Source organism: Corynebacterium sp. HMSC074C03 (genome assembly GCF_001838285.1).
In the GTDB taxonomy this organism is placed as follows: domain Bacteria; phylum Actinomycetota; class Actinomycetes; order Mycobacteriales; family Mycobacteriaceae; genus Corynebacterium; species Corynebacterium amycolatum.
Map to the genome: position 1 here is coordinate 1 of NZ_KV836192.1, position 57,671 is coordinate 57,671.

Below are 57,671 nucleotides of genomic sequence, written 5' to 3' on the forward strand. Positions count from 1 at the left end.
CACTACGTGTCCACGATTTGCGGGCAACCCCAATATCTCATCGACAGGTGAGGGGCGGAATTGCCAGGTGAGGGGCGGAGCGGAGAATCAAGCAGGGAACTAGAGTATTCGTGCCTTTTCGTAAGCGAAGTCGACAAGAAGTCCGCATTTCCGCCCACCCGCATCCGCAAACCGCACCCGCACCCGCAAACTGTCACCGCCACCCGCAAACTACATCCGCAAACCGCACCCGCACCCGCAAACGGCCACCTGCCACCCGCACCCACGAGCCCGTCCACCCACGAGCCACCCCAAACCTCCAAACCCCCAAACCCCAAACCTCAACGCCTCAGTATTCGAAACATCTCAAACTCGCAATATCTGCCTAACGGTCTAGACTGTGGAACCATGATTCGTACTGAGTCCATTCTTGACCTTGCTACCGTAGCCTCGGGGCAGTCCCACGCCGACGCCCTACAGGGCTCCATCGATTTGGCGCAGACAGCGGAAAAGGCCGGGTATCAGCGTATTTGGTACGCAGAGCACCACAATATGAACTCCATCGCATCCTCGTCGCCGGCCGTTCTTATCGCAGCCGTGGCTGCAAAAACCGAGAGCATCACCCTCGGCTCCGGCGGCGTCATGCTGCCGAATCATGCACCGCTGACGGTCGCGGAGCAGTTCGGCACGCTCGCGAACCTGTACCCGGATCGCATCGAGCTGGGGCTTGGCCGCGCGCCGGGCACTGACCAGGCCACTATGCGTGCGCTGCGTCGTGACCCGCGCTCTTCCGATTCTTTCCCGCAGGATGTGCAGGAGCTGCGCGGTTACCTCTCCGACGAGTCGCTGATTAAGGGCATCAACGCGATTCCGGGCCGCGGCACCCACGTGCCGCTGTACATCCTGGGCTCCTCGCTCTTTGGTGCTCAGCTCGCGGCGGCGCTCGGCTTGCCGTACGCATTTGCTTCGCACTTCGCGCCGGACGCGCTTCGCGATGCCATCGCGGTCTACCGCGAGCAGTTCCAGCCTTCTGAGCAGCTGGATAAGCCGTACGCTTTTGCGGCCATGAATGTGATTGCGTCGGAAAGCGAAGAGGATGCGCAGCAGCAGTACTTCGCTACCCGCAGGAACATGGTCAGGCGGTTCCTCAGCCGCGGTGGGCATCATCTCACTGACGATGAGGCGGAGATTCTGATGGATACCCCGCAGGGGCGCCAGGTGCAGAACATGTTCCGTCACACGGCAGTTGGCACGGTGGCACAGGTGCGTGAGCAGATTGCGCAGTTCGGTGAGTACTCGACGGCGGATGAGCTGATTGTGGCTCATCAGTCGTTGAAGGTTCCTGACCGACTGCGTTCGGTGGAGCTCACCGCGGAGGCCACGGGGCTGACCGCGTAAGGCTCCAGGCCCAGGAGTACGTCGAGGCACGCGGCCTTAAGTCGCCCTCTTACTCCACCGCAGCCAGTGGCAGCGCCTTTTCGCTGGCAAGCTGCATGATTTCGGCGTTGGTGCGCTCGCGGAGGAAATCCGCAAGTTCCTCGCGGTTGCTCGCGCCAGTGGCCTCGGTCAGGGCGGCGGCAAAGTGCGGTTCCAGCGCTGCCACGGCCGCGTAGCCGTCGGCGCTGGGGTAGAGGCCGTACGTCCACAGGCCGCCACCGAGTAGTCCGCCGGGCGCCGTCATGCCGTACTTCAGCGGCGCGGCACCGGTCTCACCAGCCTGCTTCAGGCCGATGCGGCAGTGCAGTCCAGGCTGCTTTACGACGTCTGCACCCGCACCCGCCCGCTTAATCAACCCGGCAAGGGCAGCGGTGACCGCAAAGTGCGCGCCCAGAATGTCGCCCAACAGCACCGGCGGCATCGCCGGAGGTGTGAGGGTTCCGGCCTCCGCCTGGTAGGTCAGGTCATGGCCAGGGGTTTCTGGAGCTTCGGTATCACCGACAATATCGATATGTACCGGCCCATTTGGGCGTTCGTGGAGGCCCGCCAGCCCCATGCGTTCCAGCGCGGAGGGGCGAACCGAGGTGATGACCACATCGGCCTCATCGATCAGCGAGCTCAGCTGTGCGCGACCCTCATTGCTCTTCAGATCCGCCTGGATAATCTCGTGACCTGCGGACATAGCTTCATACCAGGAGCGGCCGAAGGCGCCGAGCGGATCGCCTGTTGGTGGCTCGACCTTAATCACCCGGGCGCCTAGCTGGCCCAAGTGCTGAGCGGCCAGTGGTCCCGGTACGTTAATGGCGAAGTTGACGACAGTGATGCCTGCGAGGCTGGTGTGCAGCTCGGGGGAAAACATAGTTCCACACTAGAACACATCTATCTGTCCGCCGACGCTTTCGGCCAACTTCAACTGGTTGATCCAGCCGCCCTCGCCGACGCGCAGTCGGAAAATCGGGCGGTGAGCAGGGCGGGCCTCGTAGCGGACACGGGCAATCTGACCGGTTTTGGCCAGGTCCATAGCGGTTCCCTCGGTGGCCAACTGGGTGCGCGCGGCGGTGAGGCGCTCGATGACGTCGTCAAGCGCGGTGAGCACGGGTTCGGTGTTGTTCTCACACCAGGACATGACCATGTCAGGAGCAGCGGCGGCGACGCGGGTGCAGTCGCGGAAAGAGCCGGCTGCAAGCGAAATGGCCAGGGGGCCACCGGCTTCACCGGCGGCGGCAATTGCGTAGGCCGCTAGGTGGGGCATGTGGGAGATGCGGGCGACACTGGCATCGTGGTGATCGCTCAGCGCTGGAATGAGTTGACTGCCAAGAGCTGCTCCCAAGTTGGCGACCTGCGAAAAGACTTCAATCCACCGCTCCGGGACGGGCTTGCCTGCAGCGTCGGCAGCAGCTGCCAGGTCGTAGGTGATGACCCAGGGGGCGCCGTCGAAAAGCCCTTCGAGCGTGGCGGACCAGCCCGCCTGCGCGGAACCCGCCATTGGGTGCGCGCCGACGAAGCGTTCCTCCATCCCGCGCGCGGAGACCTCGGCGGCGACGGCCGCCTTCACGGAGACCACATCTGTGATGCCACAGCTGGGGGCGTGCTCGTTGATCGCGTCGAGCATCGTGCCGACGACTGTCATGGGGGTGCCAATTACGATGAGCGCGCGGCTGGCCTCAGCTCGCTCGAGCGTGGCTTGAAGATCTGTACTGGCGTCGAATCCCTCCTTCGTGGCTTCCTCGACCGTCGGGGACGAGCGATTCCAACCGAAGCATTCGACGTTATGGGCCCGCAGGTCGCGCATCATGGAGCCACCGATGAGGCCCAAACCGAGGATGCATACCGCGGGTAATTGTGCAGCTGACAGGGAGGACGAAGCAGGGGAGGGGGACTCGAAATTGCTCACCTGACAAGCATGACATACAGCGACTAGCGTTGTGGGTTATGAGCACGACCTTTTCCGGAGGGTACACCTCCGATGACGACCGCTCCTTCGCGGTTGCCGTAACTATGGGGGAGCGCGGTTGGCGCGTCGTCGATCTTGGGGACGACGCCACCGATTCCCTCGCTGACGCTGCACAGGCGCTGCGCAATCTGCGTTCGGAACGCGCCGCTGTCGGAATGCTCAATATCGACGACGATTACTTTATTCTCGTGCGCCAGGGCGTTGGGTCGCTGCGCGTTGTGCTTTCCGACGCCACCGCCGCCGTCACCGACGACATTGCGGCAGATGTGTTCGACGAGCTGGATCTGGATATCCCCGACCTCGACGAGGACGAGCTCGACGATGTCGACGCCTGGGCCGAAGGAGATATGGATATCCTCGCTGACCTGGGCTGTTCGGAGGAAGCCCTGGAGTCCATCTGTGACGATCAGTCGCTGTGGGCGTCCGAGCAGCTTCTGGCCATCGCCGAGGAGCTGGGGTGTGCCGAGGAGCTCGCCGATGTCGCCGACCTGGATTACGACGGTGACGATGACGACTACGACCCCTATGACGACTAACCCTGACGAAGGTCATCTGACCGGGCGGCCAAGCGCCCTTGCAGCCAGCCAGCCAGCTGGTCGGCCAAGCGCCCTGCCCCGTCGAAAACAGGACATTCTCGACGAAGAGTGGATGCGCCTGGCTATCGCCGAAGCTGCTCACACGGCACCCGGGGATGTGCCGGTGGGAGCTGTGGTCGTGGATGCCGAGGGCAGGGTTGTGGGCCGGGGCTCGAACCGTCGGGAAGCGGATGGTGACCCACTTGCCCACGCCGAAGTCATTGCGTTGCGCGAGGCCACCCGCGCTGTTGGTGACGGCTGGCGGCTGGAGCAGTGCACGTTGGTCGTGACACTTGAGCCGTGCGTGATGTGCGCCGGCGCGTGCGTCATGGGGCGCGTGGGGCGCGTGGTCTTCGGCGCGTGGTCGCCCAAGACCGGCGCGTGCGGCTCCATCGCCGATGTCATCCGCGATCCCGCCCACGCATTCACTCCGCAGGTGCGCGGGGGTGTGCTTGCCGACGAATGCTCCGTTTACCTGCGGGAATTCTTCGAACGGCAACGGCAGTCGGAAGCGTGAGCGGGGTCACAGTTAGGTCACAATTCCCGCTGTGGCCGTGACGAGTCTTCATTTTCACGTATCGTCGGAACTAATGGGGCTGCTAGACGGTGGCTCTAGAGAATAGATAAGTCGTTTACATAGGAGGCTTACATAATGAGCGAGCTGCAGAACAAGGCCGACGAGTTGGGTGGCAAGGTTAAGGAAGCTGCCGGCGACGCCGTTGGCAACGACGACCTGGCAAACCAGGGCAAGGGCGAGCAGACTGCGTCCAAGATCAAGCAGGGTGCTGAGGACCTGAAGGATAAGGCCGCTGAGACCTTGGGCAAGCTGACTGACAAGTAAAGCGTTTAGCTCTCGGGTAGAGATAACCCCAGCCTTCTCCGCTTCTGATGTGCGGAGACGGTTGGGGTTCTTTGTGTTTCGATGGCCGGCTGTCAGCGTTGGGGCTGGCTACAGCTTCTGAGCCACCAGGTCATCCAGTGGTTCGGCGGACAGTAGGTACGGGGCGATCTCGAAGACGGTACGGGCACCAGTCTCGCCAGCCTGCTTCAGGCGGTAGGCAGCGCGACCGTAGGCAACCTGGACGGCTGCGGTGAAGTCGGGGTTGCGCTCCAGTTCGAGACCGAACTCGATGACGTGGCCGGAGGTACCGGCCTGGCCACGGGTAATGACCTGGCCGCCGTGCGGCATGCCCTGGTGGTCGCGGTCGAACTCCTCTTCAGAGATGAAGTCCACGATGGTCTCGTATGGGGCAAAGTAATCCGGCATGGTCACGATGGTTTCGCGGATCTGCTCCTTGAGCTTGGCGTCCTCGTCGGCGTTGCCGGTCTCTTCAGCGACGACGAAGCAGTGGCGCAGGTGGCACTCGTTACCCTTCAGGTCTGCGCCCTCGCCCTTCTTCACGGCCTCGATAGCTTCCGGGTTCGGCTTGGTGTACTGGACACCCTTCTTCACTCCCGGCACACGACGCACGGCATCGGAGTGGCCCTGCGACAGGCCTGGTCCCCAGAAGGTCATCTGGTCTGCGCCCGGCAGGATGGCAGCGCCCAGGACGCGGTTCAGGGAGAACAGGCCCGGGTCCCAACCGGTCGAGATCATGGCGATGTTGTCACCCTCACGAGCGGAGGCGTCCATGGCCGCGCGGTGCTTCGGAATCTCGTGGTGGTTGTCGTAGGTGTCGACCGTCGTAAAGCTCTTTGCTAGCTCAGGGGCCTGCTCCGGGACATCGGTGGCCGAGCCGAGGCACACGAACAGCACGTCTACCTCGTCCTTGTACTTTTCGACATCCGCAGCCGGGAGCACGCGGGCCTCAGTGTCCAGCGAATCGCGACGGGAGAAAACACCGACGAGTTCCATATCTGGCTGGTCGGCAATGACCTTTTCGACGCTGCGACCCAAGTTGCCGTAGCCGATGATGGCGGAACGAATCATGAGGGAGAACCCTTTCTGTGTGGCTGCACTTCTGTGTTTAAGTTTCTAGATTTCAAGCTACAGACTATTCCTTCATATCTCAGCGGGCGTTGGCCACCCCGAAGAGCGCGGTGGTTTAAGTGGATGGTGCAGTAGATGGAGTGATTCGGGATGGCGGCGGTTGTGGTTCTTTGTGAACGGCTTGGCGGAGGGCCGGCGGTGTCGACTGTGTGGACAGCTAAGCCTTCTGACCTGGGGATTTGGTAGATAAAGGGGCTACCTGTAACGTTTTTTAGCGGTGACGTGTCCGAGCGGCCGAAGGTGAAGCACTCGAAATGCTTTGTGCGGTAACCCCGTACCGAGGGTTCAAATCCCTCCGTCACCGCCAATAAACCCCCGGTGGTTCCTTTAAGTAGGAGCCTCGGGGGTTTTGCATTTAATCGGCCCTGATTGCCTGAGTGTGGTGTGTGCGGGGGAGGTGCCCGTCGTAAAGCGGTGAATGGTGAGGCATCCGACCTGGAGCACCTAAATCACAAAAATAACATCAGTAACACACACCCCATTGTTCACGTTTATCCGGGAAGTCCGCTACTCTTAGCAAAAGTATTTCCGGTTTTTATGTCGTGCCCGCCCTCAATGACCATGTCAGCGCCAGAGTTGATGTTGGCCAATCCGGGGTGGTCGCTAGCATCGGAGTAGCGAAGAGGCTTCAAACTGCAGGTGGAGTCCGAGGGAGTGCTTGGTTAGCGCGAACTTGGGGAAGCTGCAGTTGGGGCGGTCCAGGCGAATATTAGACGTAAGGGAAACTTGACATGGCAAAGGCCTTGTTCAAACTCGGCAGGTTCTCCTACCTGCATAAATGGACTGTGATCATCGCGTGGTTCCTGATTTTGGCGGGGCTGGGCGGTGCAGTTGCCGCATTCCAGAAGGGATTCATCGACCAGTTCTCGATCCCCGGCATGCCGTCGGCAACGGCTTCGCACGTGATTGAGGAAAAGTTCCCCGATGTTCCGAACCCAATTCGAGAGCAGCGTATCTATGTCGCCTTCGAGGCCCCGGAGGGGCAGAGGCTCGATGACCCACAGAATAAAGAAGCTGTTGACCAGGTCATTAACGGCATCCGCGACAATGTCGGCCAAATCTCCGATGATTTGCAACTTCACAACCCGGTAGACCTCAATCCGAAGATGCAGGCGATGGTCAAGGAACAGGGCATGGCCGCCGGCCTGCCCAAGGATGTTGCCGAGGCCGATGCCAATGCCCTGCGTACCGTGTCCGATGACGGTCGCTACGGTATTTCCACCTTCGTTTTCGACGCCAAGATGCCGCAGGACATCGAACCGGAGAATATGCAGGCGCTTCTCGACGCAATGCAGGCCGGTCGTGACGCCGGTATCAAGGTCGAGGCCTCTGGCCCGGGCATGCAGCCCGCGATTGAGGTAGCTCCGACCTCGGAGATTATCGGTGTGACCGTGGCATTTATCGTGCTGGTTGTCACCTTCGGATCTCTGGTCGCTTCGTTCCTGCCTATTGTGACGGCGGTAGTGGGCATTATCATCGGTGTCTTCGGCGTGACATTGATGACCGCATTCACCGACGTCAACTCGATTACCCCGGTACTTGCCGTCATGTTCGGCCTGGCTGTCGGTATTGACTACGCACTGTTCATCCTCTCTCGCTACAGGGCAGAAAGAGCCCGAGGGATGACCAACGAAGACGCCATCGGCATGGCTACCGGTACGGCTGGCTCCGCTGTGGTTTTCGCCGGCCTCACCGTGATTGTCGCGTTGGCAGCGCTGACGGTCGCCAAGGTGCCGTTCATGTCTCTGATGGGTATTTCGGCGGCAATTACGGTGGCCTTCACAGTGCTGGTCTCTCTGACCCTGCTGCCGGCAGTTATGTCTCTGCTGGGCGACAAGGTCTTCGCTGGTCGCGTGCCCGGTGTTGCTGGCAACCCCTCGCGTAATCCGCGCAAGGAACGTCGCTCTTCCTTCTTCGGTGAGATGACGATGGGGCGACGTTGGGTCACTTTCGTGCACAAGGCCCCAGGGTTGTTCCTGGTCGGCTGTATCGTCTTGCTGTTGGCATTGGCCTACCCGGCCATGCACTTGAAGCTGGCGCTGCCGTCCGACTCTACTGCGGCTAAGGACAGCACGAACCGCAAGGCCATCACCATGATTGAAGAGGGCTTCGGTGCGGGACGTAACTCTCAGCTCATCATTATTGCCAAGTCGGACGATGTGAAGCCCGATGCGCCGGTGCTCAAACCACTTATCGAGTCCCTGAGACAGACGAACCCGGAACTCTCTGACATCGAGGCCGCCCGCAAGGCTTCCTATAGTTACGCTGTCGACCAGTTCAAATCCAACGTCGGTGTCGAGCACATCCAGATGATTGGAATGAATCATGACGGCACTGCGGTCAAGATGATTATGACCCCGAAGTCGGGTCCACTCGATCCTGCGACCAAGCAGCTGATGAACGCGGTGCGCGATCAGCAGAAGCAGATTGAGCAGACCACCGGCCTATTCACCGGTGTCACTGGTCTGGTTCCTATTGAAATTGACATCACCGACCGCCTCCAGGGCGCAATGCCGCTCTACTTGGGCGTTGTCGTGGGTCTGGCAGTGATCCTGCTGCTGATGATTTTCCGTTCCCTGATGGTGCCGTTGACTGCGGGTGTGGGCTTCTTGCTCTCTGTCGCAGCCGCATTCGGTGTCACAGTGGCATTTTTCCAGGACGGCCTCTGGGGCGTGATTAGCACTCCGGGTCCGCTGGTCAGCTTCGTGCCAATCTTCCTCATCGGCGTGACGTTCGGTTTGGCCATGGACTATCAGGTCTTCCTGGTTTCCCGCATGCGCGAGCATTACACCCACAACAAGGGTGAATCCTCACCAGAGTCGAAGTACAACGCGGTCGAAGAATCGGTCGTTGAGGGCTTTACTCTCGGCGCTCGTGTGGTCACTGCCGCTGCGATTATTATGATCTCCGTCTTCGCGGCTTTCGCCGGGCAGCCCCTGGCGATTATTAAGGTATTCGGCTTCGCGCTGGGTGCCGCAGTGCTTTTCGACGCCTTCGTTATTCGCATGACCTTCATCCCGGCATCCATGTTCCTGCTTGGCCGCGCTACGTGGTACATGCCGAAGTGGCTGGACAAGGTGTTGCCTTCTGTGGATGTCGAAGGCTCTGCCCTGGAAGAGGTTTCCGAGGAGCTGGTGGAGAAGGGCCGCCGCGAGCGTATGGCTCGCGGTGAGTCCCTGTTGCCTGAAAGCGAAGGTGCTGGGCGTGGCTTTGGCGACACGGACGCTGACGAGGACGAAGCAGACAGTGCCGATGGTGAAGTCGGTGCTGGTGCAGCCGCTGCGGCGGGCGCGGCGGGCGCAGCGGGCGCAGCAGGTGGTACCGCTGTGGCGGTTGCGACCAAGAAGCGTAACCGCTGGATTCCGAGGTGGAAGAAGGCAAAGCTGGAAGAGCTTGAGCCCGCTGACCAGGCGGAGCAGGCCGAACAGCCGGAGCGCTCTGACCAGGCTGAGCGAGCCGAACCGTCCGCCCCGACGGCACCAGCTGAGCCGGAGCAGGCCGAACAGCCGGAGCCGACAGAGCAGCCGGAGCAGGCAGAGCCGACCGAACAGCTCATGCAGGCAGCGCCAGCTGAACCAACCGACGCCCAGCCGAACCCGGAAAACGCCAAGGACATCGAGGTTCGCCCGTACTACAGCCCGGCTCGCAAACGGAAGAAGATTACGGTTGCGGAACTGATGAAGCGCGAAGGACTCGAAGAGGAAGCGCCACGTCGTAGCCGCGCCGTGTGGGATCCAGAAAACGCTACCCAGCCCGAGGAAAACGACGGCGCTGAGTAACTTGCGAATAGCACCCAGGTAACCTCAATGCATTAGCACTGGAACACAACCAAGGAGCTTCATGTCGCAGTCGAGGACGACGGGCTTTGACGTCGTAAAGCAAATCGAAGGCGCGCGCGGACGTGCTGGCACCATCCACACCCCGCATGGCGATATTGCTACGCCGGCGTTCATTCCGGTCGGCACGAAGGCGACCGTGAAAACACTCACGCCCGAGCAGGTGCGATCTACCGGCGCGCAGGCGATGCTGTCGAACGCGTACCACCTGTACCTGCAGCCCGGCGAGGAAATCGTCGACCAGGCCGGCGGATTGGCAAAGTTCTCCAACTGGAATGGCCCGACGTACACTGACTCCGGCGGATTCCAGGTGCTCAGCCTCGGCGCGGGCTTTAAAAAGACCCTCGCGATGGACGTCACCGGCATGCAGAAAGACGACATCGTCGCCGAGGGCAAAGAGCGCAACGCGTTCGTCGATGAGGACGGCGTGACCTTCCGCTCGCACATCGATGGTTCCGAGCATCGCTTCACGCCAGAGGTGTCCATGCGCATTCAGCACGCGCTGGGCGCTGACATCATGATGGCATTTGACGAGCTCACCACGCTCATGAACACCCGCGGCTACCAGGAGGCATCCGTCGAGCGCACGCACCGCTGGGCGCGCCGTTGCCTGCAGGCTCACAACGAGCTGACAGTTTCGCGCGGTCAGGTCGACGGGCACGTCCATTCGCTTGACGACGGCCAGTTGCCCATCCAGCAGTTATTCGGTGTCGTGCAGGGTGCGCAGTACGAAGACCTGCGCCGCAAGGCCGCTCGTGGGCTAGTCGAGCTCTCCCGCGAGTTCGAGGACGCCGGCCAGCTCGGCTTCCACGGCTATGGCATTGGTGGGGCGATTGAGAAGCAGAATCTGGGCTTGATCTGCGGTTGGGTTAATGACGAGCTTCCCGACGACCGCGCCCGCCACCTGCTGGGGATTTCCGAGCCGGACGATATTTTCGCCGCTGTCGAGGCCGGTGCCGACACCTTTGACTGTGTGGCTCCGACCAGGCTTGCCCGCCGTGGTGGTGTGTACACGCTCGATGGCCGGATGACCTTGACCAATGCCCGCTTTAAGAATGACTTCCGCCCCGTGGACGCGGAGGTGCCCTCCTACACTTCGCTGAATTACTCCCGGGCCTACCTGCATCATCTGTTGAAGGCCAAGGAGTACCTGGCCGGCACGCTGTGCACGATCCACAACCTGTTTTTCATGGTCAAGCTGGTGGAGAACATTCGCGCTGCGATCCTGGAGGACCGGTTCTTCGAGTACCGCGATGAGTTCATGGGCCGCTACTACGCCAACGGTGGTCGTGCGGTGGGGAATTAGGGGCTTGGGGCTCGGCTGGGGCTCGCGCTGGGGTGTGCCGGGCTGGGGCTCTGCTCCTACCTTTTCGCACTTCACGACAGCCATGTCACCTCGTGCCAGCTGTGGAGGTGGCATGAGGTGACACCTGTGTCGTGAAGTGGAGGCGGGGCGGCTGGGAGGCGGGCAGCCAGAACGCGCCAGAGCCAGAGCCAGAGCCAGCGGGAGTTTCGAGGGCTGTTAGCAGCAGCAAGAAAAACTTTCGTCGATGGATTGTAACCTTTCGTTTCGGTTGGGCCGTCTAAAGAAGTGAAAAGCGAAGAAGAGCTTCGCTGGAAGACTTCGAGGGAAGAGGCCCACAATGAGCGAGAACAACGCAACTCAGAACGAGAACACCACCGACACCACTGCAACTGACACCACTGCAACCGACACCACCACACAGTCAACGCAGGGCACTCAGGCAACCGGCAACGGTTACAACCTGGGCCGAGATGTTGACAACGATGGTGTGAACGACGTCAACCACTACCAGGATGCAACTGGCGCTAACTTCGCCACCCACTACGATCAGCAGGGTAATACCGTCATGGAAGAGGCCGATCTCGACGGCGACGGCTACTACGAGACCACCGCTCGCCCAATTGATGGCGACACCGTTCAGTTCCAAACTGATGCCACCGGCGACGGTCAGATGGATGTCTCGCGATACGCCGACATGTACGGTCATACGTACCAGCAGGACATGCTGGACAACGATCAGGTTGTCGAAACCCGCCTGGATCTGGACAAGGATGGTGTTGCCGAGACTCAACTGACTGACACCAACGGTGACGGCAAGTTCGACAGCGTCATGTTGGACTCTGACGGTGACGGAATTGCTAACGCCGAGCTGGTTGACCTGGATGGGGATGGCAAGTTCGACAAGATCTTCGTCGACGCTGATAACTCCGACGGCATCCTGGAGACAGAGGTCAGCGCTGCTGAGTTCGATATGCAGGATCTGGGCAACGTCGCTGACTATGAAGCTCTGATTCCGCATCAGACCGATGCTGATCTCGGTGTTGACTCAGCGGAGGAGGACATGAGCTCCGATGATCTCTCCGGAGCAGACATGTAATCGGAATGTACTGGTCACGAGGATAATTGCCTCGATACTGGTCCGCTCCTGCCCCCGCAAGCCCCCACTTTCGGGGGTTTATTTCTAAAAGATTAATCGCGAACGTAACCATTCCTCGCGATTCGCCGTCAAAAGGACAGAGACGGTTTACAAACCCCGAATGTTAAAGAGGGACAATGAACGACGACTTCATGATGGATGACACTGCCGGAACCGATGAATTTGATGGGGTAGAAGACACTTCATTGGCGCCGGAATCCGGAGGCGATTCCTTAGACGGTGTCTCAGTCCAAGAGGCTGACCCCTTTGGGGCCGATACACAGACGCAGGTCAGGCCAGAGATGCCGCAACTGTCAATGATTGAGCCAGGCACTGGTGAGCCTATTCACCAGAGTCCTATGCCCAGTACGGTTGCTGAAGGTCATGTCGGTGCCGGTGGTGATACGGGCGTGCTGCAGTGGTACCAGACTTCAGACGGTACTCAGTACGCCTGGGGAGATGATGGGTCCTACTACCAGGTCACGCCGGATGGATATGTCGTCCAAATCGCTCCCGATGGATCTTCGGCGGTCACGATGCCCGATGGAACCTTCTACGCCTGGGATGCCAACGGTATTCCGATTGAGCTTGGTAGTGACCCATACGGTGACTATAACGGCTACGGTGACTACGGCGATAACAGCTACGGCGATTACGGCGACACCTCTTATGACAACAATGATTACGACAACACCGGTTCCTACGACACCGACGTCGCCCTGACTGAGGAAGGCGTCTACGGATCCAGTTACGAGTGGACTGAGGATTGGTTCTTCCAGGAAGTCGACGGTTACTGTGGTCCAACTTCAGTCGCAATCCTGGTCAATGAGTACTTCAATGGTTCCATTAGTAACCCGGAACACATGGTCAATATGGCTTATCAACTGGGGCTGACCCAGGACATCAGTCAGGGCATGACCACGGACAATATCCTTACGCTCCTGCAGGCCAACGATGTTCCGTCGGAAAAGCTTCACTCTTCGATGAGTGACTTGGAGACCCGTCTGGGGAGCGGCTTCGGTGTTATCGCCATCGTTGATAGCGGTGAGCTTTGGGGCGACGAGGCGGATCAGTACTTTGAGGACAACGTCTATGATCACGCGCTGGTGGTCACTGAAGTCGATACCGTTACCGGCACTGTGACCTTGGCTGATCCGGGTATCCCTGATGGTAATGGGTTTGAAGTTTCTATTGCCGAGTTTGAAGATGCCTGGGCCGACAGCGGCTTTGAGATGATTTCGACCACGGACCCTGACTCAGATTTGGTTGCTACCGACCCGGATACGGTGAGCGCTGGGGGCGCTGTTGGTGCTGGCACCGAGAGCGCTGAGCGTCCGAACCTGGCACTCGTGAATCTGGCGGGCACAGGGCCAATCAAGTAGGCGACTAGACACATTTCAGAATTTCGTAAATAGAACTATTGTTAATCAAAGAGCACGGAAAGGAGTGTGTGACGGACAATGCCGAATGACGAGTTCGAGGGGATTGATATCCCCCTCGTCGACATTCCCGATGGACTCGAAGACACAATTTTTCATAGAGCGTTCACCGAAACTCCAACTCTCTCCGATGACATCGTGCCGGATTTGTACTCGGAGGAAGAGGTCTCCGACGATTCGCTCGATGATGTCGCGCTCGATGTCGACACGCTTGACGACGATGCGGAGAATGATGACCACCATGCTCTAGCTGAAGCCGGCGAAGGCCCCGCTTCGGACGATTCCGAGAATCTCCTCAGCGATGACTTTGATTTCTCTAGCGAAATCGAGGACATCGGAGATATCGGAGACATCGGTGGCGTCGGTGGCGTCGGTGGCGTCGGCGGAGTCGGAGGCGTCGATACCGGTGATATGACCGGTGGCGCTGACGCATCTGAAAGTGGAAATGACTTTTTCGGTGGTCTGTAGAGCGCCAGATGGCCGGTAGAACTCCACTTAAATGTTGAGCATCGGTCAAGTGGGCTTAGTCCGATGGTCGCGGTTAGTGAAATATTGGCCTGAGATTAGCCCTGAATCAATAAACTAAGCCCGGTTAAGTTTCCCTCAGTGTATTATTATTGCCCAACAGGAGAGCTGAAGTTCTGTTTAGGGGTGAGTCGGTGACGGACACACAAGAGCTTGTTGAACAGGCTAAAAACGGTGATCAGTCAGCATTCACTGCGCTGCTCAAGCCTCACCTCAAGATTGGGTACAACGTTTGTTACCGGATTACTGGGTCGCAGCACGATGCGGAAGATGCGCTTGCGGAAGCGATGGGGCTGGCATTCCGCGGAATGGCAAAATTCCGTGGGGATGCAAAGTTTGAAACTTGGTTTTACCGCATTGCGGCCAATGCCTCGAAAGAGCTGATGCGGCGAAAAAAGGAAGCTGTATACATCCAGGATGATGAGGGTGGCGAGATTCAGCTAGCAGATCCCTCAGTGCCCGATGCCTTCAGTGCAGTTGAAGGGATGGGCGATGTCACCACCGCGTTGAATTCGCTTTCCGCTGATGCTCGTGAAGCTTTCGTGCTCGCCAGCGTGGTGGGTATGAAAATTGCGGAAATCGCCTCTCACCAGGGATCTTCAGTATCTGCGACAAAGGTTCGTCTGCATCGTGCCCGTCGTACGCTGAAGGATATGATGAACACCGATGGAACTCTAAAAGTGCAGTTCTAGCAGTGCTGATACGTGCTAGAACGTATTCTTAGCCACCCGCTCTAATGCACCAAGAACCCGTTGGAGGGTCACAATCGTGGTTTCCTCGGCAGGATCGAGATAGTCGTAGGTCAGCTCTTCTAAGAAAGAGCGTTGCTTATTAATTTCATCCAGAAGCTCTGGCTGCGTGGCGTATTGCCCCAGTCCCAGTTTCTCTGCGCCGGTGTTGCCGCGCAGGATCCGAATCACAAAATCAATCAGCTCTACTCGCGCTCTGCTTCTGATTAGCGCTTTCAAATCTCGCAGCAACGCCACGTCGAACAGGCGTGTATCCATATTCATCTGCGAGATTGTGGACAGAATTTCGGGACGATATTGCGGATAGGTGCTGCGGAGCTTTTCCAACTCGTTGTAGACGCGTACGGCGCGATGAATTGTCGCAAAACGACGAAGGCTGTGATGCAGTGTCCAGTGCAGCTGTTCGATGCCTGAGACTCTTGCGATCCATTCACTTAAATCTGCGGCACCATTGATTGCCTGGGAGCGCCCCTTGAAGACGCCATATTCTCCAAAAAGGTCCAGGGTTTGGGAAAACTGAGCCTTATCCAGCGCCGCCGGTGAGTCCTCGTCCATTGCAGATATCAGTGTCGACACTGGAGTCTGACTTAAGGAGGAAAGGAACCGCGCTTCTGTTTCAGTGACACGGCCGGTGGTTGCTGTTTCAGCCAACAAACCGGAGACCGGAATGATAGTTAGGAAAAACTCCTTGAGGCTGGTGGAGAGCTGACGGGCGTAGTAAGTGGCATCCTCAATTGGGTCGGTGTACCCAAGGGCTCCCTGGCCAAATGAATCAGCGCGGGACAAAACTCCAAGTGTGTTGAGGGGAGTGAACCCCAGGCTTCTCACAAAATCGATTTCGTCCTGGCGTGGTGTGGACTCAAAGAGGAAAACCGCAGCATCGGCATCGACAGACGCATTTTTGGTCTGCTCGAAGCCGTCGATAAGCGCCCTGGATGTGGCAAGTTGGTTCTTTTCGGTGAGTGTGGCGAGCCCCGGTGTATCGATGAGCGAAAAGTTCTCAAGGGAGCGGGTGGGGAGCCAGCGGTCAATGAAAGCGATTTGTTCGGACGGAACTGGAAGCTCGCTGTGGTGACCATGCCGAATGGGAACGGTAGCGGTGGAACCGTCGAGAAGATGTGCTTCGGCGCGGCTGGGCGCGCCATTTTGATAGACAGTGACGACGTTGGTGGCCTCAAGTGCGCCAGTTTCCGCGATATCGCTGCCGACGAGGGCGTTGACCAGCGTCGATTTTCCGGCTTTGAGTCGGCCAACGAGGACAATCCTCGGGGCGGCGAACAGCGGAGTGGTAATAGCCTTCGCGGCTTCCTCAAGCTCAGGGACGGTGCGGCCAAGATTTTCCAGGTGTGCAATCAGTGCAGTGCTAATCAGGTCATTGTTCATGATTAATTCATTGCCTGCCGAATCTGAGTAATGAGGCCTTCAACGTTCTTGATCTGCTTATCTAAGAGTTCGACATTGGAATTTAATGTTTCCAGTCGATTCTTTAGATTCATTTGACTGCGTTGGCTTGCAGCCTTAGCGTTACGAATCTCCTCTTCCGTCTTCTGAATCTTCTCTTTTAGTGAGGTCTGATACTGGATAACGATTACTGGGCGCGCACGATTGAGAATGCCGTCAATCGTGCGGTTAGTGAATATCTTGGCAGTATTTGTGCTCTCTTTAATCCAAGTCGTCAGGTTGGTCTTTCCGCGTTTCATAGCTCGGAAACCCATGTTGAATGCAATCCAGCCGACACCTGCAACTGCGCCGACACCGGTAAAAGCCGTGGCCCCGAGGCCAACAAGGATGCCCGAAATCGCCGAGCCGCCCGAAAAGCCCATCATGAGCATCATCGGATCCATCAGGTCTTCGCTTTTCTTGCGGACCTCACCAGTTTGTAGAGCATCCACCTTCACTGAGTCAGCGATTTCCTTTTCAATCGTGCTCCAGATCTCGGGAGATTCAAATAGCGGACTCACAATGGAATCGCGCAATTGCTCAGCGAAGTAGTTGACCGAAGTGAAGACAGCCTGCTGGAAATCCTTTTCAATCTGCGCGGAAAAGTATTGCGGATTCTTGCGCAACACAGCCATTCCTTTTTTGCCAATGGCCTCAATCCACTCGGTGCGAACTGCATTGAATTGCTCATCGACATATGTCGCAGTTTGCTGGCGGAGATTGGTGAGATCTCGATTTAAGTAGTGTTGCCACTGTTCGAGCTCGCGTTTGAGCGATTGCAAATCCTCGAGTTCGCTGTTGAGCTGCGGCAGGGCATTGGCACCTTCCTTCAACGTGGAGATCTTTTTAACCTGCTCAGCGCGCAATTTTTTCAGCGCCTGCGAGACCATCCGCAGCGCGTCCAGCGTGGGCAGCAGTTCATCATGGTTGAAGAAATCAAAGACCGTCTCGCGGAGATTCTCAATACCTGACAGCTCCCGGAGCCGCTCGCTCTCGGTAGAGTAATCTGCCGCTTGGTACGTCGCCAGCAAGCTGGAAACTCCGATGACGGGGAAATCGCGGCCAGTGTGTTGACGGAGAAGTGCCTGGTCATTGGCGACAATCTGCTTCCACCGCCCCAGGTGCTTATCAATCTTCGTCACCGCGACAACTACCGAATCGAGGCTCTTACTGACCTCATTGATGAAGTCCATCTCCGGTTTCGTAATCGGCGTCGATGCATCGCAGGCGATAATCAGTGCGCACGCCTGTTCCGCATTGGACTGCACAAGGTCATTAAAGCCACTGTTAATTCCGCCCACTCCCGGCGTATCGATGACCACAATATCCTTCATCGCTGACGAGCTCACTGGAATGAACGCTCGAGTCGGCGCATCTTCGGTATTTGCAGTTGGCATCGGCAGACCATACGGCCGGTGCCCACTCCCCGTGGTCTCGAAGTCGCCCTTGCCAATATGCAGGTTGAGCTCCGCGACGTCGACAAGCCGGTGGTTGTTGGAGTAGTAGAGAACGGCCTTGTCAGTAAGGCTTTGCGACGGATCGTGCTGCGTCGACTGCCCTACTGCGACAGGCACGGCCGTCGTGAAATCAATGCCCTCGGGCGAACCCGGATGTATGCCGACAAGCGCGTTGGTCAGTGCCGATTTGCCGCGGTCGATTTCGCCGACCACGACGACCGTTTTGCGCTGCCGCTGGGATTGGATTTTCTCCAGGGCCAGCTCTCCCACTTGCTCTGCTCGCAGCGGCTTTAGGATGCGCTCATGGATCGTTTGGATGAGCGCTGTTGCCTTCTTCTGCAGTCCACGCGTCTCGGTCGTAGTAGCGCGTTCGGCTGCATTGCCTGGCATGGAGTTCTCCTCGAAAAGGGGCGGGGAAATTCTGGCATCGTGCCCAGGATTATACGGGTGACAAGGCGTTAGTGCTGGGCATCGAGAATTTTGGAATGAGATGTAACCTTTTCTATTCGTCCCTCCATCTAAACAGTTGTAGCCACCCAGATGAGATGTTCTCGGCAGTTTAGATCGAGAACCAGATAGAGAGGACGAGCCCGATGGCGATTACTCGTAAAGCAGGAAACTGGCAGCAGTACCTGAAGGTCAGCTGTGCCACAGTGATGGCGGGTGCCTTGATGGTGAGCTGTTCGGGCGCTGATAAGGATGCGTCCGCAGGCGAAGAAAAGGACGGTAAGGCTAAGAACGCGGCGTCGTCTACTGCCGAGAAGAAGTGGGATACGGGGATTTACGTTACGAAGTACCGAACTCCCTTTGACGATTCAACGGTTCCGCCGAGCGACGCTATTGTTCCGGAGTCGAACCAGCTTGCCAAGAATGTACTGCTTCCTTATGAACTCGACCCTGAGCTGCGAACGAATCGCGGAAGTTCCACTGTTCTGCATTCGGGACGGTTGAGTCTGACTTTTGGCCCAACCGTAGCCAAAGCGGGCGATCCATTTGACGACAAACTGCAGTCCGGTTACTACACCGGCGCGAACGATGACAATGAATCCCATCAGGCGTCGTGGGCAGTGCTGCGCTATGACAGTGCTGAAACCGCAAAGGAGGCCGCAGCAGCTTACGGCAAGGCATACTCCGAGCTGCCAGATTTCCTCGATGACGATGGGAGTGTGACCTTCACCCCGGTCAATTACCAGCCGCTGAGCGCTCCGGCGACAGCTGTCAAGGCGAATTACACGTCGCTGAATAGCGAAGAATTCAACGTCGCAACTTCGTTCAACGAGTACGTATTGCTCTCTACTTCCAAGCTGGGCGATTCGAACTCCGTGGAAGATGAGCAGAAATTCTTGTCGGAGTTTTTCACCAAGCAGACTGCGCTGTTGACCGCAATGCCCGCGCATAAGACTGAAGCGGGGTTTGGCACCAATGACGGGTATGCCCCGTACGATCCGGATGGGCTCTTCCGTTACGTCGTGAAGCTTCCTGAAGAGTATCGCGACGATTACATGCCATTTCCGGCCAGCATGAATGCGCGCGCGTTGACCGGTATCTGGATGGAACAGGACCTGATGTCTGCAGCACTGAAGGCAGCCGGCGTGGAAACAGCCTTTGTTGCTGCGGATACTCTGATGAAGGCACGAAACCCAGAGGCAGCTGCGAGCTTGGCCTCAACGTTGTTGTCGTATGACACCGAAGATGGTTGGGAAGAGTACGTCGAGCCACAGGATTTGCCGAATACCCGCTGCCTGTCCAGGGATGAGGCAATGTCTACCGTGAAGCTCCAGTGCTACACCCATTACGACGACTTTGTTGTCTATGGTTCTACTTCCTACTCCACTAAGGAGCGTGGAGAGGACGCAAATTCTGCGGATGCGAATGCTGATGAGAATGCCGAGAAGAGTTCAGTTCAGCCGAAAGACGAGAATGAGGCTAAGACGCGTCTGTCGCAGATGTTTGCAGCTCAGCTTATGATTTTCGAAGATGCGAAGAAGAACCCGGAGGGTACTCCGCCTGAGACTCAGTCGGCTGAGGAGACTGAGGACGCGGGTAAGTCCAAGGATTCGGAAAAGAAGTCCGAGGATACGAGCAAGTCCGAAGATGCCACCAAGCGTGAAGAAGAGTCGGAAGATAAGTAGCGCAAGCACGCGTCTCAAGCAGCCGAACGTACTAGTGAAGGAAGAACAATGAGCGAGCGCGAGTGGTCCCTGGGAGTCGACTTCGGTACCTCCAACACAGCGGCCGCCCACACCAATCAAATCAAGCAGGTAGTTGAGCCAGTGAGCCTGGCGCATGACCGCATGACCATGAGTTCCTCGGTCTATATGGACGATCCAGAGGAATTCCTTGTTGGCGATGTGGCGCTTGACCGGGCGGAATCGAACCCCGGTGGCCTCATCCGTTCGCCGAAACGCTTTATTCCGCAGCAGGTTTTCCAGAAAAACGGCTATGACATTCCCAGCTCGAGCCCAGTTGCGGCTGTGTTGCAGTCGGTCGTCGCCCGCGCCTGCAAGGAGCACAATGGCACGCGTCCATCGGAGTTGGTATTGACGCACCCGGAGGAGTGGTCAGAGCGGGAGATTCAGGTTCTGCTCGATGCGGCGCAGCAGCTTGGGCTCAGCGCCACGAAGGTCACCACGATTTCCGAGCCGAAGGCCGCGGCCACCTATTACACCAAGTCCAAGGAGCTGAAGCCGGGCGAGAAGATCGCTGTTTTTGACTTCGGCGGTGGCACCCTTGACATCGCGGTGTTGGAAGTTGGCGAGAATCACCAGTTCTCAGTCGTGGCAGCGCACGGCGATAACACGATTGGTGGTCAGTCTTTTGACGCGCTCATTCGCCGCTGGGTGGACAGGCAGTTGGAAGAAATCAACCCAGAGTTGAAGGAAAGCCTGCGCTCTGAAGCAACGGTTGCGGAGAAGCACGCTCTGATGGATTCCATTAGGAGAGCCAAGGAGCTTCTCAGCGAGACCGCCCAGGCAACGATTAAGGTTGCAGTTGGGCCAGATATGCAGAATCTGCAGATCACACGTGGCGAATTCGAAGAGGCAATCGCCGACATGGTGTCGCGAGCGGTGGATATCACTCGTGACACCCTGAGCTTGGCGGGCATCAATAGCTCGGACGACCTGGCTGCGCTTTATCTGACCGGTGGCTCGTCACGTGTGCCGTATGTGCAGGAACAGCTGAAAGAGCTGGGGCCGCTGGCAACGCTGGATGACCCAAAGACCGTTGTCGCGCAGGGAGCGTTGACCGCAGTGGCACCGATTGTCGGTAGCTTGACGGCGCAGACATCTGCGCCGTCCGTTAATTCCGTGAGTAGCGGTCGCGCCGGGCAGTACGACCTGAAAAGCACTCCGACGGCACCCGATTCCTCAGGCGTGCAATTCTCTGCAGCGGAGCAACCCACCAGAGTAGAGCCAGCTCCGAATTATGGTCCGGCTGGCTCACCGCAGAAGGCTGAAGATTCCACGTCGAAGTCGAATTCCAAGAAATTCGGCCTGATCGGTGCTGCTGTTATTGCTGTCATCGCCGTAGCAGCTGCGGGCGTGTGGTTCTTGAGACCATCGGATTCGGAGTCCTCCGCGACGGAACCGGCAGGGGAGTCCTCTGCTGCTACCTCGGCGGCGGGGGATGCGGGTACCGAGGCGCCATCGAGTTTTAATGAGACGACGCCATTGAAGGACCTCATCGCGGCAATCCCTGAAGAATTGCGTGATGGTCTCGGCACTTGCACCTATATGGATGTCAGTAACCTCACGGTGAGCTGTGACATTGAAAAGGGCGCACGGTATAGCGCCTATGGGCTGGGAACTTCCGAAAGCAGCTTCGGGCAGAGCGTCAACTTCACGTTCAAAGATGGTGAGGTTCGTTCCCAGCGTGCTTTCATCCGTGACCAGAAGAAGGGATTGACGCTGACTTCGGAGGATAAGCGGTTGTCCGCACACTCGGAAGGCGACTTTGGTAATGAAACCGAAGGCGAGCAGACTGTCCGGTTCGTGAATATGAATAAGGGAGTCTATGTAGTTTTCCATGCAGTCCCAACTGCGGATGATGCCGAGCGTCTAATGCGCGAAGTGCTGGTTCCAGGTGCCCCTGAGGCTCAGTGGAAGTCCGGCGGTAAGTCTTAAAAACTAGACCTAGCTCTACTGCGTGAGGCAGTCTCAACCGGCATCATGGAGGGCATGATCACGGTTGAACGACTCAGCAAGAAGTACGGCTCGAAATTAGCCGTCGATGACCTGTCCTTCACCGTTCCCGACGGTGTAGTGACAGGTTTTCTCGGCCCAAACGGCTCCGGCAAGTCCACCACCATGCGCTGCATGCTGGGCCTCGATGCCCCGACCACGGGCCAGGCCTTGTTCACCGGAACGGATTCGCAGGGCAACACCTACAGCAACCAGCCCTTTTCCACGCTGAAGAATAAGCCCAGCGTCGCGGGCGCGATTCTGGATGCGACGTGGCACAACAAGGCTCGTTCGGGCCGCGCTCATCTGCGGGCCCTCGCCCGCGGTGCCGGCATCCCCGACACCCGCGTGGAGGAGTGCCTCGAGCAAGTCGGCATGACCGAGGCCGCGAAGGACAAGGTCGGCGGCTATTCGCTGGGTATGAAGCAGCGTCTGGGAGTGGCGGCGGCATTGCTCGGCAAGCCGCAGCATCTGATCTTGGATGAGCCGGTCAACGGTCTCGACCCGGAAGGCGTCTCGTGGATGCGCCACACCATCAAGGCCCTGGCCGCACAGGGCTGCGCTGTGCTCGTGTCGTCGCACCTTCTTTCCGAGATGCAGCTCACCGCCGACCGCATCGTCGTCATCGGCCGCGGCCGCATGATCGGCGAGTACAGCATGGATGAATTCCTCGCTGACGGCACGGTCGTCGAAGTGGAGGTCGATGACCCCGCTCGGCTGCTGCAGGCGTTGGGGCCGGTGGCGCAGGGGGTTGACGTCGATAAGCAATTGCGCATTCCGCTTTACGACGGCATCAGCGAGCAGCAACTCCGCCGCGACATTGCGGCCGCTGCTCTGCGTGAGGGGCTGCTCGTGACGCGGTTGAACACGAAGCGCGACAATCTGGAGGAGAAGTTCCTGGCTGCGACCCAGGACTCGCAGGAGTACCGCGCGCAGGCGATTGGGCAGTAGGGGAGTGACTGAGATGAGTTTTGGAAACGCTTTGCGGTCGGAGTGGACGAAGCTAGCCAGCCTGCGTGGCACGTGGGTGTATGTGGTGCTGTTGGTGGGCTCGATAGCTGGGCCGATGGCGGCTTTCAGTATGGCGGCGGACGCTGGTGCGACAGCTGATTGGGAATTGCTGTTGTTGGGGACGGTGATCTTCAACATGATTGTGATTGCCTTTGGTGGCTCCACCCTGGCGGGTGAGTACAACGATCAGATGAATGCGCATGCGTTCTTGACGCAGGACCGAAGGAGCTCGTGGCTTTCGGCGCGGATGACGCTGACGCTTGTGTTGATTGCTGTCTGTTGGGTCATCGGTGTGGCGCTTGCGTGGTTGGCGGTGACGGTTTCGCCGCGCGTCGAGTTCAAGGGCGGCGACGCTGCCCCGGACATTCTCGCCGGAGTGCTCGGCTTTGTTGTGTTTGGGCTGATCGCGATGTCGCTGGGTGTGTTGACACGCTCGCGCGTTGCCGCTGTCGCTATTCCGCTGGTGTGGATCCTGGTGGTGGAGAGCATGCTGGAGTTCGCGGCGCTCGCGTATGCGATTTTCCGGCCACTGTGGCTGGTCACGCCGGGGGCGCGCATTCAGCAGTTGTCAACGCAGCTGGGCGGTCTGATGGCAAACCCGGAGAATCCACGTACTGGCTTTGAAGCAGGCATGACGCAGCCGATGTGGTTCAACATCGTGGTGCTGGTGGCCTGGATTGTTGTGGCTGTTGGCGTTGCTCATTGGGCCAATGCCAAGCGAGACGTGAAGTAAAAAGCAATAAGTGCCGCGACTACTCGCATCTCAGGCGAGGTCGCGGCACTTTTTTCGTCGTTAAGCGGGAACGTGCGTGTCGTAGTAGCCTTCGCGGCGCTTGACCCACGCGATGACGGCGTAGGTGATTGGCATGACTACGATTTCGACGGCGGTCTTCCAAATGAAGCCGACGATGACGTAGTTGACGAAGGTGCCCCAGGTGTCGATGCCGATGGCGGTGGCGGCGATGGAGCAGAAGATGAGCGTATCGACGAACTCACCAACCACAGTCGAGCCCATCAGGCGCGCCCAGAGAGCCTTTTCGCCAGTGCGCTTCTTAATGGCGTTGAGCGACCAGGCGTTGAGTAGCTGACCGACGACATAACCGGCCAGACCTGCGAGAACAAGCTGCGGGACGGTGCCAAGGACGGTGGCGAATGCTTCCTGATTTTCGTACCACGGTGCCGCCGGGAGCTTGATGGCGGCAAAAAAGCAGAGCATTGCGCCGGCGAGGATGGCGAACCCGGTCCACACGGTGCGGCGGGTGGCTTTGTAGCCGTAGCACTCGGAAAGCACGTCGCCGATGACGTAGCTCAAGGGGAAGAGGAAGAAGGCACCGTCGGTGGCCAGGCCGAAGATTTCCACGCCCTTGGTGGCGGTGATGTTGGAGACGATCAGCACGCCAATGAAAATGGCCGTGAACATCGGGTACAGCGATTTCGGTACCGGGATGTGGCGTGGCGTGGTTGCTGTGGATTCGGACTTAGTTGCGTTCTCGGGCGCGTGCGAGGTGCTCACAGCGGCAGCCTCGGCGTTGCCCGGCCCAGACTTGGGCAGGTTTTCGTTATTTGTCACGGGAGGGAATGTTACCTGCCGGCTAGGGCTCCAAGCGAGTGCCGATGAAGTCTTCGAGGCCGACTTTGCCTTCTGCCGTGAGTTCGAGTCCGCGGGAATTGGGGATTGGGGTCAACCAACCCTTTGAAATGAGGCCACGCAGGAGCGCGGCGCCGAGCGATCCGGCCAGGTGAGAGTCGGCGTGTGTCCAGTCCTTGCAGAGGAACGCTGTCTTCCTGCTTGCGTCGAGGCTGGATAGGCCAGTGCCGAGGTAGGCGAAGCATTTCTCGGCGTTGGGGCCAAAGGTGACGTCCCCGGCGTCGGTGATGAGTGCTTCTTTGGCGAAAAGGGCCCGAGTGAGTTGTACTCCGAGGGATCCTGCTAGGTGGTCGTAGCAAGACCGGGCGAAGGTAACTGCTGGTTGGTGCTCTGGGATGGGTGCGGCAGTGTCGGCGCCGGCAGCCTGGAAAAGATTGGCAATTACCTGGCGTATTGAGGGGCTAGCGATGGAGTAGGTCGCGCTCTTCCCTTGTCGCTCGACATCGACAATTTCGGCTTCGCGGAGGCGTCGAAGATTGTTGGACAGCGTCGATTCGGCGATGTTGGTGGACTCGGCGAGGCTGCGCACGCGAGTCGGACCATTTTTGAGGAGATACTCCAGGATTACCAGGCGCACGGGAGACGAGCATTCCGCGGCGATTGCGGCTGCCTGCTCGAAGTACGTGCGCTGTTTCATGGTGTTAGCGAATCACTTTGCGGTGTTCGAAGCAAGTGGTTGTAAGCGAAAGGGTGGGCTGAACGGGCGTTTTGCGGTTTTTTTGGGCGTGACGACGTAAGGTGCTGCGAGTTAGTTCTGTCGAAAGTCTAGTCATCCAAACTATTTTGTGAAAACATACTTTCCATAACCAGAAAGTATGAAATGGCCGGAGGGGTGGAGATGACAGGTTTGGCAGGTGCGGCAGGTGACGCTAACGCGAAGGCTGCAAAGGCTGCGGGTGTTACTGATGCTGTTGATGCCCGAGCGAACGCTATGAAGACTGCGGGCGCTACAAAAACCGCCAACGTCCGAGATGGAGCAGCGCTAGCGCTTGGGCTGGTCATCGTAGTGATTGGCAGCACGATGCCCTCCGGTCTATATGCCATCTATCAGCGCGACTGGGGGCTGAGCACCGATAAAACCGTGGTGGTTTTTGCCTGCTACGCAGTAGGGGTCATCGTTACGCTGACCTATGGCCACTTGTCGGATTCGCTCGGGCGAAAACCCATTGCACTTACCAGCATGGGGCTGTCTCTGGTCTCAACGCTGATGTTCTTGGCGGCGGCGCTGGTCGATTCGCACGAGGCCGTCTTGTATCTCGCTCGAATTGTGTCGGGCTTTTCCGTAGGGTTAGCAACCGGCTCTTTTACTGCGTTATTGCAGGAAAAGTTGTTTACGCAGATTGGAGCTCTCACGAGCACGGTTGCTGTTTCCGGAGCATTGGCTTTGGGGCCGTTGGCCTCGGCTGTGGTGGCACAGTTTTCATCGTCGCCACTGCAGATGCCGTACTGGATTTACGCAGCATTGACTGTGGTTTCGATGGTTGGTGTCGCGCGCGTGCGGGAGCGTAGCTTCGAGAGACATTCGGTGAGCTGGCGGCCGCAGTTTGGTGTGGCTCGGGATGTGATTCGAGTTTTCATTCCGGGAGCGTTAGCGATTGGTTGTGCGTATGGAGTCAACGGTCTCTTCCAGTCCGTAGTCCCGCTGGCTGCGAAGGATATGGGCTTCGATACGCAGCTAAAGATTGCGTCGATTACAGCTTTGATGCTCGGAGTGTCGGCAGTGACTCAGGTGATGCTCGGGCGGAGGGTTCAGCGGGTCTCGTATCCGGTGGGGCTGGTGATTCTCGCGCTCGGGCTGGGCGGCGTAACGCTGAGTTTGCTTAGCTCAACTGCTGTTTTGCTGATTATCGCAACTGCTATCTGTGGTATCGGCCAAGGGATCTCTTTCAAGTATTCGCTGCTGCGGGTTTCAGAGGCGGCACGTGGAAAGAATCTTGCTGCGACTGTTTCCAGCTACTACATCGTGGGCTATGTGGGAACGGCAGTTGGCCCGCTCGCGGCGGGACTGAGTGGCGGAAGTAGCGCGGTGGTTGGAATTGTTTGTATCGCATTCGCAGTGCTATCCGTTGCGGTCGCAGTGGCGGGTAGTCGGCAAGCTGCGAAAGCCGTGACGGCTACGGAAAATACGGCAGCTACGTAGAGCGCGCGACATTAACTACCGTTGTAGCCATGTCGTCTAATTCATTCACCGGCCGCTACGCTCCCTCGCCGACCGGTCGGCTGCACCTGGGAAACCTGCGTACCGCAGTGTTGGCCTGGGCGCACGCGCGCGCGCAGAGCGGTCGCTTCATCGTGCGTATCGAGGACATCGACCGCCAGCGCTCCCGCCCCGAGTATGAGGCGCAGCAGCTCGCCGATCTCGAGGCCATCGGCATCGACTGGGATGGCACTCCGGTTCGCCAGTCCGAACGCTCTGAGCTGTATGAATCCGCGCTCGCCGACCTCACGCAACGCGGCCTGACTTATCCCTGCTTCTGCACGCGCCGCGAAATCCTCGCAGCCTCCTCCGCGCCCCATGGCGTGCCGGGGCAGTATCCCGGCACGTGCCGTTCGCTTGACGACGAGCACCTCGCCGCGAAAAAAGCCGAATTTGCGGCGGCGGGGAGAAGGCCGTCGATACGCCTGAAATCGCAGGTGCGTGAGGGGACTGCGACCGATGAGCTGCATGGCGAGATTACCGCCCCGATCGATGACTTTGTCCTTCAGCGTGCCGATGGCATGTGGGCGTACAACCTCGCGGTCGTCGTCGACGACGCGGAGCAGGGTGTCACTGAAGTCGTGCGTGGTGATGACCTGATGTCCTCCGCCCCGCGGCAGGGGTACTTAGCTGGTCTTTTGGGGTATGCGACGCCTTCGTTCGTGCACGTGCCGCTGGTGGTGAACTCTGAAGGACGGCGACTGTCCAAGCGTGATGGTGACGTGACTCTCGGCGAGGTGCCCGTGGGTGCAGCGCAGCGGTGGATTCTGGATTCGCTCGGTGGCGGTGTTGGTAGCGATGGTGGCGATGGTAGTGATGGTGGCGCGAGCGCAGGGCTCGACTCCATCGCTGACCTCCCGGAAGCCTTGCGTGCGGGTCTGAAAATTCCTCGCGGACAGGTGATTTTCTAGGGCCCGCCGAGAACTACGGCTAGTGCATACGTTAGGGGCAAGAGTGCGAATGCAACTAGTGCCGCTACGATTGTCAAACCGTTTGACCGGGCTTTTAGCGCTGTTAGGAAGCTGATTAGGCCGAATCCGAAGACGCCGACAGCGAGGGGTATTGTCCAGGCATCGGAGAGTGCAGTGCTGACGAAAAACAGTCCAATGTAGCAAGTCAGGGCTAAGAGGAGTGCGGCAGCTGCGAAATTGCGGAAGCGATTCATGGTACGAGGCCTAGGACTCCGCTAGAGGATCTTTGCCACCTAATTTCATTTCGAAGCGCTTGTAATCCTCGAGGGAAGCGAAGTGGCGAGAATAGATGTCGATGTCTGTATCGACGCGACCGTAAAGAGCGGGGGCGACATCTACGATGTGGCGCAACGTGACAGATCCTCCCGAGTGGGAAGGCTCTTCTGGGGCTGATTCATTTTCGTGGGCTAATGCTTCGACCTGCGCGTATGCGGCACTATCAGAATCGGCAAAGACAATGTATAAGTCCTCACGGAAGAAGCTCTCATTCACTGAGGTTGAATCTCTTTGCTTTGTTAACTCAAAAACTGCAATTCCGATGTATGGTTCCATCTATTTTTCCGTTCTTAGATTGCCACCTAGTTCAGTACGAATTTGAGGCTTTCTTACTGGACGCCACGTTTACTCGAATTGATAAACATTGGATTGTTGCTGAAACCTGCGCTTACCCTATCACTGCCGTTACCCTCGGGGCATGCCTACTCTTCTTGTCGTCCACCATTCCCCGACCCCGCTTCTGCAGGAAGTCCTAAGCCACGCGCTCGAGGGTGCCAACGATCCCGCGCTAGAGGGCGTGAATGTCAAGGTCGTCGAGGCTCTCGATGCCACCATCGATGACCTGACCAGCGCCGACGCCATCCTGCTCGGCACCTCCGCCAACTTCGGTTACATCTCCGGCGCGCTCAAGCACTTCTTCGACACCACCTTCCGGGAGGCGCAGGAAGTCACCAAGGGGCTGCCATTTTCCTACTGGATCCGCGGCGGCTTCGACACCACCGGCGCGGAAAACGCCATGAAAACCATCACGACCGGCTACAAGTGGGAGCTTGCGGCCGAACCCGTCGTGTTTGTCGGTTCGCTTGACGACGACATCTCCGACCGCCTAGTAAATCTCGGTGGCACCATGGCTGCCCAAATTTTGGGCTGATTGAAGATTTAGTGTCGGGGCCGTGAAATAATGGCCTGGTGAAAAATTTTGGGGCACAGGGGTCGCAGGTGACGTCGTCAAGCGAGAAAAACCGCAAGCCCATGATGAGTCTGCTGGGGCCTGCGTTTGTGGCGGCGATTGCCTACGTGGACCCCGGAAATGTGGCTGCGAACCTGTCTGCGGGGGCTAGCTACGGGTATCTACTGCTGTGGGTGCTGGTGGTTTCCAACCTCATGGCGATGGTTGTGCAGTACCTGTCGGCGAAGTACGGCCTGGTGACGGGGCGGTCGCTGACTGCAGGTGTTGCCGACCGCTTTGGTTCGAACCGGCCGGGGCGACTGGCGTACTGGGTGCAGGCCGAGATTGTGGCAGCAGCGACGGATGTGGCGGAAATTATTGGTGGTGCCACCGCGTTGTATCTGCTTTTCGGGACGCCGATGCTGCTCGGTGGCGTCATTGTTGGTGTGGTCTCGCTGGGGCTGTTGCTGTTGCAGGGTGGGCGTTCGCAACGCACTTTTGAAGGCGTGATTGTGGCGTTCCTGCTGGTCATTACGGTGGGGTTCCTGGCCGGGCTGTTTGTCACGGGCTTGAGTCTCGGGGAGATGGCCAGCGGAATTCTGCCGCGCTTCCAAGGCGCGCACACCGTGGTGCTGGCGGCGTCCATGCTGGGCGCGACCGTGATGCCGCATGCGGTCTACCTGCACTCCGGGCTGGTGCGCGACCGCGAGTACAAGGTGGAAGATGACGCCTCGCTGCGCCAACACCTGCGTGCCACGCGTATCGATGTCTTCGGTGCGCTCGTGCTGGCCGGGTCGGTGAATATCGGCATGCTGTGTCTTGCGGCCGAAGCGCTCCCGGGGGTGGAGGGGACTGACTCTATCGAAGGCGCCCACGCCGCTGTGACCAGCGCACTTGGTCCCGTGGTGGGCATACTTTTCGGCGTTGGGCTGTTGGCCTCCGGGCTGGCGTCGTCCTCTGTCGGCTGCTACGCCGGCGACCTGATTATGCGTGACCTGTTGAAAGTGCACGTGCCGATGCTGGTGCGCCGCATAGTCACCATCATTCCGGCGCTGCTCATTATCGCCAGCGGCGTGGAGCCGACCTGGGCGCTGGTGCTCAGCCAGGTGGTGCTGTCGATTGGTATCCCGTTTGCGCTGGTCCCGCTGGTGCGCATGACCTCCTCGCGTGCCGAGATGGGCATCTGGGCCAACACCCCACTACTGCGCCGGGTCGCGTGGGTTATTTGCGGACTCATCATCGCGCTCAACGTGGCGCTGGTGGTCCTGGTGCTGATGGGGAAGGGGTAGTCAGCGGGCGAGGTGGAAGGCGGTAGCTTTCGGGAGTGGCGGGGGAGGGTGTCGTCGTAAAGCGCGCGGGCGATGGTAGACAAAGCTGTCTAGTTGGTGTTAGGGTGGGCGACACGATCACAAGATATCGACGAGAAATGGCCTTTGACAGCGTCGATAGGCAACCGCCCGATTCGCGGACCCGGTGCCCCAAAGGAAGATCAGCCCCACAGACCGCCTGCGGGGAAGAGCGAATAGGAGCGCAAAATGCACACCACAATAAGCGACGTCCACATCATCCACCTCAGCCGTCACACCGCTGACCTCATCGTCGACGGCCGACCCGTCGCCATCCGGCTGCAAGAAGCCGACATCGACCCCCACTCCCGGAATCTCGTCCAACTCCCCGTCGACCCCGCCTTCTACGCCACCCTCCGCGGCCAACAACGCGCCGACTACCTCAGCGCCCACGTCCGCGACGGCGTGCGCTACGGTCGCATCCTCTGGCACGAGCTTGACGACGGCCGCCACTTCCTCACCATCCCCATCATCGGCGGCTACCACGTGCACCAGGTCTTTGAAGTCCGCCGCAGCCGCGAAGGAGTGTGGAGCCGACACTGAGCGTGGTTTCGTGAGCGTGCCCGGCTCTGGCACGATGAGTGCGTCTGGTGTGTCTGGCGTGATGAGCGTGGTGCGTCTGGTGGGATGAGCGCGGCGCGGATGCGAGCGGGTAACTCTCCGCCTAGCCTTGGGATATGCAGGTACGAGACTCCGCAACACCCCCGTTCTGGCCCACCGAAGGCGAAGGTGACTTCTACACCGACGCCGCCGCAGCCGTCGACCGGCTCACCGAAATCCACCGGGCGGGGATGGCCTACCTAGTCGAGCAGTACACCGCCGCCACTAACGGAGATTCCGGGAGTGGGCCGGTGCGCGCCTACTACCCCGAACTACGCTTCACCGTCCCGGCCGGCAGCGCCGTCGAGGATGTCGACCCCTCCCTGTCACACGGCTTCGTCGACCGCCCGGGAGTGTACGCCACCACTATCACCCGCCCGGTGATGTTCCGCACCTACCTCATCGAGCAAATCAACGACCTGCTCGCCAACCACGGCGGCGAAGTCGAGGTGCGCGTCTCCGACCAGCCCATCCCACTCCGGATGTGCCGCGGCTTCGATGCGGCTGCCGAAGAAGCGGCGGGGAGGGAAGGAGCGTCGGCAAGCATGTTGGCGGCAGTGGAGAAAACATTCACCCCCATCGACTCCGCCTGCATTGACGACACCATCGCCGACGGCGAAGCCGACTACCTGGGCCTTCTCATCAAACCTTTGAGCCTCTTTACCGCCCAGCGCATCGACCTCGCCCTCCAGCGACTCGAGCACTACACCGGCTCGCACGCCGCCAACATCCAGCGCTTCGTGCTGTTTACCAACTACCAGCTGCACACCGACGTGTTCCTCGAGTACGCCGCCACCCTCACTCCCGGAAATCCGCACGGGTACACGGCGCTGGCGTGCCCGGGTGGGAAGCGCTACGACATCGGCGCCATCCCCACTCCCGGAATTTGCCGTCAGGATGCGCATGCCTCGCAAATGCCGGCATACCACCTGCTTCGCGACGACAAATGCGGCATCACCATCATTGACATCGGTGTCGGCCCTTCCAACGCCAAAACCATCACCGACTGTCTCGCCGTCACGCGTCCGCACTGCTGGATGATGGTCGGACACTGTGCTGGCCTCGACGGTCGCATGCGCATCGGCGACATGATTCTCGCCAACGGCTACGACCGCGCCGACGGAGTCCTCGACAACTACGTGCCCCTGGAAAAGCCCATCCCGCCGATTGCGGAAATTCAGCTCGCCGTCACCAATGCACTCGCCCGCGTCTCCGGACTCACCGGCGACGAACTGAAAAAGCGCCTACGCACCGGCACCGTGCTGTCGACCTCAGACCGCAACTGGGAGTGGCGCTCCCAGACCGACCTCTACCGGGAACTGCAGAAATCCACCGCCATCGGCGTCGAAATGGAATCCGCCACCATCGCCGCCAACGGCTACCGCTTCCGCGTGCCCTACGGCGCGCTGCTCAGTGTCTCCGACATGCCACTGCACGACAAACCCAAACTCCCGAAATCCGCCCGCGAGTTCTACCAATCCTCCAAGGAAGAGCACCTCATGGCCGCAGTGCGCGCGTGCGAGGACATGGCCGCCGCTCCCGACACCCTCCACTCCCGGAAGTTGCGCCGGCCGGTGGGAGAGGTCGCGTTCCGATAGGGCACTTTCGGGAGTGCGTCGTCAAGCCCGTTTGTGCAGATTGTGCATGCTTTACGACGGCTGTGGATAACGCCAAAAAGCGATTGAAGCCACCCACTCCCGGACACTAGCCTTAGCCCCATGACGACATTGGGACTGCTCAGCGCGCTGGCGACACGGGGGATTGACGTGCTCGCCGACCTGCGCGCCGCACTCCCGGAAAAATCCACCGGGCACCGGGAGTTGGCGGCCAGCATCGGCTTCGACCCCTTCCGGCTCAAGCGCCTGCTGCGCTGCGCCGAGCGGCTGTTCGGCACCGTCGAGGGCGATGTTGATGTCGAATCCCGCGACAAAGCCGTCGCAATCGCCCGGGAGCTGAAGCTGTCGCTGGACACGGTCATGCAGATTGACAAGCGCTCCGGGCAGCTCAACAACGTCGAAATCCGGGAGTACTACCGCCTGGACTTCACCCGCGCCGCCGCGGCCTACGACTTCGAGGGCCTCGACACCTACATGCGCACCAAGGTCAAGGAGCTCAACCGCACCGACGAGCCGCCGCAGCACCTGCGTGCCCACGTCTCCCGGAATCCGGACATTCGCGGGATGAAGCACCTGCAGGTCACCGGTCCGGCGAACATGATTGACGACCTGGTCGCGCCGCTGACCGTGCGCGCAGCCGAAATCGCCAAAGCACACGAGGACTACACCCGGGATCGGTGCGTCGGCCAAGCACTGGCAGAGCGCCTGGCGCACGGGTCGGAGGGGCCGCTTGACGACGTCGATAAGCTCCGTTACCAGCCCGCGCTCATCGTAACCGCGCAGGACATCGTGGAGTACAGCCCGCGGTTTGCAGCGACCTCCAACGGGTCCGTCCTCACTCCCGGACAATTCGTCGAGGCGCTGCTCGCAGACACCGGCTGGGTGCTGGTCTACGACGAGCACAACACGCCGACCGACCTACTCCCGATACACAACCCGCGTCTGGCGACGGAGGAACAGCGCATTGCGATGATCCTCGACAATCCCATCTGCGCGTGGCCCGGGTGCCCGCGCCCCGCCCACGCCGGGCAGGCCCATCACCTGGTCGCCAGGAAAAACGGGGGCGCCACGACCATGGAAAACATGGTTATGACCTGCAAAGAGCACAACGCCGCCAACGATGACGACAGGCAAGGCCTCAACGGGTACCTCGAGCGTGACGACGGTTCCGGCGCGGTCTACCGTCACCCGCCGTCTCCGCACGCGCCGCCCGAATTCAACCTTGCCTTCCCGACAGCTCTCGCGGGGCGGGCCTACTCGGGCTACCGTCAGCGCGAATAGCTTTACAAGCATACCCGTAGGGGGTATATGTTGGGGTATGGCTAATCAAGCTTTTACTGTTACTGGCATGACATGCGGACACTGCGAGGCATCGGTGCGGGAGGAAGTCTCTGAACTCCCGGGAATCACCGATGTCCAGGTTGACCGCTCCCGGAATTTCCTCTCCGTGACTTCGGAGGCAGACATCGACACCGCTGCCGTAATCGCAGCAGTGGATGAAGCTGGCTACAAGGCGGTCGCAAACTAACCCCCAAAAAAGAGGAAAGCAGATGTCCGATCAGCAACTTCTCACTCTTGATATCCCCGTCGGCGGGATGACGTGTGCGTCGTGCGCAAACCGTATTCAACGCAAGCTGAACAAACTTGATGGAGTTAACGCGAGTGTGAACTATGCGACCGAGAAAGCGCATGTGGAGGCGCCGGCGGACATCAACCCGCAGCAACTCATCGACACGATCGTGGCGGCGGGTTACACCGCTGAGCTTCCGAGGGAAGAGACCGCAGAGGAACCGGGAGCTGCTCCCGAAGAAAAAGACCGGGAGCTGCAGGACCTGCGCAATCGCGTCGTCGGCGCTGTCATCCTCACGGTTCCCGTCATCGCGATGTCGATGATTCCTGCCCTCCAATTCACTAATTGGCAGTGGCTGTGCCTCACGCTCTCGGCGCCGGTCTTTGTGTGGGCCGGCTGGCCGTTCCATCGCGCGACGCTGAAGAACCTGCGTCATGGTGAAGTCACCATGGACACGCTGATCACCATGGGTACGACCGCCTCGTTCCTCTGGAGTGTCTGGGCGTTGTTCTTCGGGCGCGCCGGGCTGCCGGGGCTTAAGCACGAGTTCCACTTAACGGTCACTCCCGGCGATGCTGATATGAACATCTACCTCGAGGCGATGGCCGGCATCATCATGTTTGTGCTGCTCGGTCGTTATTTCGAGAAGCGTTCTAAGCGCAATGCTGGTCAGGCGCTCCGGGAGTTGATGAAGCTCGGCGCCAAGGAGGTCTCCGTTCTCGAAAGTTCGGGAGTGGAGAAGAGGCTGCCCGTGGAGCAGCTCCGCCCGGGAGTGGTGTTCGTCGTTAGGCCTGGTGAGAAGATCGCGACGGACGGCGTTGTCGTGGAGGGCACGTCGGCGGTGGATGCGTCGATGCTGACCGGCGAGCCGATGCCTGTCGAGGTCGGCCCTGGCGATGAGGTGACGGGGGCGACGATTAACACGTCCGGGCGGCTGCTTGTGCGGGCGACGCGCGTGGGCTCGGAGACGCAGTTGGCGCAGATGGCAGCGATGGTCGAGGCGGCGCAGACGGGCAAGGCACCGGTGCAGCGGCTGGCGGATCGGGTTTCGGGAGTGTTCGTGCCCGCCGTCATCGCGATCGCCGCGGTCACGCTCGGTGCGTGGTTACTCACGGGGCACGGCGCGAGTGAGGCGGTCACGGCTGCGGTCGCCGTGCTCATCATCGCGTGCCCGTGTGCGCTTGGCTTAGCGACGCCCACAGCGCTCCTGGTCGGCACGAGTGAAGGTGCCAAGGCGGGTGTGTTGCTGCGCGGCCCGGAGGTGCTGGAGTCGGCGCGGAAGGTCGACACGGTTGTGCTGGATAAGACCGGCACGGTGACTACGGGTGTGATGGAGTTGACGGAGGTTCCTCCCACTCCCGAAAATCTGGTGCCGCTTGCCGCTTCGGTGGAAGCAGCGTCGCACCACCCGATTGCGCAGGCAATTGTGCGTGCGGCAGATCCGGATTCCCTACTCCCGGTTTCTGATTTCCGGGATATTCCGGGAGTGGGGGTTGAGGGCACCGTAGACGGCCACCGCATCGAGGTCGGCCGCTCCGGGGAAAATTCCGGGAGTGGGGGGACGGTGGTTGCGGTGCGCCGCGACGGCGAGCTCCTGGGCACGTTGGAGGTGTCGGATTCGGTGAAGCCGACGTCGGCGGCTGCGGTCGCGAAATTCCGGGAGTGGGGGGTGCGGCCGATTCTGCTGACCGGCGACGCCGCCGGCCCTGCGTTTCGCGTTGCGGATGAGGTCGGTATTGCTCGCGAGGACGTGATTTCGGGAGTGATGCCGGAGGATAAGGTCGCGACGATTGAGAAGTTGCAGGCCAGCGGCGCGTCCGTGGCGATGGTTGGCGATGGCATCAATGATGCTGCGGCTCTTGCGCAGGCGGATTTGGGCATGGCGATGGGCACGGGCACCGATGTGGCGATGGAGGCTGCGGATATCACGCTGGTGCGTGGTGATTTGTTGGCGGCTGCGGATGCGCTGCGGCTGTCGCGCCGGACCCTCCGCACGATTCGGTCGAATCTTTTTTGGGCGTTTTTCTATAACGTTTTGGCAATTCCTGTCGCCGCGCTGGGGTTGTTGAATCCGATGTTGGCTGGCGCTGCGATGGCGTTTTCGTCGGTTTTTGTGGTCGGCAACAGTCTGCGTCTGCGCGGTTTTTCTCCGAGTCAACTAGATAATCAAAAGGAGTAACTCATGAGTGAGTCTTGTTGTTCGTCTCAATCGCATTCGCTTGACGACGGTTCTTGCTGCCATGACACCACTGATCCCGGTTATCTCTCGGAGAAGCGGCGTTATGAGTCCCGTATTCGTCGCATTGAGGGGCAGGTTCGTGGCATTGGTCGGATGATTGAGAACGAAGAGTACTGTATTGATGTTTTGACCCAGATTTCGGCGGTGAATTCGGCGTTGAAGTCGTTGGCGTTGACTCTTCTGGATGCTCACCTTCATCACTGCGTGGTGCATGCGGCTGAGGGCGGCCCGGAGGAGTTGGATGCCAAGCTGGAGGAGGCCTCGGCGGCGATTGCTCGACTGGCTAAGTAACTCCCGGAAAAATTCCGGGAGTGGGGTGGCCGTCGTGAAGCGAAACGGCGGTCAGCGGTCGGTGGTCGGCTGTCGTCTTTTACTGCCGGTTGTTGGTTGCACGGGTTGTGGCGGGAGTACCGCTTAGATTCGACGTTTGCACTGGTAGTCGGCGCGTTTTGGGAAAATCGGATTTGTTGGGTAGTCTTTAACGACGTTGGAGGATTCGACTAGCGGCCTATGTCACACGCCTGGAACGCGTGCGGGAGTCACATCCCTCGTGGGTTCAAATCCCACATCCTCCGCAGATTGAAAGCCCCCGGTTCGCGCCGGGGGTTTTCTTATATTTTCAGGCGTATGCGCCACTCCCGGAGTACAGTTAGTTTTGTACGTCGAAGCACGGAGTGGTCATTATGTTTAATAAGCGCCCGAGAATCCGAAGAGCCGGTCGAGACCGTACAGGTGCTCGTTTCGGCTCTTTAGGTTCTGGCCGGAAATTACGAGCTGCCATCGCGGCGGTGTCGGCTGTATCGCTCGCCACGCTGGTGGCGGGTTGTGGTTCGGAGGCTCAGCAGGATTCGGCGCTGGTACTGCGGATTATGGGTCCGGCGGATGGTTCGGATCAGTATGCGCAGGCGGCGCAGAAGTGCTCGGATGCGTCGGGCGGGAAGTATCGCCTGGAGTATGACATTTCGGCGAAGCAGACGGATGATCAGCGTCTTCAGTTGGCTCGTCGCATTGTGGGCGGGGATTCCTCGTTCGACATTATGGGCCTTGATGTGACGTGGACTCCGGAGTTCGCGGAGGCGGGCTGGGCGCTCCCACTCCCGGAAGATATGGCCGAGCGCGTTACGGAGGGTACCCTGTCGGGTCCGTTGGACACTGCGACGTGGCAGGATCAGCTCTACGGGGCGCCGTTGAATACGAATACGCAGCTCCTGTGGTACCGAAAGTCGCTGGTAGATGGACCGCCGAAGACGTGGGATGACTTAATCGCGACGGGGGAGAGGCTCGCCGATGAGGGCAAGGCGTCGATGATTGGCGTCCAGGCTGCCCAGTTTGAGGGCTCGGTGGTGTGGCTCAATTCGATGACCGCGTCGGCGGGCGGTCAGCTGGTCGCGCCGGATGGGCAGTCGGTCACGATCGCGGATAACGATGCCGCGGAGCGCGCCCTGGACACCATGCACCGCGTGGCCACGGCGAAGGGGCATGATCCGTCGATTTCGCAGTCGGATGAGAACCAGGCTCGTCTGGCATTTGACCGCGGCGATGCATTTGCGCAGGTGAATTACCCATTCGTGTATGCCGGTGCGAAGGAGAAGGCGGAGTCGGGAAATCAGGTGGCCAAGGAGGTCTTCGAAGACATGGCCTGGACCACCTACCCGGCGATGGATGAGGGCACACCGGCGCAAGTCACGATTGGTGGGCTTAACCTTGCGGTGCCGTCGACGTCGAAGCACCCGGAGCTCGCTTTCGAGGCCATCGACTGCCTGCGCAATGAGCAAAACCAGCTCAACAACGCGTTGAAGGGTGGTCTGCCGCCGACGTTGACGAAGCTTTACACGCAGGCCACGGATGAATTCAAGGAGGAATACCCGTTTTACCGCGAGATTTACGAGCAGTTGAACACGTTGGAGGAATCCGATTCGGCTGAGCTGTCGCAGGAGGAGCGGGCGCTGTTGCCGTCGCCACGCACGGCCGGTGTGGTGACGCGCCCGAAGTCCCCTGCGTACCAGTCGTTGTCGATTTTGATGGCGTCGCGCATTAGTCCACCGGAGGATGTTGATGCGAAGTCGCTGGTCGGCACGCTTGATGAGGAACTTCAGGCGGCCGTAAACTCGGAAGGCCTGGTGCCGTAAATGTCTGATAAATCTACGAAAACTAAGTCCACGCTTTCCGACGGGCGCCGCGCCGAGCGTCGCCTCGGTCTGCTGTTGGTGGCTCCTGCGCTGATTTTGATGCTGGCGGTGACGGCGTACCCCATTGGGTACGCGATTTGGCTGTCGCTGCAGCGCTATGACCTGCGTTTCCCCGATGACCGCGAGTTTATCGGTCTGCAGAACTACGCATCCGTGTTGACCAGCAGTTATTGGTGGGAAGCGCTGGGCGTGACGGCATTTATCACGCTGGTTTCGGTGGCGGTTGAGCTGGTGCTTGGCATGGCTATCGCGATGGTGATGTACCGCGCGATTTTCGGCCGCGGCCTGATCCGTACGGTGGTGCTGATTCCGTACGGCATCGTCACCGTGGCGGCGGCGTACTCGTGGAATTACGCGTGGACGCCGGGGACGGGGTATCTCGCCAATTTGCTTCCCGACGGCACCGCGCCGCTGACGGAGCAATGGCCGTCGATATTTATCATTATCGGTGCTGAAATTTGGAAGACGACTCCATTCATGGCGCTGCTGCTTCTTGCGGGTCTAGCGCTGGTGCCTGACGACGCGCTCAAGGCAGCCGAGTTGGATGGTGCGGGCTTCTGGCAACGCTTTTTCAAGATCACTCTGCCACTGATGAAGCCATCGATTGTGGTGGCTCTGCTGTTCCGTACGCTGGATGCTTTCCGAGTGTTCGACAACATCTACATTTTGACCAAGGGCAATAACGGCACTGGTTCGGTGTCGATTCTGGGTTACAACAACCTGTTTAAGGCGTTCAACCTGGGTATTGGTTCGGCAATTTCGGTGTTGATTTTTGTGTGCGTGGCGCTGATTGCAATTGTGTTCGTCAAGGGCTTTGGAGCCTCGTCGCCAGGCGCGGCCACGGGCAAGGATAATTAGGAGGCGATTGCTGTGCACAACACGGATAAGACACCGAAGCAACGCGTCGCATGGACAATCGGCATCGCCTTGGTGGTCATTTACGCGCTGGTGCCGGTGCTGTGGATCGCCAGCTTGTCGTTCAAACCGACAACCGATCTGCATGATGGCCACTTCATCCCGCGCAATTGGACGTTGGATAACTACCGCGGCATCTTCCAGACCAGTGAATTTACCCGCGCGCTGATCAACTCGATTGGTATTGGGCTGATTACAACGCTTTTGGCGGTAATTGTCGGCACGATGGCGGCCTACGCAATCGCTCGCCTGGAGTTTCCGGGCAAGTCGGTGATTTTGGGAGTCTCGCTGCTGATTGCCATGTTCCCGCAGGTCTCTCTGGTCAGCCCGTTGTTCGACATCGAGCGCAAGCTCGGTCTGTTCGACACCTGGCCGGGCCTGATTCTGCCGTACATCACTTTCGCACTCCCGATGGCGATCTTTATTCTGTCCTCCTTCTTCCGGGAGATTCCCTGGGAGCTGGAGAAGGCGGCGCAAATGGACGGCGCGACCCCTTTCCAGGCATTCCGCCTGGTGGTGGCGCCGCTGGCGATTCCGGGAATTGTCACCGCTGCAATTCTGGTGTTCATCTTCGCGTGGAATGACTTCCTGTTGGCGGTGTCGTTGACCTCGACGGAGGCGGCACGTACAGCGCCGGCGGCGATGGCGAACTTCACCGGCTCGTCGCAATTTGAGGAGCCGACCGGTTCCATTGCTGCTGCCGCGATTGTCATCACCATTCCGATTGTCATCTTTGTGGTTATTTTCCAACGTCGAATTGTCGCTGGTCTTACCTCCGGCGCAGTGAAGGGCTAAAGAAGGTTAGGGCTAAAAATGGCTGAAATTGAACTAAAGCACGTGTACAAGCGCTTTCCTGATGGTCACATCGGTGTGGAAGACGCGAATCTCAAAATCGACGACGGCGAGTTCATCATCCTCGTCGGCCCCTCCGGTTGCGGTAAGTCGACGATGCTGAACATGATTGCAGGGCTGGAGGACATCTCCGAAGGTGACCTGCTCATCGACGGCGAGCGCATGAACGATGTCGCTCCGAAGGACCGCGATATCGCCATGGTGTTTCAGTCCTACGCGCTGTACCCGCACATGAACGTCCGTGAGAACATCGCTTTCCCGCTCAATCTGGCGAAACTACCGAAGAAGGAAATCGAGAAGAAGGTCAACGAGGCCGCCGAAATTCTCGATCTGACGGAGTTCCTCGACCGCAAGCCCGCGCATCTCTCGGGTGGTCAGCGTCAGCGCGTGGCAATGGGCCGCGCCATCGTCCGCCGACCCAAGGTCTTCCTCATGGACGAGCCTCTTTCCAACCTGGACGCCAAGCTCCGCGTCCAGATGCGCACCGAAATTGCCCAGCTGCAGGAACGCCTCAGCACCACCACTGTCTACGTCACACACGATCAAACTGAGGCCATGACGCTGGGCGACCGCGTCGTTGTGCTGAAAAAGGGCGTTATCCAGCAAATTGGCGCTCCGCAAGAGCTCTACCACCGACCGGTCAACGTCTTCGTCGCCGGCTTCATCGGCTCGCCCGCCATGAACTTTCTGCCCGCCACCGTGCTTGACGACGGCCACAGCGCCGACACCGCCCTGGGCCACCTGCCACTCCCGGAAAAATTTGCCCCGGGCCGGAAGGTTATCGTCGGCTTGCGACCAGAGGCTTTCGAAGACGCCGCCCTGACCGACGACAATTGCGATGCACCAACGGTCGAGGTCGAGGTGTCCGTCCTGGAGGCGATGGGCTCCGAGCAGTTCATTCACTTCCCACTCCCGGAAATTGATTTGAAGGGTCATGCCGCAGCTGAGGAGGCTGGCCTGGCGGATAACCCGCATGCCATGTTGGTGGCTCGAGTCGATGCGGAGTCGAATGTGCGTCGAGGTCAGAAGATTACGTTGGCCATCAACACGGACAAGTTGAATGTCTTTGATTCTGAGTCGGGTGAGAACTTGGCGTTGAAGGCTAAGAACCAAGACTGAGAATCCAGACCAAAAGTGTCGGCCTGACAGTGGCGTGACTTTTTGTACGTAGCTGTAGTAGGCTGTCTTCACGGATCCCATGTGGCGTCCATCTCGTGAACTCCCCCAGGGCAGGAATGCAGCAAGGGTCAGCGAGCTCTGACGGGTGCGTGGGGTCCCCTTTTTTTATCCCCGGCGTTCTTCTGTCACTTGTGGCAAGGTTTCGGGCACTTGTCGACGGTTTCCTGTGACCTATCGATGTTTTTCGGCACTTATCCCCGCGATATTGGCCAGGCCATTTCACCTATCGATGAGCTATTCACTTATGGCCACGCTGCAGCGCATCGATAGGTGAATACCTTGGCCACAAGTGGTCGCGTTTCGCGTTCGCTGGTCTGGAAGAATACTGTGTATGAGCGATGCCAACGACATGCGAGTGCCACCACAGGCAACACGAGAACCGCTAGAAACTCCAGAACCACAACAGCCACAGGCCCGAGAAGTCCCAGCCCCGATGGGCGTGTGGGACTCTTTCCGGTTCGCAGTTTCTTCACCGAAGCGCCTGCGCACCGAGCTGCTGGCTGGCGCAGCGGTGTCGTTCGCGCTAATCCCCGAGGTCATTTCGTTTTCCATCTTGGCGGGCGTGGACCCGGCGGTGGGGCTGTTTAGCTCGGTGATTATGGCCATCGTGATTGCCTTCACGGGTGGTCGCCCGGCCATGATTACCGCTGCCGCTGGTTCGGTTGCGCTCGTCGTCGCGCCGCTGTCGCGGACGTACGGGATGGATTACCTAATCCCGACGGTGTTGCTCGCGGGCGTGTTGCAGATTGCTTTTGCGGCGTTGGGGATCGCTAAGCTGCAGCGTTTCATTCCCCGCGCGGTCATGATTGGCTTTGTCAACGCTCTGGGAATCCTCATTTTCACCGCGCAGCTGGAACATCTCATCGATGTGTCGTGGTTGGTGTACCCGCTGGTCGCCTTGGGTATTGCGATTATGGTGTTCCTGCCCCGTGTGTTCACCGCGATTCCGGCTCCGCTGGTAACGGTGCTCGTCGTCACGCTTGTTGCGGTGTTGGCGGATTGGCGCGTGCCGAACGTGAGCGATATGGGTGAGCTCCCGGAATCCCTCCCGCAGCTGCTGATCCCGAATGTGCCGCTGACCTGGGAGACTCTGCAGCTGATTGCGCCGTATTCAGTGGGCGTGGCGATTGTCGGCATTATGGAATCGTTGATGACGGCGAAGCTCGTGGACGACATCACGGACACGCATTCGGACAAGACCCGCGAGACGTGGGGGCTCGGTGTCGCGAATATCGCGGGCGGTTTCTTCGGCGGTATCGCTGGCTGCGCGATGATTGGTCAGACGATGGTGGGTGTGAAGGAATCGTCGGGACGCACTCGCTTGACGACGCTCTTTTCCGGCGTCTTCCTGCTCATTCTGGTCCTTCTGCTCAGTTCCGCAGTCGGTGCGATTCCGATGGCGGCGCTGGTCGCGGTGATGGTTGTGGTGTCGGTGGACACGGTCGATTGGCGCTCGATTTCCCCGCGGACGTTGCGCCTGATGCCGCGTTCGGAGACGGTGGTGATGCTGGTGACGGTCATCGCCACGCTGGCGACGGATAACCTCGCCATCGGCGTGATTTCGGGCGTGGTTGTGGCATCACTGATGTTCGCGCGCCGTGTCGCTCACCTGGTCAGGATCGAAGTGCTTGACGACGACCCCAGCGCCCACTCCCGGACGTACAAGGTGCGGGGTCAGCTGTTCTTCGCCTCCAGTAACGACCTGGTGTACCAGTTCGACTACACCGATGCTGCACAGCGCATTGTGATCGATATGTCGGAGGCCGAAATTTGGGATGCATCCACGGTGGCGGCATTGGATTCGGTGCGGGTCAAGTTTGCTGACCGGGGCAAAGAGGTGGAAATTATCGGTTTGGAGGGGCCGAGTAAGCAGCGCCTGGATGCGCTGTCGGGGAAGTTGTAGAAATCCCAATCCGGGGTATGCCTTACACTTAGTTGCAAAGCCGGATGCGGCGCGGGGAAAGGTTTTCCGTGCCAGGTTTGTCAGGTTTTAACTTATGTCCGATACCTGGGAGGGTGCGTACACCATGGCCGTGGATTCCTTTGATGTTCAGCAGTTGGCGGCACACAAGGATGAGTTTGCGAAGGCATATGAGGAACTGAAGTCCCGTAACCTCGCGTTGAATTTGACTCGCGGTAAGCCGTCGTCGGAGCAGCTTGATTTCGCAAACGCCCTGCTGGGTCTCCCGGCGCCGGATTACATTTCGGTTTCTGGGGAGGACGTCCGCAATTACGGCAACGCCAAGGGTATTACTGATATCCGCGCTATCTGGGCGGAACTGATGGATCTGCCGGTGGAAAACGTCCTGGCACAGGATGCTTCCAGCCTGAACATCGAGTTTGACCTGATTTCGTGGGCCATGCAGTTCGGCAACGTCGACTCGGAACGCCCGTGGAACGAGGAGCCGGTGCTTAAGTGGCTGTGCCCGGTTCCGGGGTATGACCGTCACTTTTCCATTACGCAGCACTTCGGCATTGAGATGATCCAGGTGCCGCTGAACGAAGACGGTCCGGATATGGATGTCGTGGAGAAGCTGGTTGCCTCTGACCCGCAGATTAAGGGCATGTGGAATGTCCCGATGTTCTCGAACCCGACGGGCGTGACCTACAGCGCTGAGGTCTGCCGTCGTCTGGTTGAAATGGAAACCGCTGCTCCGGATTTCCGTCTGATGTGGGATAACGCCTACATGGTTCACACGCTGACGGATGAGTTCCCGGAGATTCACAACGTCATTAAGTGGGCGGAAGAGGCGGGCAATCCGAACCGCGTGTGGGCATTCGGCTCGACCTCGAAGATCACCTTCGCTGGTGCCGGCGTTGCTTTCTACGCTTCTTCGGATGCCAACTTGGAGGATTACCTCAAGCACGCTGGTATCCGCGGCATTGGCCCGAACAAGGTCAACCAGCTGGCTCACGCCAAGTTCTTCGGTGACGCGGAGGGTGTGCGCGAGCAGATGCGCCGTCATGCAGGTTCGCTGGCTCCGAAGTTTGAGAAGGTTCTGCAGATTCTGGATGAGCGCCTGACGGAGTACGGCGTGGCAGAGTGGTCGAAGCCGACCGGCGGTTACTTCATCAACCTCGACGTGGTTGATGGCACTGCTCGTCGCGTGGTGGAGCTGGCTAAGGAGGCCGGCATTGCGCTGACCGGTTCTGGTTCTTCCTTCCCGCTGAAGCAGGATCCGAATGATCGCAATATCCGCCTGGCACCGTCGCTGCCTCCGATGGAGGAGCTCGAGGTCGCTATGGATGGCGTCGCTACCTGTGTGCTGCTCGCCGCCGCTGAGAAGGCGACTGCGTAGGCCAAGTAGGCCAGGTAGGTCGGGATAGGACTGTATGAACTTCGAAGAGACGAAGTTTTGGATCTCCGGGCTTTTCCCCGGAGAACCCCAGGTCGGTGAGTATGTGACGGAGCTGCCGGCCAGTGGTCGGCACGGGCAGGAACACGATTCGGATCCGCTTCGGGTCGCTGAGTTCTCGCTTTACGACGAGCCGGACGGCCAAGCGAACGAGCGTCGTCCGGAAACGGCAGCCGCCACGGTGGAGTTGGGCCGCAACTACTGTGGCCTGACCGGCGCAGCGGAGACCGATATCCGGGTGGAGCTTTTCGCCGTCGCTTACGCTGATTTTCCCGTGGCCACCATGGTCGCGGCCGCGGGAGCGCTGGTGGAGGAAGAGCCGGAGTTCCTGTCGCCAATTCCGGGCCGTGTCATCCCGAATGCGATTCGGTTAGCGGCCGATCAGGCGGCTGAGGTAGGGGAGTCGTCGTCAAGCACTGCCTTTACCGTGGCGCACGTGCTGTGCACGGTGCCGTATGTGTGGAGCGACGGGGTGCCAAATGTGTCCGAGATGCCGGGCAAGATCAGCCTGCATGAGGGCGATGTGGAGTCGCCGCAGGGACGCATGACCACGATGACGCAGCTGGTGCCGATCACGGATGCGGAGCTGGAGTTTTATGAGCAGCAGGGTCCGCAGGCGCTGATGCAGAAGTTGGCCGAAGTGGATGCTGACCTGCGGGATTGGTGCCGCGAGTCGGTTGTTTCCCAGGAGGGTTCGAACTAGCCGATCCGGGGTGGAAGGTAGGCTGAGCACGTGGCTCTGTATAGGAAGTATCGTCCGGCATCGTTCGCCGAAGTGGTGGGGCAGCGGCACGTAACTGACCCGCTGTCGGCGGCGTTGGAATCTCGGGATGCGCAGGGGCGTCCCAACCGCATTAACCATGCGTATTTGTTCTCCGGGCCGCGTGGTTGTGGCAAGACCTCGTCGGCGCGCATTATGGCGCGCAGTTTGAACTGCGCGGAGGGGCCGACGGCCACACCGTGTGGCCAGTGTGCGTCGTGTCGTGCGCTAGCGCCGGGTGGTCCGGGCAATTTGGACGTTATTGAGCTGGACGCGGCTTCGCACAATGGTGTGGAAGATATGCGTGAGCTGCGGGAAAAGGCTATCTTCCAGCCGGCGGAGTCGCGCTATCGCATCTTCATTATTGACGAGGCGCATATGATTACCGCTTCGGGTTTCAATGCGCTTTTGAAGATTGTGGAGGAGCCGCCGGAGCACCTCATCTTCATTTTTGCGACCACGGAGCCGGAGCGTGTGCTGCCGACTATTCGTTCGCGTACGCATCACTACCCGTTCCGGTTGTTGACTCCGCCGGATATGCGCGGGCTGCTTGAGCGTGTGGTCACGGCCGAGGGCGTGCGGGTAGAGCCGGACGTGTATCCGCTGGTCATCCAGGCCGGTGGTGGTTCGCCGCGTGACTCGCTGTCGGTTATGGATCAGCTCATTGCCGGTTCCGGTACCAATGGCGTGGATTATGAAACGTCTGCGGCCATTCTCGGTGTCACTGACAGCGTGATCATCACGGATGCGATTGAGGCGCTGGCAGCGGGCGATCGTGCGGCCATGTTTAGCGTGGTCGGGCGTGTGATTATGTCGGGTCAGGATCCGGCGCGGTTTGCCTCGGATCTGCTTGGCCGGGTGCGTGATTTGCTGGTGCTGTCCGCAGTGCCGAATGCGCTGGAGCAGGGCTTGGTGGAGATTCCGGAGAGCCAAATCGACGGTGTTCTGGAGCAGGCCGGGACAATTCCCCCGGCGACGCTGACGCGCTTCACGCAGGTGCTTTCTGATGGTCTGCGGCACTTCCGCGGCGTGACGTCGCCGCGCCTGCTGCTCGAAGTCCTCTGTGCGCGCATGCTCCTGCCCGCCACCGAAGACTCCGTGGAGTCGCTGCTGCAGCGCGTAGAAGCGTTGGAGCACGGCAGGCCCGCGCTTGCCGACGGCTCGGGGGCCGCAACTCCCGCAGCGGCACCGGTGTCTTCCGATGCGGGTGCGGCTGAAGCGTCGCCGATGCAGTCTGGCCAGTCGGCTCGGGAGGCGTGGCGCCAGCGGAATGCCCAGCGTAAGAAGGGTGCGCAGTCGGCTTCGGTCACTCAGCGCGGACGTACTGAGCAGGCAGCGCCAGCGCAGGCACCGTCGCAACCTCAGCCCCAGCCGGGACCGCAGCCTAAGGTTCAGTCGGAACCCGTTGAGCAGCAATCGGCACCAGCGGCAGCGGTGTCGCAGGAGTCGGTAACTGAGCCGAAGCCTGCACCAGAAGCACCTACTGCGCCCGCTGAGCAGCCTGAACAGCCTACGCAGGCTACGTCGGCCGAATCAGTTGAGCAGCCTCAGCAGGCTGAACAACCGCAGCAGCCTGAATCGGCTGAGCAGCCGCTGTCCGAGGAAGAGGCTCAGGCAGAGAAGATTCGTGAGTTCCGTCGGAAGATGGCGGAGCATGCCCGGATTAGCGAGCAGCAGACTCGGGCGCAGCTTGCACAGGAGCGTGAGCAGCAGACTCGTGAGCGTGAGGGTGAAGGCGGCTCCATGTCGATTGTCGAGGAGGAGCCAGTTGTCTCTTCCTCGCCAACACACTCTGAACAGCTAACCCAGCCGACTCAGGCCGCACAGTCTGAACAACCAGCCCAGCCCGAGCAATCAGCCGAGTCGGCACGGCCAACTCAGGCCGCCCAGCCCGAGCAGCCTGAACAGCCAACGCAGACTACTCAGTCACCAGAATCGCAGCCGGAACCGCAGGTTCAGCAAGCACCAGAGCCAGCACCGCAACCGGAACCAACACCACAGCCGGAGCCCGAACCTGCACCCGCCGGTATCGAGCAAATCCGCGAGCGCTGGCAGGACATCCTTGCAGCTGTTGACGGCCCGCACGCGTTCCCCATTCGTGTGTTGGCCGAGCAGGCAGTACCGCTCGATGTCGAAAATGACAGGCTCATCATCGGGCACAGCACAGGAGCGCTCGCTACCAGGCTAAACACACCGGATTACGAACAGGCACTGTCTGCTGCCGTAAAGCAGGTGACGGGTTTCAACGGCCAGGTGCACTGTGTCGTCGGTACGCGCCCGCGCGCACCGCGTTCAACAGCTACAGGTGGCGTTGCTGGGGAAGATGATTCGTCGTCAAGAGGTTCGTCCTCGCCGAACGACACCGCCCCTGCACCGACACCAGCAGCGCCAGCGCAACCAGAGACATCTGAGCAGCAGGTACAGCAGGAACAGCAGGCGCAGTCAGAGCCCGCACCGCGCCCTCAGCGGTCGTCGGCCTACGCATCTGTTGCGGAACGCCGCGCAAAAATCGAGGCTGCCAAGCGTGCTGCGATGGGGCACCAGGCAGGTCACGACCAGCCAGCGCAGCCACATCAGCAAAGCCAGCCAAATCAGCCAGCTCAGCCAAGCCAACCGACTCAGCCGAACCCGGTCCATCAACAGCCGCAACAGCAGTCAAACCAGCCGCAGCCGCAGTCGTTCCTGCGCGTGGCGCAGGCCAACGCCCAGGCCCAGGCCAATCAAGATTCGGGCTTCGGCGGCGTCCCGCTGCCACCAGAGCCCATGGAGGAGTTCGCTCCGCCAGAGGGCGCAGAGGGCGCAGGGGGCTACGGTTCGCGCAACCCGTCCAACGCCAACACCACCTACAACCCGGTTTCCCAAAACCTGCAGGACAACAACTACGAAGAGGACACCTCCGAGTATTTCGAGGCCGCGAACGAGGTCGGGTCGCTCGATCACCGTTCGCTAAAGGACGTGGTCATGGAGATGCTGGAAAAGGAGCTGGGAGCCAAACCGCTAGAAGACCGCTAGAGCCGTTAGAATGGGGCGGCGATGCGCGTCGTAAAGCAAGGGCGATGAGCCTTTAAGCGTGCGCGTAACTATAAATCAGCACGTAAAAAGCACAATAGTTAGGAAAGTTAGTTATGACTCAGCCAGATATGAACGCAATTCTGCAGCAGGCACAGCAGATGCAGGCGCAGCTGCAGGCAGCACAGCAGGAGATCGTCGCCTCCACCATCGTCGGTGAGGCCGGTGGCGGTCTGGTCAAGGTGACTATGCAGGGCTCGGGCGAGGTCACGGACATCGCCATTGATCCGAAGGTCGTAGACCCGGAGGATGTCGACGGGCTGCAGGACCTGGTCCTCGCAGCTTTCCAGGACGCTACCGCTAAGGTGCAGTCGCTGGCAGAGCAGAAGATGGGCCCGCTGTCCCAGGGCTTCGACGGTCTCGGTGGCCTCGGTTTCTAAATTAGCTTTTCAGACCAGTAATTGTAGGTAATTATCATTGTTCGAGGGACCACTCCAAGATCTCATTGATGAGTTCTCGCGCCTGCCGGGCATCGGCCCGAAGTCAGCTCAGCGTATCGCTTTCTACCTGATGAAGGCGGAGCCGGAGGACATCGGCCGGCTCCAATCCGCGCTGGGGCGGGTGCGCGAGGGTGTGCAATTCTGCCGGGTCTGCGGCAACATCTCGGAAAGCGACGTGTGTCAGTACTGCTCGGACACACGCCGCGACCGTGGTCTGGTGTGCGTCGTTGAAGAGGCGCGCGATATCCAGGCCATCGAGCGCACGGGGGAGTACAACGGTCGCTACCACGTGCTCGGCGGGGCGCTCGATCCGCTCGGCGGCATCGGCCCGAACGAGCTCAATATCCGCACGCTGCTGCAACGTATCGCCGGCGTGCTTGACGACGTCGACGAGACCCAACCCCCCGAAATCCACGAGGTCATCATCGCGACTGACCCCAACACCGAGGGCGAAGCCACCGCGACCTATTTGGCCCGGCTGCTCCGGGACTTCCCGGATCTTGAGGTCACCCGGTTGGCCTCCGGCATGCCGCTCGGCGGTGACTTGGAGTTCGTCGATGAACTCACCTTGTCCCGCGCGCTGACGGGCCGGCTGAAGGTCTAGGCCCGCCAACCGGCCGCTGACCAGTCAGCTCGGCCGGTCGCGCGAAACCACAAAAACTAGCGCTCGCTCTTCGGACGCGGCTTGGACAAAATGCGCTCTTCGCGCAGCTTATCCACAACCTCGATGTCCAGCGGAGCCAAACTCGACAGGTCCTGGCCGGTCGCGCGGGCCAGCAAAAGATCAGCCAGCTGCGGATTGCGGGCCAGCACGGGGCCGTGCAGGTAGGTGCAGATAATCGAGCCCTGCACCGCGCCCTCGACGCCACCGGCGGGGTTAAGTGCAGCAACGTCTACTCCCGGAGCAATCCCGGAGTCCGCCTGCTCCACTTCCGGGCCAGAGTTGCCCACGCCACGGACAACCCGACCAAGCGGCTTCGCATCGGTACCCAAGGTCGTGCGACCCATGTGGTTTTCGAAGCCAGTCAGCGGGCTGGCGTCGACGTCGTCAAGCAAACCGTTCGTGGGATCGACGAGCGTGCAGATTTCGCCGATTGCGCGCGTGGGCAGCGAATCGGTGGTGCAGTCGACAAGGCCGAGACCTGCGACGTCGCGTCCGCCCGCGCGGAAAGAATTGCCGAAGATCTGGAAGCCTGCGCAAATCGCGAGGATTTGCTTGCCGGCATCGGCTGCTTTTTTGATGCCGCCGTCGTTAATCAGGTGCTCCACCGCGATGGTCTGCGCGACGTCCTCGCCGCCGCCGACGGTGTAAATATCCAGGTTGGTGGGGACGGCGTCGCCCAGCTTGATCGGGACGATCTCGGCGTCAATCCCACGCATCCGCGCGCGTTGCCGCAGCACCAGCGCATTTCCATCATCGCCGTAGGTGCCCAGCACGTCCGGGAGGATCAGGCCGATAGACAGCTCGCTCATTTACTTTTCCTCCTGTGCTCGTTCGATGTCGCGCTTCAGATCGCGGAAGGCGGTGTAGTTCGCCAGCACCTCAACTCGGGTGACGCTTGACGACGACCCCCGCGCTTCACACGACCGGATCGCCTGCAGCGGATTTGCGACCAACCTCGCATCAATGCCCGCATACAGCAACCGCACCGCGAGGTCAGTTCCGCGTTCGCCCGCGGATAACACATCCATGCCGTCGAAGTCCTCGAAGCGGACATCCCATAGCCAGGACAGGTCCTCGCCGTCGGCGACGTGACCGTTGACCGCGATGACCACTGCATCCGCACTGCGGTCGACCATCGACAGCGCCTCCTGCCATCCTGCTGGGTTCTTGGCCAGCAGCATGCGGACGTGCTTCTCGGCGCCCTTGTCATCCCGCACAACCATGGTGGAGTAGCGGCCTGCAACGTTGTCGACGGTCTCGGTGGCCCGGAGGGATTTTTCCAGGTCCGCGCCCATATCGACAGCGCCCGCGATCGCCAAGGTGGCGTTGCCGCGGTTGGCGTTGCCCGGCAGCGTGAGGTTCATCGGCAGGGTGTCGCCAGCAGGCGTGATGACTCCCTCCGCAGTGATGCGGTAGTCCGGCTCAGGGCGCTTGAACTCCGAGCCGTCCGGGAGTGGCTTCACGGCATACCAGTCGTGGCCGTCCTGGATGATAGGGCCGCCGGTGCGCGGGGAGGAGGTGGCATCGTTGGTCCAGCCGCCGCCCGCGGAGACCCAAATAACCTTCTTGGCATCCCACGCAGCCGACGCGATGAGTGGGTCGTCGCAGTTGGCGATGACCGTCGCCTGCGGGTTAGCGTCCACCGCAGCGCGGAGTGTGGCCTCAATCTTGTTGATCTCGCCGACGCGGTCGAGCTGGTCGCGGGAAAGGTTCAGCAGCACCAGGACCTGCGGTTTCAGATCCTCTGCGATGTGCGGGACGTGCAGCTCATCGACTTCCAGGACCAGGCTGTCCGCATCGGGAGTGGCGAGCAGCGCGGAGATGATGCCCGCGTCCATGTTGTCGCCACCTTCGTTGGTGGCCACGTTGTGGCCAGCGGCGCGCATGGCGGCCGCGAACATGCGGGTGGTGGTGGACTTGCCGTTGGTGCCAGTGATGATCGCGGCCGGGCGTCCCTTGCCGAGGGAGGCCAGAATGCGCGGGTCAATCTTCTGCGCAATCAGGCCACCGATCATGCCACCTGCGCCGCGACCGGACTTCCGGGAGGCCCAGGTGGCGGCGTGAGCGGCGGCAGTCGCAAACCGAGCGCGCAGGCTCGGGGAGCTTGTGCGATCGCGACTGTGGTCACTTACGTCGTTATGTGAAGTGCCTTCTTTCATAACTGTGTATTTTACTGTGAATAATTCGTAGAACGAATGCGCTGGGCAAAAAGCCCGAGCCCTACTTCTCCATCTCGCCGACCAGTCGCAGAAATGCCTCATCGGAAACAATCGGAATGTCCTTCCGGTGGGCATGCATGGCCTTGCCCGTCAGCTGATCCGGCGTCACATCCGCCGGCCGGTTACACACCAGCACCGACGACTCCCGAGTGACCTTCTCCGAGTACGCCAGCCCGGCTCGCACACCCGCCGCGATCAGCTCATCCGGGTCCAGCGACACCTCTGGTGCCACGACGAACTCCATGCCCTCCACGAGCTTCCGCCCCGGCGTATAACGGCCGGGGTTCTCCACGGGGCGCGGCGCTTCCATCGCGTCGACACGCACTGTCGAGCGCTGCAGGCCCACAATGTCCTCGCGCAGCTGGTCAGGCGTGTACATGTTCAGGGTTGTACCTTCGTCGAGCCCGCCCTGTGCGCGGAAGAGCGCAAGCGTGGTGGTGACGTCATCCAACGTCCGCACCCGCTCCGGCACCGAGATGCCGGCAATCGATGCCTCGGGTGAAGGCACATCGAGGCCGTAGGCGCGCGCGACGGCGCGCAGGCGTGCGTCGTCAAGCCGTTTGCCCTGGCGGCGCGCCGTTTCCAACGTATCGGCAATCCGCGCGGGCGCCGGAATCCGCGCGACGCGAGTACGCGTACGACGACGCCCCCGCTTGTTCCGCGCGGACCGCTCACGATTCGCTTGACGACGGGCCCTCTTGGCCTCGGCAACTATAAAACCCCAGACCAGCGGTGCATTATGAGCAACCAACGTGCGCCCATCGAGCGCGTGCGCGAGCTTGGCCTGGATCACCCCGAACTTCGGCGCCCCCTCGAAGTCCGCGGGCTCGAGGCCGTGGAGGTGTGTCGGGCCGGGATCCTCGGTGGGATTGATGACGACATGCCAGGTGTCCACGATGTTGCCACTGCTGTCGGCGGTGGACACTCCCAGGCTGACCAGACGAGACGTCTTGGGATGGATGCCCGTGGCCTGGATGGACACGATTGCGTAAGGAGCTTCCTCCGCCGACGAGAACTGTTTGTGCTCGTCAGCGGCCTTTGTTGCGGCGGTCTCGGCTGTGGCCGGTGTGGTTGCGGTTGCGCTGGTCGTGGCCGTGTCGGTGGTGGCTGCGGCCGGCGTGGCTGCGTCCGGAGCGGTTGAGGTCGTTGTGGCCGTTGAGGACTGTGCCGTTGCTGCTGCAGGTGTGGATGTTTTCGCGCCCGCTCCCGACGCGCGTTGAGAACGGCGACGATTCCGTCGCCGCCTCTTCGTCTGAGAAGAGGCCCCAGTCGCTTTGCGCTCATCGCGCGCCGATTCAGTCATGCCTCAAGACTAGCGGGTGCGCTCACCCGCGGAGAAAGTGACTAGGCTTATGACACTTTGAGCACAAATTTTGCCACGAAAGTGTCATAAACCTAGTCAGTAACTTGGGCACTAGCTCGGCCTCAAGCTCAGAAGGACCGGGGGCCGGTCACACGGGTCTCATAGATTACGCAAGACACACAAGTCCCAAAGTTTCTCCCCCGAGGGGTGCTCAGCCGAAAAGGAATGGAACCGTAAGGACGATTTCCGCGCCTTATTAAATAGGGGCCCATTAAATAGGGGCCGCAAACCAAGGCCACGAAATAGAGCCACAAAACAGCGCCACAAAAATAGGGACGACATAACAACCACGGGGCAATAACCATAGGGGCGGGGGAGAAGTGAGCAACAAGAAACGCAAGCAACTGGTGTCGGACCAGTTTGGAATCATTAGGCCGAATGACCAGCCGGGGAATGGATATCGCGAGGTCGAAAAGCAAGCGCGGGCCGGTTATCTGGAGCGGCTTTGCCGAGGTCACTATGTAGTCGCGCACGCCTGGGAAGGGCTCCACCGCGAGAAACGCCTGGCTATTACTGCTTTGGCGGTGGTCTCCGAGACGTCGTCAGGCGTTATTTCGGGAGCTGCAGCGCTGGCTTTGCACGGTTCGTGGGTGCTGGTGCGCGATGCGAAGATTGTGGTCGTGGGCGGGAGTCAGCAGTTCCACGGCATCGACTATTGCATGCGCCTGCGCTCGGAGATTCATCTGGACCACACGCAGGGGCTCGCGGACCGGCGGGTCGCGGTGCTCGCGCGTGCGGCCTTCGATGAGTGCCGCGTCCGGTTCAGGCAGAAGGGGCCGGAGTCCGTGTCGTGGCGGGCGGCGGTGTTGGCTGTCGAAGGTGCGCTGCGGCATGGCACCACGCGCGATCAGCTTGAGGAGATTCCAGCGCATTATCCCAGCTTGCGGGGCCAAGAGCTGTTTCATCGTGCGCTTGCAGTCTGTCATGGTCGCTGCGAAACGCCCGGTGAGGCGATGACTAAAGCCGCGCTTCTCGAACTCGGCCTGAAATTCCACGAGCAAGCCGAAATTTGGACTCGCGGCACCAGCCACGCGCCACCGCATTTTCTCGCCCGCGTGGATTTTTATATTCCCGACCTGCTGCTTGTCGTGGAGTTTGACGGCCACATCAAGTATTCGGCGAGCGAGGTCGCGCCGACCCCCGCGGCTCAGTCCGATCTGCTCACGCGGGAGACCTACCGCGAGCGTTCACTGCGCGCAACGGGGCTGGATGTCGCGCGGGTGGTGTGGAAAGAGGTGGAATTGCACGCACTTCGCTTATCGACGCTCCGTTCAATCCTCATCGAGCGCGAACGCGTCGTAGCCGCAGGTGGGGTGACTTTCCGCGCGGATGTGCGCAATGCCGGCCCGTTGATTGGGTAGTTGGGTCGGGGCACTTGGGGAGTTGGGTCGGGTCACTAGGTATCTGAGCCCAACCCCAATAAACCCAGCCCAAAAAGAAACTGACTAGGCTTATGTCGCTTTGAGCACAAATTTTGCCACGAAAGTGTCATAAACCTAGTCAGTAACTATGCGGAGCGGAGGGGCCAGCGCCACTGCCGGCCCTCCCTCTCCAGCGCGACACGATTTAAGGACTTAAGCCAGTGCGCGGTTGACCGCGCTGGTGACTGCCTTCAGCGATGCGTAGGTGATGGAACCAGCGATGCCGGAGCCCCAGACCTTGGTGCCGTTGACATCTGCGAGGACGTAGGCCGCGGCCTCGGCGTCGTCACCTGCGGTGCGAGCGTGCTGGACGTACTCCTGAACCTCGACGTTGATGCCGAGCTTCTCCAGAGCGTTGGCGTAAGCGGCCAGCGGGCCGTTGCCGACACCCTCGACGGTCTGCTCTTTACCCTCGTAGACGATGTGAGCCTTGATCTTGGTGGCATCCGACTCGTTCTGAGGGGCATCGACAGTCAGGGCAATCTGCTCGAGTGGAGCCTCGCGGTCCAGGTACTCACCTGCGAAGATGTCCCAAATCGCCTTGGAGTTGACCTCGCCTCCTTCGGCGTCGGTGACTGCCTGCACGACGGAGGAGAACTCAACCTGCATGGAGCGCGGCAGGTTCATGCCGTGGTCCGTCTTCATGATGTAGGCCACGCCACCCTTGCCGGACTGGGAGTTCACGCGAATAACGGCCTCGTAAGAACGACCAACGTCCTTCGGGTCGATGGGCAGGTAAGGAACCTCCCAGGTCACCGCGCGCAGGTCCTCGTCGGAAAGCTCCTTGACGGCAGCGCCCGGGCGGACCTTGTCTGCCATTGCGTCGAGGCCCTTGTTCACGGCGTCCTGGTGGGAACCGGAGAAAGCGGTGAAGACCAGGTCGCCGCCGTACGGGTGGCGCTCCGGAACGCGCAGCTGGTTGCAGTACTCGACGGTGCGGCGGATCAGGTCGATGTCGGAGAAATCAATCTGCGGGTCGACGCCCTGGGTCAGCATGTTCAGGCCCAGGGTGACCAGGCAGACGTTACCGGTGCGCTCGCCGTTGCCGAAGAGGCAGCCCTCGATGCGGTCGGCGCCGGCCATGTAGCCCAGCTCGGCGGTGGCGATGCCGGTACCGCGGTCGTTGTGCGGGTGCAGCGACAGAATGATGGAGTCGCGGCGGTTGAGGTTGCGGTGCATCCACTCGATGGAGTCTGCGTAGACGTTCGGAGTGATCATCTCCACGGTCGACGGCAGGTTGATGATGATTGGGTTCTCCGGCGTCGGGTCGATGACATCAACCACGGCGTCGACAACTTCCTTGGCGTACTCAACCTCGGTGCCGGTGTAGGACTCCGGCGAGTACTCCCAACGCCAGTTGGTGTCCGGGTAGTCCTTCGCGATGGTCTTAATCAGCTCTGCGGCGTCGGTGGCAATCTTCTTGATTGCGTCCTTGTCCTTACGGAACACAACATCGCGCTGCAGGATCGAGGTGGAGTTGTAGAAGTGAACGATGACGTTCTTAGCGCCGGCGCACGCCTCGAAGGTGCGGCGGATCAGGTGCTCGCGAGCCTGAACCAGAACCTGGATGGTGACGTCGTCCGGGATCATGTTCTTCTCAATGATCTCGCGCACGAAGTTGTAATCGGTCTGGGAAGCGGACGGGAATCCGACCTCAATTTCCTTGTAGCCCATCTGGACCAGCAGCTCGAACATGCGGCGCTTGCGCTCCGGGCTCATTGGGTCAATCAGCGCCTGGTTGCCATCGCGCAGGTCGACGGCACACCAAACCGGTGCCTTAGTAATGCGCTTGTCCGGCCAGGTGCGATCCTTCAGCTGGAAGTCCTGAACTTCCTGGTCGTAAGGCAGGTAGCGGTTGGTTGCCATCTGGGAGTTGCGCTGCTTATTCCAAGCAGGCTGCCCTTCCGGAATCTCGCCAGCAGGAGTGGAGATTACAGAAGGAGCGGAAATAAAAGCGTCGGAAGGAGACATGTTGTGGGCCTTTCTAATTCGGACTTTTCTTGTAGGCCGGCACAACTAACCCCGCGACGGGGAGCCGGCCTTAAACCCAAGCCCCGCCGCGGCATAGAAGCAGTAGTCCGCGTTGCATGTGATGTACCTTACCCCGTTGGTTATATGAATTTCATCATTCGGGGGTTTTAGTGGGGGAAATATGCGCGGGTTTCTGTGCCGTAAGAGTTCTGCGCCGTGGGGCTCCGTGCAGTGAAAGGCGTTGCCGACGGCCCCGCCCAGCGATAGTTCTAAAACTAGTACCAATGTATTTAGCGAGGTAAAGATGATAGCGTCCTAAAGGTGCAAACTAGCTGGTCTATTCTTAAGCGAGACTTGCGCCGTCTCCGCAATAGCCCAAGAGTGTGGGTAATCGTCATCGGCGTGATGATTACCCCTGCCTTGTACTCCTGGTTCAACATCCCAGGCTTCTGGGATCCGTACGAGCACACCGAGAACATTGGCGTGGCAATTGTGAATGAGGACAAGGGCGCGAGTTCCTCGGTTACCGGAAGCCTCAATATCGGTAACCAGGTGGTCAAACAACTAAAACAAAATCATGAACTGGGCTGGCAGTTCCCCGATGCCGAGAAGGCAGACCGAGACCTAAAGCGCGGCAAGGTCTATGCCGAAATCACCATTCCGCCGAATTTCTCGCAGGAAATGGTTGACTTGATTCAAGGACAGGGGCATCCAGCAAAGCTGAAATACCGCGCTAACCAGAAGATCAACGCGATCTCGCCGCACATCACGGCGCAGGGCGCGTCCGGTATTGATGGTCAGATTTCCGCTTCCTTTAATAAGGAGATTGCGAAGGCGGTCACCGAGGAGGTTAAGGAAGCTGGCGGCCTGCTGCAGGGCCGGTTCGATGCGGCTCGTCTCAATTCCG

General features: G+C 59.9%; 48 protein-coding genes, 2 tRNA genes, 1 other RNA gene and 1 riboswitch (1 of these 52 running past the window's edge). Of the genes, 39 read left to right on the plus strand and 12 right to left on the minus strand.

The genetic code is table 11. The features are described from left to right. Positions 1 to 387 precede the first annotated feature (387 nt). Complete coding sequence (locus HMPREF2847_RS01090; protein WP_070851232.1) at positions 388 to 1,377, plus strand: LLM class flavin-dependent oxidoreductase; 990 nt, start codon at positions 388 to 390, stop codon at positions 1,375 to 1,377. Between the two features lie 49 nt (positions 1,378 to 1,426). Here the strand turns inward: HMPREF2847_RS01090 and HMPREF2847_RS01095 are convergent, their stop codons facing one another. Next, on the minus strand, positions 1,427 to 2,275 hold the full coding sequence (locus HMPREF2847_RS01095) for a CoA transferase (protein WP_070851233.1): 849 nt from the start codon (positions 2,273 to 2,275) through the stop codon (positions 1,427 to 1,429). Between the two features lie 9 nt (positions 2,276 to 2,284). Continuing rightward, on the minus strand, positions 2,285 to 3,310 hold the full coding sequence (locus tag HMPREF2847_RS01100) for a prephenate dehydrogenase (protein WP_069359005.1): 1,026 nt from the start codon (positions 3,308 to 3,310) through the stop codon (positions 2,285 to 2,287). Between the two features lie 38 nt (positions 3,311 to 3,348). Here HMPREF2847_RS01100 and HMPREF2847_RS01105 point away from each other — a divergent pair, with 38 nt between their 5' ends. The 3 genes from HMPREF2847_RS01105 to HMPREF2847_RS01115 all read left to right on the plus strand — a co-directional run bounded on the left by HMPREF2847_RS01105 (position 3,349) and on the right by HMPREF2847_RS01115 (position 4,786). After that, positions 3,349 to 3,906: a tRNA adenosine deaminase-associated protein gene (locus HMPREF2847_RS01105; protein WP_005510946.1), complete on the plus strand. Its 558-nt coding sequence runs from the start codon at positions 3,349 to 3,351 to the stop codon at positions 3,904 to 3,906. Next, positions 3,848 to 4,462, plus strand: coding sequence for a tRNA adenosine(34) deaminase TadA (gene tadA / locus HMPREF2847_RS01110; RefSeq protein WP_083327288.1), 615 nt, complete (start codon positions 3,848 to 3,850; stop codon positions 4,460 to 4,462). Before HMPREF2847_RS01105 ends, tadA begins: the two co-directional genes overlap by 59 nt. A 135-nt stretch (positions 4,463 to 4,597) precedes the next feature. Beyond that, positions 4,598 to 4,786, plus strand: coding sequence for a CsbD family protein (locus tag HMPREF2847_RS01115; RefSeq protein WP_069359008.1), 189 nt, complete (start codon positions 4,598 to 4,600; stop codon positions 4,784 to 4,786). A 108-nt stretch (positions 4,787 to 4,894) separates the two neighbouring features. On the opposite strand, the gene HMPREF2847_RS01120 is transcribed toward HMPREF2847_RS01115, so the two are convergent. Next, positions 4,895 to 5,875 (minus strand): diaminopimelate dehydrogenase, encoded by a 981-nt coding sequence (locus tag HMPREF2847_RS01120; RefSeq protein ID WP_070851235.1) that lies wholly within the window; start codon positions 5,873 to 5,875, stop codon positions 4,895 to 4,897. 276 nt (positions 5,876 to 6,151) lie between these two features. Between HMPREF2847_RS01120 and HMPREF2847_RS01125 the strand changes: the two genes are divergently transcribed. The 7 genes from HMPREF2847_RS01125 to HMPREF2847_RS01155 all read left to right on the plus strand — a co-directional run bounded on the left by HMPREF2847_RS01125 (position 6,152) and on the right by HMPREF2847_RS01155 (position 14,868). Continuing rightward, positions 6,152 to 6,242, plus strand: a tRNA-Ser gene (locus HMPREF2847_RS01125). 424 nt (positions 6,243 to 6,666) lie between these two features. Further along, complete coding sequence (locus HMPREF2847_RS01130; protein WP_070851236.1) at positions 6,667 to 9,714, plus strand: MMPL family transporter; 3,048 nt, start codon at positions 6,667 to 6,669, stop codon at positions 9,712 to 9,714. Between the two features lie 61 nt (positions 9,715 to 9,775). Beyond that, on the plus strand, positions 9,776 to 11,077 hold the full coding sequence (gene tgt, locus HMPREF2847_RS01135; RefSeq protein WP_070851237.1) for a tRNA guanosine(34) transglycosylase Tgt: 1,302 nt from the start codon (positions 9,776 to 9,778) through the stop codon (positions 11,075 to 11,077). 337 nt (positions 11,078 to 11,414) lie between these two features. After that, positions 11,415 to 12,173 carry a hypothetical protein gene (locus HMPREF2847_RS01140; RefSeq protein ID WP_070851238.1) on the plus strand — a complete coding sequence of 253 codons (759 nt, stop codon included), beginning with the start codon at positions 11,415 to 11,417 and terminating at the stop codon, positions 12,171 to 12,173. A gap of 176 nt (positions 12,174 to 12,349) precedes the next feature. Then, complete coding sequence (locus HMPREF2847_RS01145) at positions 12,350 to 13,594, plus strand: C39 family peptidase (protein WP_070851239.1); 1,245 nt, start codon at positions 12,350 to 12,352, stop codon at positions 13,592 to 13,594. Positions 13,595 to 13,672: 78 nt separating this feature from the next. Further along, on the plus strand, positions 13,673 to 14,119 hold the full coding sequence (locus HMPREF2847_RS11535; protein WP_070851240.1) for a hypothetical protein: 447 nt from the start codon (positions 13,673 to 13,675) through the stop codon (positions 14,117 to 14,119). Positions 14,120 to 14,310: 191 nt separating this feature from the next. Next, positions 14,311 to 14,868, plus strand: coding sequence for an RNA polymerase sigma factor (locus tag HMPREF2847_RS01155; RefSeq protein ID WP_070851241.1), 558 nt, complete (start codon positions 14,311 to 14,313; stop codon positions 14,866 to 14,868). Between the two features lie 15 nt (positions 14,869 to 14,883). Here HMPREF2847_RS01155 and HMPREF2847_RS01160 read toward each other — a convergent pair whose 3' ends face one another. Together HMPREF2847_RS01160 and HMPREF2847_RS01165 are read right to left on the minus strand one after the other, a co-directional pair. Then, positions 14,884 to 16,308: a dynamin family protein gene (locus HMPREF2847_RS01160; protein WP_070851242.1), complete on the minus strand. Its 1,425-nt coding sequence runs from the start codon at positions 16,306 to 16,308 to the stop codon at positions 14,884 to 14,886. Positions 16,309 to 16,310: 2 nt separating this feature from the next. Beyond that, positions 16,311 to 18,212 carry a dynamin family protein gene (locus HMPREF2847_RS01165; protein ID WP_070851243.1) on the minus strand — a complete coding sequence of 634 codons (1,902 nt, stop codon included), beginning with the start codon at positions 18,210 to 18,212 and terminating at the stop codon, positions 16,311 to 16,313. 203 nt (positions 18,213 to 18,415) lie between these two features. On the opposite strand from HMPREF2847_RS01165, the gene HMPREF2847_RS01170 reads away from it, so the two are divergent. From HMPREF2847_RS01170 to HMPREF2847_RS01185, 4 genes are read left to right on the plus strand one after another with little or no spacing between them, the layout of a single operon-like run. After that, a complete protein-coding gene (locus HMPREF2847_RS01170; RefSeq protein ID WP_070851244.1) occupies positions 18,416 to 19,954 on the plus strand; it encodes a DUF7373 family lipoprotein in 1,539 nt (512 codons plus the stop codon). A gap of 48 nt (positions 19,955 to 20,002) precedes the next feature. Next, positions 20,003 to 21,946 (plus strand): Hsp70 family protein, encoded by a 1,944-nt coding sequence (locus tag HMPREF2847_RS01175; protein WP_070851245.1) that lies wholly within the window; start codon positions 20,003 to 20,005, stop codon positions 21,944 to 21,946. Positions 21,947 to 21,991: 45 nt separating this feature from the next. Next, positions 21,992 to 22,954 carry an ABC transporter ATP-binding protein gene (locus tag HMPREF2847_RS01180; RefSeq protein WP_187401102.1) on the plus strand — a complete coding sequence of 321 codons (963 nt, stop codon included), beginning with the start codon at positions 21,992 to 21,994 and terminating at the stop codon, positions 22,952 to 22,954. Between the two features lie 13 nt (positions 22,955 to 22,967). Then, positions 22,968 to 23,747 carry an ABC transporter permease gene (locus HMPREF2847_RS01185; protein WP_070851246.1) on the plus strand — a complete coding sequence of 260 codons (780 nt, stop codon included), beginning with the start codon at positions 22,968 to 22,970 and terminating at the stop codon, positions 23,745 to 23,747. A gap of 60 nt (positions 23,748 to 23,807) precedes the next feature. Here HMPREF2847_RS01185 and HMPREF2847_RS01190 read toward each other — a convergent pair whose 3' ends face one another. Together HMPREF2847_RS01190 and HMPREF2847_RS01195 are read right to left on the minus strand one after the other, a co-directional pair. Continuing rightward, a complete protein-coding gene (locus HMPREF2847_RS01190; RefSeq protein WP_070851247.1) occupies positions 23,808 to 24,584 on the minus strand; it encodes a queuosine precursor transporter in 777 nt (258 codons plus the stop codon). A 22-nt stretch (positions 24,585 to 24,606) separates the two neighbouring features. Then, positions 24,607 to 25,299, minus strand: a complete 693-nt coding sequence (locus HMPREF2847_RS01195; RefSeq protein ID WP_070851248.1) for an ArsR/SmtB family transcription factor — start codon at positions 25,297 to 25,299, stop codon at positions 24,607 to 24,609. A 201-nt stretch (positions 25,300 to 25,500) separates the two neighbouring features. On the opposite strand from HMPREF2847_RS01195, the gene HMPREF2847_RS11185 reads away from it, so the two are divergent. Both HMPREF2847_RS11185 and gluQRS read left to right on the plus strand, forming a co-directional pair. Then, the gene (locus HMPREF2847_RS11185; protein ID WP_168168356.1) at positions 25,501 to 26,802 is read left to right on the plus strand and encodes an MFS transporter; all 1,302 of its coding nucleotides are present in this window, start codon (positions 25,501 to 25,503) and stop codon (positions 26,800 to 26,802) included. A gap of 29 nt (positions 26,803 to 26,831) precedes the next feature. Continuing rightward, complete coding sequence (gene gluQRS / locus HMPREF2847_RS01205; protein WP_070851249.1) at positions 26,832 to 27,770, plus strand: tRNA glutamyl-Q(34) synthetase GluQRS; 939 nt, start codon at positions 26,832 to 26,834, stop codon at positions 27,768 to 27,770. Between the two features lie 264 nt (positions 27,771 to 28,034). Here gluQRS and HMPREF2847_RS01215 read toward each other — a convergent pair whose 3' ends face one another. Further along, positions 28,035 to 28,382, minus strand: coding sequence for a DUF4288 domain-containing protein (locus HMPREF2847_RS01215; RefSeq protein ID WP_070851250.1), 348 nt, complete (start codon positions 28,380 to 28,382; stop codon positions 28,035 to 28,037). Between the two features lie 142 nt (positions 28,383 to 28,524). On the opposite strand from HMPREF2847_RS01215, the gene HMPREF2847_RS01220 reads away from it, so the two are divergent. From HMPREF2847_RS01220 to recR, 20 genes are all read left to right on the plus strand, one after another. Further along, positions 28,525 to 28,977, plus strand: a complete 453-nt coding sequence (locus tag HMPREF2847_RS01220; protein WP_049193847.1) for a flavodoxin family protein — start codon at positions 28,525 to 28,527, stop codon at positions 28,975 to 28,977. A gap of 68 nt (positions 28,978 to 29,045) precedes the next feature. Further along, positions 29,046 to 30,284 carry an Nramp family divalent metal transporter gene (locus tag HMPREF2847_RS01225; RefSeq protein ID WP_070851251.1) on the plus strand — a complete coding sequence of 413 codons (1,239 nt, stop codon included), beginning with the start codon at positions 29,046 to 29,048 and terminating at the stop codon, positions 30,282 to 30,284. A gap of 115 nt (positions 30,285 to 30,399) precedes the next feature. Then, positions 30,400 to 30,520, plus strand: a riboswitch (SAM riboswitch). A gap of 10 nt (positions 30,521 to 30,530) precedes the next feature. Next, complete coding sequence (locus HMPREF2847_RS01230) at positions 30,531 to 30,884, plus strand: hypothetical protein (RefSeq protein ID WP_070851252.1); 354 nt, start codon at positions 30,531 to 30,533, stop codon at positions 30,882 to 30,884. Positions 30,885 to 31,018: 134 nt separating this feature from the next. Beyond that, positions 31,019 to 32,539, plus strand: coding sequence for an AMP nucleosidase (locus tag HMPREF2847_RS01235; RefSeq protein WP_070851253.1), 1,521 nt, complete (start codon positions 31,019 to 31,021; stop codon positions 32,537 to 32,539). Positions 32,540 to 32,659: 120 nt separating this feature from the next. Next, positions 32,660 to 33,838 carry an HNH endonuclease signature motif containing protein gene (locus HMPREF2847_RS01240; RefSeq protein WP_070851254.1) on the plus strand — a complete coding sequence of 393 codons (1,179 nt, stop codon included), beginning with the start codon at positions 32,660 to 32,662 and terminating at the stop codon, positions 33,836 to 33,838. Between the two features lie 37 nt (positions 33,839 to 33,875). Continuing rightward, a complete protein-coding gene (locus tag HMPREF2847_RS01245) occupies positions 33,876 to 34,085 on the plus strand; it encodes a heavy-metal-associated domain-containing protein (RefSeq protein WP_070851255.1) in 210 nt (69 codons plus the stop codon). Between the two features lie 22 nt (positions 34,086 to 34,107). Beyond that, complete coding sequence (locus HMPREF2847_RS01250) at positions 34,108 to 36,306, plus strand: heavy metal translocating P-type ATPase (RefSeq protein WP_070851256.1); 2,199 nt, start codon at positions 34,108 to 34,110, stop codon at positions 36,304 to 36,306. A gap of 3 nt (positions 36,307 to 36,309) precedes the next feature. Continuing rightward, entirely contained in the window at positions 36,310 to 36,657 is a 348-nt protein-coding gene (locus tag HMPREF2847_RS01255) for a metal-sensitive transcriptional regulator (protein ID WP_070832679.1), read from the plus strand. A 198-nt stretch (positions 36,658 to 36,855) separates the two neighbouring features. Further along, a tRNA-Ser gene (locus tag HMPREF2847_RS01260) sits at positions 36,856 to 36,941 on the plus strand. Between the two features lie 108 nt (positions 36,942 to 37,049). Continuing rightward, on the plus strand, positions 37,050 to 38,495 hold the full coding sequence (locus HMPREF2847_RS01265) for an extracellular solute-binding protein (protein ID WP_083327289.1): 1,446 nt from the start codon (positions 37,050 to 37,052) through the stop codon (positions 38,493 to 38,495). After that, complete coding sequence (locus tag HMPREF2847_RS01270; RefSeq protein ID WP_070851257.1) at positions 38,496 to 39,413, plus strand: carbohydrate ABC transporter permease; 918 nt, start codon at positions 38,496 to 38,498, stop codon at positions 39,411 to 39,413. 12 nt (positions 39,414 to 39,425) lie between these two features. Beyond that, a complete protein-coding gene (locus HMPREF2847_RS01275) occupies positions 39,426 to 40,265 on the plus strand; it encodes a carbohydrate ABC transporter permease (protein WP_167836000.1) in 840 nt (279 codons plus the stop codon). An 18-nt stretch (positions 40,266 to 40,283) separates the two neighbouring features. Further along, the gene (locus tag HMPREF2847_RS01280) at positions 40,284 to 41,441 is read left to right on the plus strand and encodes an ABC transporter ATP-binding protein (RefSeq protein ID WP_070851258.1); all 1,158 of its coding nucleotides are present in this window, start codon (positions 40,284 to 40,286) and stop codon (positions 41,439 to 41,441) included. A 69-nt stretch (positions 41,442 to 41,510) separates the two neighbouring features. After that, an RNA gene (ffs, locus tag HMPREF2847_RS01285) (signal recognition particle sRNA small type) lies at positions 41,511 to 41,605 on the plus strand. A 329-nt stretch (positions 41,606 to 41,934) separates the two neighbouring features. Continuing rightward, a complete protein-coding gene (locus HMPREF2847_RS01290) occupies positions 41,935 to 43,404 on the plus strand; it encodes a SulP family inorganic anion transporter (protein ID WP_070851259.1) in 1,470 nt (489 codons plus the stop codon). A 124-nt stretch (positions 43,405 to 43,528) separates the two neighbouring features. After that, positions 43,529 to 44,800, plus strand: a complete 1,272-nt coding sequence (locus HMPREF2847_RS01295; protein WP_187401103.1) for an aspartate aminotransferase type Ic — start codon at positions 43,529 to 43,531, stop codon at positions 44,798 to 44,800. 34 nt (positions 44,801 to 44,834) lie between these two features. Beyond that, entirely contained in the window at positions 44,835 to 45,560 is a 726-nt protein-coding gene (locus HMPREF2847_RS01300; RefSeq protein ID WP_070851261.1) for a suppressor of fused domain protein, read from the plus strand. 30 nt (positions 45,561 to 45,590) lie between these two features. Beyond that, a complete protein-coding gene (locus tag HMPREF2847_RS01305) occupies positions 45,591 to 48,629 on the plus strand; it encodes a DNA polymerase III subunit gamma and tau (protein ID WP_070851262.1) in 3,039 nt (1,012 codons plus the stop codon). 113 nt (positions 48,630 to 48,742) lie between these two features. After that, positions 48,743 to 49,066 (plus strand): YbaB/EbfC family nucleoid-associated protein, encoded by a 324-nt coding sequence (locus HMPREF2847_RS01310; protein WP_005511884.1) that lies wholly within the window; start codon positions 48,743 to 48,745, stop codon positions 49,064 to 49,066. Positions 49,067 to 49,103: 37 nt separating this feature from the next. Then, a complete protein-coding gene (recR, locus tag HMPREF2847_RS01315; RefSeq protein WP_016421873.1) occupies positions 49,104 to 49,730 on the plus strand; it encodes a recombination mediator RecR in 627 nt (208 codons plus the stop codon). Positions 49,731 to 49,786: 56 nt separating this feature from the next. Here the strand turns inward: recR and HMPREF2847_RS01320 are convergent, their stop codons facing one another. The 3 genes from HMPREF2847_RS01320 to HMPREF2847_RS01330 all read right to left on the minus strand — a co-directional run bounded on the left by HMPREF2847_RS01320 (position 49,787) and on the right by HMPREF2847_RS01330 (position 53,312). After that, positions 49,787 to 50,599 (minus strand): type 1 glutamine amidotransferase, encoded by an 813-nt coding sequence (locus tag HMPREF2847_RS01320; RefSeq protein ID WP_070841459.1) that lies wholly within the window; start codon positions 50,597 to 50,599, stop codon positions 49,787 to 49,789. Then, positions 50,600 to 51,949 (minus strand): MurT ligase domain-containing protein, encoded by a 1,350-nt coding sequence (locus HMPREF2847_RS01325; protein WP_070851263.1) that lies wholly within the window; start codon positions 51,947 to 51,949, stop codon positions 50,600 to 50,602. Between the two features lie 61 nt (positions 51,950 to 52,010). Continuing rightward, on the minus strand, positions 52,011 to 53,312 hold the full coding sequence (locus HMPREF2847_RS01330) for an exonuclease domain-containing protein (RefSeq protein WP_141765042.1): 1,302 nt from the start codon (positions 53,310 to 53,312) through the stop codon (positions 52,011 to 52,013). Positions 53,313 to 53,719: 407 nt separating this feature from the next. Between HMPREF2847_RS01330 and HMPREF2847_RS01335 the strand changes: the two genes are divergently transcribed. Next, entirely contained in the window at positions 53,720 to 54,733 is a 1,014-nt protein-coding gene (locus HMPREF2847_RS01335; RefSeq protein ID WP_246821890.1) for a hypothetical protein, read from the plus strand. Between the two features lie 213 nt (positions 54,734 to 54,946). On the opposite strand, the gene leuA is transcribed toward HMPREF2847_RS01335, so the two are convergent. Then, positions 54,947 to 56,764, minus strand: coding sequence for a 2-isopropylmalate synthase (gene leuA / locus HMPREF2847_RS01340; RefSeq protein ID WP_049171178.1), 1,818 nt, complete (start codon positions 56,762 to 56,764; stop codon positions 54,947 to 54,949). Positions 56,765 to 57,085: 321 nt separating this feature from the next. Here leuA and HMPREF2847_RS01345 point away from each other — a divergent pair, with 321 nt between their 5' ends. Beyond that, positions 57,086 to 57,671, plus strand: the start of a protein-coding gene (locus tag HMPREF2847_RS01345) for a YhgE/Pip domain-containing protein (protein ID WP_070851265.1). 2,048 nt of this gene lie beyond the right edge of the window; only the first 586 of its 2,634 coding nucleotides appear in the window; it begins with the start codon at positions 57,086 to 57,088; its stop codon lies off the right edge, out of view.

Excerpts from the sequence above, each read along its gene's own strand:
- HMPREF2847_RS01090 (WP_070851232.1), top strand. The coding sequence starts at position 388 with ATGATTCGTACTGAGTCCATTCTTGACCTTGCTACCGTAGCCTCGGGG.
- HMPREF2847_RS01095 (WP_070851233.1), bottom strand. The coding sequence starts at position 2,275 with ATGTTTTCCCCCGAGCTGCACACCAGCCTCGCAGGCATCACTGTCGTC.
- HMPREF2847_RS01105 (WP_005510946.1), top strand. The coding sequence starts at position 3,349 with ATGAGCACGACCTTTTCCGGAGGGTACACCTCCGATGACGACCGCTCC.
- tadA (WP_083327288.1), top strand. The coding sequence starts at position 3,848 with ATGTCGCCGACCTGGATTACGACGGTGACGATGACGACTACGACCCCT.
- HMPREF2847_RS01115 (WP_069359008.1), top strand. The coding sequence starts at position 4,598 with ATGAGCGAGCTGCAGAACAAGGCCGACGAGTTGGGTGGCAAGGTTAAG.
- HMPREF2847_RS01120 (WP_070851235.1), bottom strand. The coding sequence starts at position 5,875 with ATGATTCGTTCCGCCATCATCGGCTACGGCAACTTGGGTCGCAGCGTC.
- HMPREF2847_RS01130 (WP_070851236.1), top strand. The coding sequence starts at position 6,667 with ATGGCAAAGGCCTTGTTCAAACTCGGCAGGTTCTCCTACCTGCATAAA.
- tgt (WP_070851237.1), top strand. The coding sequence starts at position 9,776 with ATGTCGCAGTCGAGGACGACGGGCTTTGACGTCGTAAAGCAAATCGAA.
- HMPREF2847_RS01140 (WP_070851238.1), top strand. The coding sequence starts at position 11,415 with ATGAGCGAGAACAACGCAACTCAGAACGAGAACACCACCGACACCACT.
- HMPREF2847_RS01145 (WP_070851239.1), top strand. The coding sequence starts at position 12,350 with ATGAACGACGACTTCATGATGGATGACACTGCCGGAACCGATGAATTT.
- HMPREF2847_RS11535 (WP_070851240.1), top strand. The coding sequence starts at position 13,673 with ATGCCGAATGACGAGTTCGAGGGGATTGATATCCCCCTCGTCGACATT.
- HMPREF2847_RS01160 (WP_070851242.1), bottom strand. The coding sequence starts at position 16,308 with ATGAACAATGACCTGATTAGCACTGCACTGATTGCACACCTGGAAAAT.
- HMPREF2847_RS01165 (WP_070851243.1), bottom strand. The coding sequence starts at position 18,212 with ATGCCAGGCAATGCAGCCGAACGCGCTACTACGACCGAGACGCGTGGA.
- HMPREF2847_RS01170 (WP_070851244.1), top strand. The coding sequence starts at position 18,416 with ATGGCGATTACTCGTAAAGCAGGAAACTGGCAGCAGTACCTGAAGGTC.
- HMPREF2847_RS01175 (WP_070851245.1), top strand. The coding sequence starts at position 20,003 with ATGAGCGAGCGCGAGTGGTCCCTGGGAGTCGACTTCGGTACCTCCAAC.
- HMPREF2847_RS01180 (WP_187401102.1), top strand. The coding sequence starts at position 21,992 with ATGGAGGGCATGATCACGGTTGAACGACTCAGCAAGAAGTACGGCTCG.
- HMPREF2847_RS01185 (WP_070851246.1), top strand. The coding sequence starts at position 22,968 with ATGAGTTTTGGAAACGCTTTGCGGTCGGAGTGGACGAAGCTAGCCAGC.
- HMPREF2847_RS01195 (WP_070851248.1), bottom strand. The coding sequence starts at position 25,299 with ATGAAACAGCGCACGTACTTCGAGCAGGCAGCCGCAATCGCCGCGGAA.
- HMPREF2847_RS11185 (WP_168168356.1), top strand. The coding sequence starts at position 25,501 with ATGACAGGTTTGGCAGGTGCGGCAGGTGACGCTAACGCGAAGGCTGCA.
- gluQRS (WP_070851249.1), top strand. The coding sequence starts at position 26,832 with ATGTCGTCTAATTCATTCACCGGCCGCTACGCTCCCTCGCCGACCGGT.
- HMPREF2847_RS01215 (WP_070851250.1), bottom strand. The coding sequence starts at position 28,382 with ATGGAACCATACATCGGAATTGCAGTTTTTGAGTTAACAAAGCAAAGA.
- HMPREF2847_RS01220 (WP_049193847.1), top strand. The coding sequence starts at position 28,525 with ATGCCTACTCTTCTTGTCGTCCACCATTCCCCGACCCCGCTTCTGCAG.
- HMPREF2847_RS01230 (WP_070851252.1), top strand. The coding sequence starts at position 30,531 with ATGCACACCACAATAAGCGACGTCCACATCATCCACCTCAGCCGTCAC.
- HMPREF2847_RS01235 (WP_070851253.1), top strand. The coding sequence starts at position 31,019 with ATGCAGGTACGAGACTCCGCAACACCCCCGTTCTGGCCCACCGAAGGC.
- HMPREF2847_RS01240 (WP_070851254.1), top strand. The coding sequence starts at position 32,660 with ATGACGACATTGGGACTGCTCAGCGCGCTGGCGACACGGGGGATTGAC.
- HMPREF2847_RS01245 (WP_070851255.1), top strand. The coding sequence starts at position 33,876 with ATGGCTAATCAAGCTTTTACTGTTACTGGCATGACATGCGGACACTGC.
- HMPREF2847_RS01250 (WP_070851256.1), top strand. The coding sequence starts at position 34,108 with ATGTCCGATCAGCAACTTCTCACTCTTGATATCCCCGTCGGCGGGATG.
- HMPREF2847_RS01255 (WP_070832679.1), top strand. The coding sequence starts at position 36,310 with ATGAGTGAGTCTTGTTGTTCGTCTCAATCGCATTCGCTTGACGACGGT.
- HMPREF2847_RS01265 (WP_083327289.1), top strand. The coding sequence starts at position 37,050 with ATGTTTAATAAGCGCCCGAGAATCCGAAGAGCCGGTCGAGACCGTACA.
- HMPREF2847_RS01270 (WP_070851257.1), top strand. The coding sequence starts at position 38,496 with ATGTCTGATAAATCTACGAAAACTAAGTCCACGCTTTCCGACGGGCGC.
- HMPREF2847_RS01280 (WP_070851258.1), top strand. The coding sequence starts at position 40,284 with ATGGCTGAAATTGAACTAAAGCACGTGTACAAGCGCTTTCCTGATGGT.
- HMPREF2847_RS01290 (WP_070851259.1), top strand. The coding sequence starts at position 41,935 with ATGGGCGTGTGGGACTCTTTCCGGTTCGCAGTTTCTTCACCGAAGCGC.
- HMPREF2847_RS01295 (WP_187401103.1), top strand. The coding sequence starts at position 43,529 with ATGGCCGTGGATTCCTTTGATGTTCAGCAGTTGGCGGCACACAAGGAT.
- HMPREF2847_RS01300 (WP_070851261.1), top strand. The coding sequence starts at position 44,835 with ATGAACTTCGAAGAGACGAAGTTTTGGATCTCCGGGCTTTTCCCCGGA.
- HMPREF2847_RS01310 (WP_005511884.1), top strand. The coding sequence starts at position 48,743 with ATGACTCAGCCAGATATGAACGCAATTCTGCAGCAGGCACAGCAGATG.
- HMPREF2847_RS01320 (WP_070841459.1), bottom strand. The coding sequence starts at position 50,599 with ATGAGCGAGCTGTCTATCGGCCTGATCCTCCCGGACGTGCTGGGCACC.
- HMPREF2847_RS01325 (WP_070851263.1), bottom strand. The coding sequence starts at position 51,949 with ATGAAAGAAGGCACTTCACATAACGACGTAAGTGACCACAGTCGCGAT.
- HMPREF2847_RS01330 (WP_141765042.1), bottom strand. The coding sequence starts at position 53,312 with ATGACTGAATCGGCGCGCGATGAGCGCAAAGCGACTGGGGCCTCTTCT.
- leuA (WP_049171178.1), bottom strand. The coding sequence starts at position 56,764 with ATGTCTCCTTCCGACGCTTTTATTTCCGCTCCTTCTGTAATCTCCACT.